We start from the raw sequence: 56,708 nt of genomic DNA on the forward strand, positions 1-56,708 counted from the left end.
TCGGCTTCGAGCGGCGCTTCCTTGGCCAGGTTCATGCCCATGTTCTTGCGCGTCGTATAGACGTTGCGGCCGCCGACAACGGAATCGGGGCGGGCGAAATAGACATATTCGAACAGGCAGAGGCGCTCCGGCTGCGGTTTCGAAGGCTTGCGCGCATCGATGGTGATCGAACCATCCGGTTGGATTTCGCAGATGATGACTTCGCCGTTCTCGACGTCGCGAACGAATTTCGCACCGATGATATCGAGAGCGCAGGTTTCCGAGCAGAAGATCGGCTTGCCGTCCAGCTCGCCCATCACCAGCGGGCGGATGCCGATCGGGTCACGCGCGGCAATCAGCTTGGTGCGCGTCATTGCCAGCATCGAATAACCGCCTTCCATCTGCCTGATGGCGTCGATGAAGCGATCGGCGGTGGAGGAGTGGCGCGAGCGGGCGATGAGATGAAGGACGACTTCGGTATCGGAGGTAGACTGACAGATGGCGCCGGTGGCGATGATCTGGCGGCGAAGCGTCAGGCCGTTGGTGAAATTGCCGTTATGGGCAATGGAAATGCCGCCTTCTTCCAGTTCGGCAAATAGCGGCTGCACGTTGCGCATCGCCACTTCGCCGGTCGTGGAATAACGGGTGTGGCCAATGGCGATGGAGCCGGGCAGGCGGGCGAGCGTTGCCGGATCGGTATAATGATCGCCGACGAGGCCCATATGGCGTTCCTGATGGAAGCGCTTGCCATCGAAAGAGACGATGCCTGCTGCTTCCTGGCCGCGATGCTGAAGCGCATGCAGGCCGAGAGCGGTCAGCGCCGAGGCGTCGGCATGGCCGAGAATGCCGAACACGCCGCATTCTTCATGCAGCGTGTCGCCGTCGATCTCTTCCTTGAAAGTGGCCCCAGGGAACGGGGAATGCGAAAGCGGCTCAATCATCCGGCTTGCCCTTGCTCTCTACCGAGAAAAAAAGAAAGACCTCTCCGGTGAGTATTTCCCCCGGTCGGTCCGTCTGTGTCGTGCTTGATATTTAGCACAAATAGCGCGCCTTGCATGCATTGCAAGGCGCGACACTGTGTCAATTATTCGTTGCCGGCGGATTTGTTGCCGGCACATCTTCCGCAGGCGCTTGCGTGGCTGTCGGTTCCTGTGGTTTTCCGAGAATGCGGGCGCGAATCTGCGGCTCGATATCGTCAGGCAGAACCGCCTCCAGCTTGCCCACCAGCCCATCGAGGAAGGGCTTGGACTTGGCCTGTGTCACCCATTCCGGCTGCGTCTTCACATCCACCAGCCAGTTCCAGAAGGCGACCGCGACGACAAGCAGCAGAATGCCGCGCGCCGCGCCGAACAGGAAACCGAGCGTGCGATCCAGCGCGCCGATGCGGCTGTCGATGATGAAATCGGCAATGCGCGAGGTGATGAAGGAAATCACGATCAGCGAGACGAGGAAGACGACGCCCGCCGAACCGGCAATGGCGATCTTGTCGTCATCCGTATAGTTGCGCGCATAGGGCAGCAGGACCGGATAGAGATAATAGGCAGCGGCGACCGAGCCGCCCCAGCTCGCAATCGACAGAATCTCGCGTGAAAAACCGCGCACCATTGCTAGAAGGGCGGAGAAAAGAACAACGGCGATGACGATGCCGTCGAAAATTGTAATGGGCATATACCAACTCCGGAGGTGCGACGCCTTGTCAGACGCTGCCTTGCCAATTTTGCGATCCTCTTACACCACTGTTTCCCTTGGCGAAAGGATCAATATTCGTCGTCCTCAACCTGTTTGAACCGGTTGCCGGAGCCGGCGATGCGGGCCACGAGGTCCGGAAGGCTTTCGATTTCCGTCCAGCGTCCCTTGCCGCCTTTCGGCAATTCAGCCGAAGCAGAAGGCAGAAGTGCGGCGGAAAAGCCAAGTTTTTCAGCTTCTTTCAATCGCTGGCCCGTATGCGAGACCGGCCGAACCGCGCCCGACAGGCTGATTTCGCCGAAATAAACACAATCGGCGGGCAGGGCAAGACCGGCAAGCGAGGAAACGAGCGCCGAGGCAATCGCCATATCGGCGGCCGGTTCGGAAATACGGTAGCCGCCGGCGACATTCAAATAAACGTCATGCTGGCCGAGCTTCACGCCGCAATGGGCCTCCAGCACGGCCAGAATCATGGCAAGGCGGGAACTGTCCCAGCCGACCACGGCGCGACGTGGCGTACCCAGCGACGTGGCAGCGACCAGCGCCTGCACTTCGACAAGCACGGGCCGCGTGCCCTCGATGCCGGCAAAAACCGCAGCACCCGGCGACTTTTCGTTGCGCTCGCCGAGAAACAGTTCGGAGGGGTTGGAGACTTCCCGAAGGCCGCGATCCGACATTTCGAACACACCGATTTCATCGGTTGGCCCGAAGCGATTCTTGACGGTGCGCAGGATGCGGTGATGATGTCCGCGGTCGCCTTCGAAATAAAGCACGGCATCGACCATGTGCTCGACCACGCGCGGGCCGGCGATCTGGCCTTCCTTGGTGACATGGCCGACGAGCACCATGGTCGCGCCTGTCTGCTTGGCGAAACGGATCATCGCCTGCACGCCGGTGCGCACCTGCGTCACCGTGCCGGGGGCGGAATCGGCCGTATCGCTCCACAGCGTCTGAATGGAATCGATGATGACGAGATCGGGCCGCTTGCCTTCGGAAATCGTTGCCAGAATATCCTCGACATTGGTTTCCGCCGCCAGCAGCACATCGGTTTCCGCAGCCCCGAGACGCTGCGCGCGCAGGCGCACTTGCGCCACCGCCTCTTCGCCCGAGACATAGATGATGCGATGCCCGCGCCGCGAAAGAGCCGCTGCGGCCTGCATGAGGAGCGTTGATTTGCCGATGCCCGGATCGCCGCCGATCAAAACCGCCGAACCGCGCACGAAACCGCCGCCGGTCGCCCGGTCGAGTTCACTGATGCCGGTAGGAATGCGCGGCGCTTCCTCGATCTCGCCGGAAAGCGAGGTGAGGGTCACAGGCCGACCCTTCTTGGGTGTCTTGCCCGGCCCGGAGCCGATGCCACCCATCGGGTCTTCCTCGACGATGGTATTCCACTCGCCGCAGCCTTCGCATTTTCCCGCCCAGCGGGTGTGAACCGTGCCGCAGTTCTGGCACACGAATTGGGTCTTGGCTTTGGCCATCTTGTGTCAGTTTTCTTCTTGTTTGAAATGGTCGGCGGAGATGTCTTGGTGGCCGTGAAGCACGCGCATGACGGTAAGCTCGCTATCGCTGACACGAAAGAAAATCACGCGCTCCCGGTACGCAATACTGCGAATCCCAACGCCGTATCCACCTCTTGAAACGCCGGTCAAACCAAGTACCGCCGCCGATTCGATTTTATTGTAGATATCAAGAACGAGGCGATCCGCAGCAAGGGGATTTTCAGTCTCGATATAGGCATGATCGTCAACGAGATCGCGCCTCGCCCTGGTGGTCCATACAGGGATCCGAATCTTAATGATCGATCCCCGTTTTTTGTTGCGCAGCAACGCGTTTGATATCGCTCAGAAAGTCTTCCTGGGAGGCATAACGGTGAACCCGTCCGGCTTCCGCATCATCAATGCCCTCCTGTATCAGCAATTTAAGGGCGGCTCTCTTGCCTTCGTCACTGCTCAACAATTGCAGGCTCGCATGAATAACCGCGTCCGCATCGCTGTAGATGCCCGCCGCCACCTGCTCCGCGATGAACTTTTCGTCCTGCTCGCTCAAATGGATTTCGGGCATTTCGATCTCCTTTTGTTCTCTTCTAGCACAGGTCGCGGCCGCTTTCCAAGGGTTAAAGACGCGGCTCAGTCGTCGGCCATCAGATATTGTCGCTCGTAACGCAGGCCAAGCCCCGTCAGCATTTCATAGCCGATGGTGCCGGCCGCCCGCGCGGTCTCGTCGACCGGCACATTGGGACCGAAAAGCTCGATATAGTCGCCAGCACGGGTGGCATTGGCCGGAATATCCGTCACGTCGAAAATGGTGAGGTCCATGGTCACACGGCCGGCGACCGGCACCCTGTGGCCGTTGACGACGCCATAGGCGCCGCCATGGCCCATTTCGCGCAGTGGAATGCCGGAACCGGAAAGCGAACGCTGGTATCCATCCGCATAACCCACGGAAGCGATGGCAAGACGGCTTGCACGCTTCAGCAGGAAAGTGCCGCCATAACTCACGGTCTGGCCTTCGCCCGCCTCACGAATCTGGATGATCCTCGCTTCGGCCTTGGCGACAGGCCGCATGGGATTGACCACCTCGTTGACCGCTTCGCCACCATAAAGCGCGATGCCGGGGCGGGTGAGATCGAAATGATAGTCAGGTCCCAGAAAGATGCCGGCAGAAGCCGACAGGCTTGATTCGATTCCTTCGAAAGCGGCGCTAACCTTTCGAAATGATTCGAGTTGAACCCTGTTCATTGGCGAGGAGGGCGTGTCGGCGCAGGCGAGGTGCGACAGCACCAGAACCGGATCGAAACTCGCCGGCCGCGTCACGTCGTCGGCCAGAAACAGCGCGTCCTCGAGCGGTAGTCCCAAGCGGTTGAAACCGGTATCGACATGCAGCGCGCAGGGGTGGTCGCCGCGCTCGGCAACCGTCGCCATCCAGAAGGACAGCTGCTCCTCGGAGGCCAGAACCGGCACCAGATCATTGTCGAAAACCTGACGTTCCTGGCCCTGCCATATGCCTGACAGCACGAAAATGCGCGCTTCCGGGGCGTAGGAGCGCAGCGTCGCCCCCTCGGCCACCGTCGCCACGAAGAAATCGCGCGCGCCGGCATGGTAAAGCGTCGCCCCGCAATCCTCGATACCGAGACCATAGGCATCGGCCTTGACGACAGCCGCCGTCCGCGCCTTGCCGGACCGCTTCTTCATGTCCCGCCAATTATCGGCGAGCGCGCCGAGATCAACGGTCAGCCTTAGCGGCGCGTGTTCAAAAGCGTCGGTTTCGTTTTCAGCAAATGTATCTTCGAAGTCGTCTGTCATGCCATGCGTCCGGTTGATTTGGAACCAGCCAGACCCTAGCACTTTTGTTCAAGACGGTAAGGATCGAATGCTTTAAACTCGTTCCATGCACAATGTTTCGCAGGAACAGGCCATAGACGTCATGCCTATTGCCGCGACGGAAACCACGCGTTTCTGGCGCGACCGGCGTTTTGGCGGCATGGAATGTCTGAGCGCGACGTTCCTGACGCATGAATATTCCCCGCATGCGCATGACACCTTCTCCATCGGCGCGATTGAAAGCGGCTCGCAGATCTCCACCATTCAGGGCACCACCGAACAGACGGGGCCGGGTCATCTCTATCTGATCAACCCGGACGAGATTCACGATGGCGCGCCGGGCGGCGGCGGTTATCGCTACCGCATGATCTATCCCGACAGATTGCTGCTGCGCGACATTATCGAGGATGTGACGGGCAGGGCCTTTCACGGCACGCCGTCTTTCCCCCGGTTTCTGCCGCGCGATCCACAGATGGCCATCGCTTTCCAGATGGCGCATCGCCGGCTGGAGGCGGGGTCCGGCGCTCTGGAAGCGGATGAGGGCATGTTCTCGGTTCTCGCCGCTTTGTTCGGCCGGCACGGCAGCGCCATCATCCTGCCCGTCGAAACCCGCGAGAAAACTGCGGTCCATACCGCGAGGGATTATCTTTCCGACAATTACGAGACCGATATCGGTCTTGAGGAACTGGCCTCGATTGCCGGTCTCAGTCGCGCCCACCTCATCCGCGCCTTTCGCAAGGAGTTTCATATCACCCCGCACGCCTATCTGACGGATGTGCGCATCCGGCAGGCGCGCCGCCTTCTGCGTGCCGGTGAGACGCCGGCCGAGGTGGCGGTGCTGTGCGGTTTTGCCGATCAGGCGCATTTTACCCGGCATTTCAAGGCGCGCACTGGCGTCACGCCGGGGCAATTCCGCGTGGCGTGATCTCCGCCCGCGTTTCTTCGCCGCAATGTCACTTTCGTTCAAGACGAGGTGGCCTGCCGGGCGTAATCGCCTTCTTCTGCAAGGGAGAATGCGATGTTCGTATCGGAAAAGCGCTCGGAATTCGGCGCGGGGTTGAGGGCCGCCGCCCCGCTGCTTGTCGCCATGGTGCCGATTGGCGTGGTGTTTGGCGCGGTCGCCATTGGCAAGGGCCTGTCGCCGCTGGAAGCCTCGCTGATGTCGCTGCTGGTCTTTGCCGGCGGCTCGCAATTTGTGGCCATGGATCTGTGGATGCATCCGGCAAGCTGGAGCGGGCTCGGTTTCGCAGCACTGCTGGTCAATCTGCGCCACGTGCTGATGAGTGCTTCCATCGCCGGCAAGCTGGACGATTTTACCGGCTGGCGAAAATATGCGGCCATGCTGGTTTTGACCGACGAATCCTGGGCGCTGTCGGAATTCAGGGTCATTGCCGGCAGGCTGACGGCAGCCTTCTTCACGGGGGCCGCGCTATCGATCTATCTCGTCTGGAACCTCGCCACTCTGGCAGGCGCGCTGCTCGGCTCTGTCATGGGTGACATGTCGGTGATCGGTCTGGATTTCGCCTTCCCGGCTGTCTTCATCGTGTTGCTCATGGGCTTTTGGAAGGGCAGGGAAACCGGTTTCGTGCTGCTGGCAAGTGCCGCCGCCGCCTATCTCACCCATACGCTGGTTCCGGGCGCCTGGTATATTGCAGCCGGCGCGCTGGCGGGGCTTGCCGTCGCAGCCTTCGGTCATGAAGAGCAGGCGGAGCAGCCGGCATGACGCTCGATATGAATACCCTGCTGGCGATTCTGGCCATGATGGCGGCAACCGTCGCCACGCGTCTTGGCGGCCTGCTGCTGGTCAGTCATTTCACCCTGACGCCGCGTCTGAAAAAGGCGCTCGGTGTGGTTCCGCCTGCCGTTCTGATGGCCGTCGTCACGCCGACGGCGCTGGCAAGCGGACTGGCGGAGACAATTGCCTGCGCGGTAACCGCAATCGCGGCACTCCGCCTCAGCCTGCTGCCGGCCGCCACACTCGGCGTCGTCAGCGTCGCGCTGCTGCGCGGAATCGGATTGTGAAACAATACGGCCAAGGTCCTGAAAAGACTCCGTTCGTTCCATTCCAAACCTGAGGCATAGGTTGAGGGCGAAACCATTCGCCCTCAAATATGCATATGAGATCAATGCTCTTCGTATTGGCTGAAGCTCGGGTCGGCCAGATCCGCAAAGCGGGTGAATTCGGACTGGAAGGCGAGCTTTACCGTGCCGGTCGGTCCGTGGCGCTGCTTGGCGATGATGACATCAGCCGTGCCCTTCACCCGGTCGAAATGTGCTTCCCATTCGGCATATTTCACATCGCCGGGGTCACGCGGCTCCATGTTTTTCACATAATATTCCTCACGGAACACGAACAGCACCACGTCGGCGTCCTGCTCGATGGAGCCCGATTCACGCAGGTCGGAAAGCTGTGGGCGCTTGTCCTCGCGGCTTTCCACCGCACGGGAGAGCTGTGACAGCGCGATGATGGGAACATTGAGTTCCTTGCCAAGCGCCTTCAGGCCCGTGGTGATCTGGGTGATTTCCTGCACGCGGTTTTCGCCGCCCTTGCCGCCGCCGGTCATCAGCTGAATATAGTCGACGACCAGAACATCGAGGCCGCGCTGACGCTTCAGGCGACGGGCGCGGGCGGAAAGCTGGGCGATGGAGATACCACCGGTCTGGTCGATGTAAAGCGGCACCTTCTGCATCATCTGGGAGCAGGCGACGAGCTTTTCGAAATCGGCCTCGGTAATGTCACCGCGACGGATTTTCGAGGACGACACTTCGGTCTGCTCGGAAATGATACGGGTCGCCAGCTGTTCGGACGACATTTCGAGGGAGTAGAAGCCGACGACACCGCCGTTTTTCGCCTTGAACGAACCATCGGGCTGCACTTCCTGATCATAGGACGCGGCGATGTTATAGGCGATGTTGGTGGCAAGCGAGGTCTTGCCCATACCCGGGCGACCGGCAAGCACGATAAGGTCGGAACGCTGCAAACCGCCCATGCGGGCGTCGAGTGAATGAATGCCGGTGGAGATGCCGGAGAGATTGCCGTCGCGCTCGAAGGCGGCCCCCGCCATGTCGATCGCCAGCGCCACTGCATCGTTGAACGACTGGAAGCCGCCATCGTAACGGCCGGTTTCCGCCAGTTCGAACAGGCGGCGCTCGGTGTCCTCGATCTGCGCCTGCGGCGGCATGTCGAGCGGCGCGTCATAGGCGATGTTGACGACATCCTCGCCGATCTGGATCAGCGCGCGACGCAGCGCCAGATCGTAAATCGCGCGGCCGTAATCTTCCGCATTGATGATGGAGACGGCTTCCGCTGCAAGACGCGCGAGATATTGCGCCACGGTCAGGTCGCCGATCTTGTCGTCGGCCGGCAGGAAGGTCTTTATCGTCACCGGATTGGCGGTTTTGCCCATGCGGATGATATCGCCCGCCACCTCGAAAATCTTGCGATGCAAGGGTTCGTAAAGATGCACGGGCTTCAGGAAGTCCGACACGCGGTAATAGGCGTCGTTATTGACGAGGATGGCGCCAAGCAGCGCCTGTTCGGCCTCGATGTTGTTCGGCGCTTCGCGGTAATGCGGTTCCGCCGGCTGCGCGGGGGTGATCTTTCTCACAGCGTCGTTCATGGTTTGCGCGATCTCCCTTTGCCTTGTCCTTAAACATCGGGTTTGGCTTCCTGGGGCATGGCAGTCAATGATATTGTTGCAACACTATACGGCAGGCTGACGTCCGTTCTGAAAAGCTGGATCACATCTTCAGTTGTCCCCAGCAATCCACAGGCGGGTGGGAACGAGGTGCTGGCATTTCCCGGCAACGTGATTCGCTGCCATGAGTTTACCGCATGGCAGACCCGGCATGAAAGAAACTTGAAAATCGTCAGGCTTACGAATAAATAGGCAGAAAATAAGTAGTGTGCTAATTATAAGGCTGGCTGATATGTCCCGCGAGACCGACAAGGAACAGCTTCTGGATGAAGTCTCCGCTTTTACCCGCAAACTGCGCGCGTTTTTCGACGCGAGGGTAGGGGAAAGCGGCCTGACGCTGGCGCGTGCGCGTGCGCTTTTTGCCCTGTCGCGGCGCGGGCCTTTAACCCAGACTGAACTTGCCGAGGAAATGGAAATCGAAACGCCCACGCTGGTGCGCGTGCTGGATGGCATGGAGAAACAGAACCTCATCGAACGCCGCTCCGACGAAAACGACCGCCGCGCCAAACGCATTCACATGACAGCGGAAGGAGAGAAGACCTCGCAGACGGTGCAGGCGGTGGCGAAATCGCTGCGTTCGGAAATCGCTGCCGATATTTCCTCGCAGGAACTCGCAATGGCGCTTGATGTCATGCGCCGGCTTTCCGCCAATCTGCAAAATCTGGCAAGCGGGAGGGTGCAATCGTGAGCACCGTGTTGCCGCAGACAACGGATGAGGCCGCTCCCGCAAATACAGAAGCGACCGTCAAGCCGGACGACATTCCGGAAGAGCAGGCCAGCACGTCGCTGAGCGATGCAGGTACAAGCGAGACCGCGCCGGAAGCTGCCGTTCCCGCCGCGCCGCAACCGGTAGAACGGCCGGTGTGGCTGCGGCTGTGCTTCATCTTCGCGGGCCTGTCGTTCTTCATCACCCAGGGTCTGGGCATGAACCTCGTCATGGCCAATATCTACCAGCTTCAGGGCGAGTTTTCCGCAACAGTGGCGGAAGTGGCATGGCTCTCCGCCGCCTATATGGCGCCCTATGCCACATTTTCCATCGCTCTCTTCAAGATCAGGGCGCAATATGGCCTGCGGCCCTTTGCCGAACTCTCGATCATCGCCTTTGTGGTCGCTTCCTGCCTAAACCTCTTCGTGACAGACCTGCATTCGGCCATCGTTATCCGTTTCGTCAGCGGCATGGCCGCCGCGCCGATTTCGTCGCTCGGCTTTCTCTACATTCTGGAAGCCTTTCCGCCCGCGCGGAAATTCTCGCTCGGTTTCAGCATCGCGCTGACCGGCACCTTGCTGTCGGCACCCATCGCCCGCATCGTTTCGCCCTCTCTTTTGGAAATCGATGGCTGGAACGCGCTTTATTCCATGGAGGTGGGGTTTGCGCTGATCTCCTTCGCGATGATCTATGTGCTGAAAGTCACGCCGCCGCCGCGTGCGAAAGTCATCGAGCGCATGGACATTCTGAGCTATCTGCTGTTTGCGGGCGGTCTCGGCTGTCTTGCGGTCATGCTTACCCTTGGCCGGTTCTACTGGTGGTTCGAAACATGGTGGCTGGGCGTGCTTCTGGCAACGTCGATCGCGCTCCTGACCCTCATGGCCTTCATCGAATTGCCGCGCAAAAACCCGCTGCTCGACCTGCGCTGGATTTTTTCGAAGACCAACCTGCATATTATTGCGGTGCTGCTCGTTTATCGCGCGGTTTCTTCCGAACAATCCTCAACAGCGGTCAGCTTCTACCAGCAGCTTGGCCTGCTGAACGACCAGACGACGACGCTTTATGCGCTGGTGTTGCTGGCGACGGTGCTTGGCGGTGCGGCCTGCGCCTGGCTGATGCTGACAAAATACGTGGATACGGCGCATGTGATTGCGCTGGCGCTGATCGCCGCCGGCTCGTTAATGGACAGCCAGTCCACCAATCTGACGCGGCCGGGCGAAATGTATCTCAGCCAGATGATGATTGCCTTCGGGGCGGCCATGTTCCTGCCGCCCGTCATGTCCAAGGGTTTTGCCGCGGCCCTTGCCAGAGGTGCACCCTACTTGGTGAATTTCATCACCATCTTCCTGTTCACCCAGATCACGGGTTCGATGCTGATGACCGGGCTGCTCGGTAGCTTCGTGACACTGCGCGAAAAATTCCATTCCAATATACTGGTGGAAAATGTCCTGCTCACCAATCCCGTAGTCGCCCAGCGCGTATCCCAGCTTTCCGGCGCCTACAGCCATGTCATCACCGACCCGGCGCTGCTGAAGGCCGAGGGGCTTTCCCTTCTCGGCCAGCAGGTCAGCAAGGAGGCCTATGTGCTTGCCTATAATGATACGTTCCTGCTGATCTCCGTTGTTTCGGCGCTGGCGCTCGTCGCGCTTTTGATCCACCTTGCATGGCTGCGCATCCGCCCGTTCCTCCTGAGGGACAATGTCGATGCCGCACCGGCACAACAGTCTTGAACCTTCCAAGAGTGATACAATGCTGAAGAAGTTTTTTACCCCCGTTTCCATTCTCGTCCTGCTCGGCGGCCTCGCCGGCGTGGCACTGGTGCTTTACGCCTGGCGGCTGCCGCCGTTCCTCTCCACCGTTGAAATGACCGACAACGCCTTCGTGCGCGGTTACGTCACCACCATGAGCCCGCAGGTCAGCGGTTACGTCGTGGACGTGCCTGTGAAGGACTATCAGGAGGTCAAGAAGGGCACCTTGCTGGCGAAGATCGATGACCGCATCTACCGCCAGAAACAGGCACAGGCGGCCGCCACGCTCGATACGCAGAAGGCGGCGCTCGATAATTCCCGTCAGCAGGAAAACGCTGCCAATGCCAATATCCTTTCCAGCCAGGCGGCTGTCGATGCCGCCGAGGCCTCTCTGAAGCAGGCGCAGCTTGCATCCGACCGGCAGGATAATCTCATCAAGAGCGGTGTCGGAACCTCAAGCCTTCAGGAAGAGGCGCATGCCGCGCTTGAAAAGGCGCGCGCATCCCTGTCGCAGGCGAAAGCAGCCCTCGAGGTCTCGCGACAGGATCTGCAGACGATCATCGTCAATCGCAGTTCGTTGCAGGCGGCTGTCGCCAATGCCGAAGCTGCGGTGGAACTTGCGAAGATCGACCTCGACAATACGGAGATTCATGCGCCGGTGGATGGCAGGCTCGGTGAAATCGGCGTGCGCACCGGTCAATATGTCACGGCGGGAACGCAATTGATGGCGGTCGTGCCGCATGATGTCTGGGTCATCGCCAATTTCAAGGAAACCCAGCTTTCCGGCATGCAGGTCGGCCAGCCGGTGACGATCTCGGTGGATGCCCTGCATCGCCGCAAGCTCAACGGCCGCGTCGAGCGGTTCTCGCCCGCCACGGGATCGGAATTCGCTGTCATCAAGCCGGACAATGCGACAGGCAATTTCGTGAAGATCGCCCAGCGTGTCGGCGTGCGCATCGCGATTGATGCGGATCAGCCGCTGGCGGCGGATCTGTCGCCGGGCATGTCGGTGGTCGTGCATGTGGACAAAAGCGTGGCGCCGGAGGGGGCTGAGACGGCGGCGAGGTAGTGGGCGTTGAGGGTGCGGATGGTGGGCACCCCCCTCTGTCCTGCCGGACATCTCCCCCTCAAAAGGGGAGATCGATATGCCGCACTCGCCCGTTCCATAGGCAGGGAGCCGTCCGCTTGCCGATCTCCCCCCTTGAGGGGGAGATGCCCGGCAGGGCAGAGGGGGGTATCCAACGGCAAACTCCAACCCACAAACAAAAAAACCCGGATGTTTCCATCCGGGGTTTTTCTTCGGCCGCTAGGCCAAATCTTATTCGTCGTCGCCGTCGCGGTCTGCTTCCGGATCGAAGAAGTCTTCCGGACGCAGGGCGTCTTCGTCAACGCCGTAGATGGCGTCGGCGGAGGTGAGGCTTTCGCCCTTGGACTGACGCTCGGCTTCTTCGGCGGAACGGGCAACGTTCAGCTCGACCTGAAGCTCGACTTCGGCGTGCAGGTGCAGGGTGACGTTGTGCAGGCCGATGGTCTTGATCGGCGTGTTCAGTTCAACCTGGTTGCGGCCGATGTTGAAGCCTTCGGCAGCCAGGATTTCAACGACGTCGCGAGCAGCAACAGAGCCGTACAGCTGACCGGTTTCGCCAGCCGAACGGACGACGATGAAGGACTTGCCTTCGAGTGCTTCGGCAACCTTCTGGGCTTCCGACTTGCGCTCGAGGTTACGGGCTTCAAGCGTTGCGCGCTCGGTTTCGAAACGGGTCTTGTTGGCGGCGTTGGCGCGCAGCGCCTTGCCCTGCGGCAGCAGGAAGTTACGGGCGTAACCGTCGCGAACCTTGACGGTTTCGCCCATCTGGCCGAGCTTGTTGATGCGTTCGAGAAGAATAACGTCCATCTTCTTGATCCTTTCTAGTTGTTGGTTTCGTTCGTATTGTCGGTTTTCCGTGCAGGCGTCAGCGAGATCGTGCTGCGCACGTCGCTCAAGCCGAGCACGAGAATGATGAACAGCGGAAAGACAAAGACCGCCGAGAGATAAGCGAGGATAAGAACCGGCAGACGCCAGTCCTTTCCGCGCGCTTTTTTATGCAGCGAGGCATAACCTGCCATCAGGAAGCCTGCGCCGAAGGTGCCGCAGATGACGGCGCCAACCATGGCGGCGACGCCGCCGAAGAACATGGCCACGATGCCGGCCAGAAAAATGAAGATCGCGTTGCGGTGCATGCGCAGCGCGGAAGCAATGTCCTCACGCGGGCGAAGGCCCTTGCCGAAGGAACCAACCAGCCGGGTTGCGAAATAATAGGCCGCGAACAGAAGGATGACCCACAGGCCGCCCTGAACGATCGGCAGCATCAGCACCAGCAGCGATTTTGTCTGGGCGAGCGCCTCGGCATTGGGTTCGAACAGCGGCTCGCGGTTCTGCACCGAGGTCATCATGATATCGACCATGCGGGCGACGAGATCAGGGCCGTAACCGATCATCCAGCCAAGAATGACGACGGCAACCGCAACCAGGAGGCAAAGATGCAGGACGATGCCGGAGAGCGGATACCAGGCAAGCAGATCATCCGGACCGCCAAGTTCGGAGGCCGGGCGTGCCAGATTGGCGAGATGCGAAAGCCAGCCCGCCGGGATCAGCGTGAAGATCGCGATGGTCAGCGCAAACAGCGGCGACATGACAAGCGCGCCGATGATGGCCGTGGTGATGATCGCAACGACAGCGGCGCGGTTGCCCCAGCCCATGCCGGCGATGAAGATGGGCATGGCCGAACCGGCATAGAGCAGGAAGGAAAAGGACGACTGTGCCGTTGCGCCAAGCGTTAGAAACGCGGCGCATATGCCGGCGAGAACGCCGGTGATCAGCACTGTCTGGTTCAACTTTTGCACTTCGCTGTCCTGCTGAAACTAAAGCAGTTAGAGGATCGCTCCTGAGAGCCTCATCCCCAACATGGGTTTTTTGGTATCGATCCGCGCCCAACGCGGAAGGATTTGGAAGCCTTCAACCTACTGCTTAGAAGGCAGTAGCTTCAAAGGAGAAAGCGAGGCCGCGCCGAAACGCAGCCTCGCTTCAATTCATTACGCTACGACGTAAGGCAGCAGGCCGAGGAAACGGGCGCGCTTGATCGCCTGGGCGAGTTCGCGCTGCTTCTTCTGGGAAACGGCCGTGATGCGGGAAGGAACGATCTTGCCGCGCTCGGAAATGTAGCGCTGCAGGAGACGAACGTCCTTGTAGTCGATCTTCGGAGCGTTTGCGCCGGAGAAGGGGCACGTCTTGCGACGACGGTGGAACGGGCGGCGTGCCTGGGAAGAGGATGCGTCAGCCATTGGTCAAAACTCCTTCTTATGCACGGTCTTCGCGCGGACGGCGCGGACGGTCTTCGCGGTCGCCGAAGCCACCTTCGCGCGGTGCGCGCGGACCACGATCTTCACGCGGGCCACGGTCCGGACGGTCGCCGTCACGGCGCGGACGGTCGTCGCGATCGCGCTTCTGCATCATCGCGGACGGGCCTTCTTCGTGGGCTTCGACGGCGATGGTCATGTAGCGAAGAACGTCTTCGTTGATGCGCATCTGGCGCTCGACTTCATGAACTGCAGCCGCCGGAGCGTCGATGTCCATGAGAGCGTAGTGAGCCTTGCGGTTCTTCTTGATGCGGTAGGTGAGGGACTTCAGACCCCAGTTCTCGACGCGTCCGACTTTACCGCCGAACGATTCGATAACGCCCTTGTACTGCTCGACAAGTGCGTCGACCTGCTGGGCAGAAATATCCTGCCGGGCAAGGAAGATGTGTTCGTAAAGAGCCATTTAAGCTTTGCCTTTCTTGCGTTTCGTCCTTCACCCGGCAACGGCGCGAAGCCTCAACGACTGCTCTTGGGTAGGCGGTAAAGCCTTAAAGCAAGAAAAGCGTTGTTCGAGACGGTCGAGAGCGGAGACACGGGAGGCCGGAAAAACCTTATGGTTCCTGCTGTTTCGTTACCGAAACCAGCCCTCCGTTCAGCCACCAGCCAATTGGACCGGGTGTTGTGAACAGCGCGCTTATACGCAATTTTGCCCGGAATGCAAGGGCAAGGGGCGAAAAAGCGCGCCATTATCCTGTCAGATTGGCATCGGATATTGCCGGTGGATCGCCGCGATCCCCTTCAGCACCTCGTCCGACAGCGTCACGTCGGCCGCCGCAATATCCACCTTCAGCTGCTCGATCGTGGTGGCGCCGATGATGGCCGAGGCCATGAAGGGGCGCGTGAGGCAGAAGGCGATGGCGAGCTTTGCCGGATCGATGCCATGCTGGGCCGCAAGCTCCAGATAGGCCTTGACCGGTGCTTCCTGAAACGGCTGCAGCCGACCGCCGAGGTCCTTGTTGATGGTGGCGCGCGAACCCGCCGGGCGTGCGCCGTTCTGGTACTTGCCGGTAAGCAGCCCCGCCGCCAGCGGCGAATAGGCGAGCAGGCCGACATCCTCGTGATGGGCGACTTCCGCCATGTCGAGATCGAAGCTGCGATAGAGAAGGTTATATTCGTTCTGGATGGTGGCGACGCGCGGCAGGCCGTGGGCCTCGGCGATGTCGATATATTTCTGGGTGCCCCAGGCGCTCTCGTTGGAAAGGCCGATGGCGCGGATCTTGCCGGCTTTCACCAGTTCGCCGAGCGTCTCGAGCTTCTCGGTGATTTCGGCGAGCGTGCGCTGCTTTTCCTGACCCGAGGCGTCGAAGCTCCAGGCGCCGCGGAAATGATAGGTGCCGCGGTTCGGCCAGTGGATCTGGTAGAGGTCGATATAGTCAGTCTTCAGGCGCTTGAGGCTTGTATCCACCGCCTCGCGAATGGCTGCGGCGTCGATGTCGCGGCCGCCGCGAATATAGTCGCGACCGGAGCCGGCAACCTTGGTGGCGAGCACGACCTGGTCGCGCTTGCCGGTCTTTTCAAACCATGTGCCGATATAGTCTTCTGTGCGCCCCTGGGTTTCGGCGGAAACCGGCGTGGTGGGGTAAAGTTCGGCCGTATCGAAGAAATTGACACCGTTCTCAACGGCATAATCCATCTGCGCATGCGCGTCGGCTTCGGTGTTCTGCGTGCCCCACGTCATCGTGCCAAGGCAAATTTCGGACACGGAAATACCCGTGCGGCCCAATAGTCTCTGTTTCATGGAAATGTCCCGGTACCTGGCGAGATGTTTTGAAAAGTGGCATGAAAGTAATGGGGAATTGCCGCAGTGCAAGAAAAAATATGATGAAAAGAATGCGGAAAATAGGTCGGCAAAACCCCGCGAGTGGGGCTGTCCGAGGGCTTCAAGCCTTGACTTCGCGGGCGGGAATGTGAATGGAAGTCCGAAAGAATAAAGGCAAGGCCAGACAAGAAGGACCACATCCCATGGGTATTGCATTCACATTTCCCGGTCAGGGAAGCCAGGCCGTCGGCATGGGCAAGGAACTCGCCGACACTTATGTAGAGGCGCGCGCCGTCTTCGAGGAAGTCGATGAGGCGCTTGGCCAGAAGCTTTCCGACATCATGTGGAATGGCCCGGAGGAAACGCTGACGCTGACGGCGAATGCCCAGCCGGCGCTCATGGCGGTGTCCATGGCGGTCATGCGGGTTCTGGAAGCACGCGGCCTGAAGCTCTCCGACTCCGTTTCTTATGTTGCGGGCCATTCGCTCGGTGAATATTCGGCGCTCTGTGCCGCCGGCACCTTCTCGATTGCCGACACCGCCCGTCTTCTTCGCATCCGCGGCAATGCCATGCAGGCCGCCGTGCCGGTTGGCGAGGGCGCCATGGCGGCGATCATCGGGCTGGAGCACGATGCGGTTTCGGCGATCTGCGGGGAGGCCGCCATTCTTGGCATCTGCCAGATCGCCAATGACAATGGCGGCGGCCAGCTGGTCATTTCCGGATCCAAGGCTGCGGTTGAAAAGGCTGCGGCCATCGCTTCCGAAAAGGGCGCCAAACGCGCCATCATGCTGCCGGTTTCCGCGCCCTTCCACTCGGCGCTGATGGCGCCTGCCGCAGAAGCGATGCGTGAGGCGCTGGCGACCGTCGAAAAGAAAAACCCGGTCGTGCCGGTTATCGCCAATGTGCGCGCCGCTCCCGTTTCCGACGCCAATGAGATCGCCGCCTTGCTGGTTGAGCAGGTGACGGGCCAGGTGCGCTGGCGCGAAACTGTTGAATGGTTCGCCGCCAACAATGTGACGCAGCTTTATGAGATCGGCTCCGGCAAGGTGCTGACGGGCCTTGCCCGCCGCATCGACAAGACGGTGAACGGCGTGGCCGTCAACGGCGCTGCCGATATCGATCAGCTGCTTGCCACTCTCATCGGCTGAGAACAGGCTTACGCCCGTAACGGCTTTCTGTTTTACGATAATTCCCGATGCAAAACCGCTAAAAGGCTTTTTGCGGAATTGCTCTAAAGAAGGAACGGACCATGTTTGATCTGACAGGCCGCAAGGCTCTCGTAACCGGCGCGACCGGCGGTATCGGCGAAGAAATCGCCCGCCTTCTGCACAGCCAGGGCGCAACCGTCGGCCTGCACGGCACGCGCGTTGAAAAGCTCGAAGCGCTGGCGGCGGAACTTGGCGAGCGCGTCAAGATTTTCCCGGCTAACCTTGCCGACCGCGCCGAGGTCAAGGCGCTCGGCGAAAAGGCCGAAGCCGAGCTGGAAGGCGTCGATATCCTCGTCAACAATGCCGGCATCACCAAGGACGGCCTCTTCGTACGCATGAGCGACGAGGACTGGGACAATGTCATCGAAGTGAACCTGACGGCGATGTTCCGCCTGACGCGTGAGCTGACACATCCGATGATGCGCCGCCGTTTCGGCCGCATCATCAACATCACCTCCATCGTCGGCGTCACCGGCAATCCCGGCCAGGCCAACTATTGCGCCTCCAAGGCCGGCATGATCGGTTTTTCGAAGTCGCTGGCGCAGGAAATCGCCACCCGCAACGTCACCGTCAACTGCGTGGCGCCGGGCTTTATCGAAAGCGCCATGACCGGCAAGCTGAATGACAAGCAGAAAGACGCCATCATGGGCGCCATTCCCATGAAGCGCATGGGAACCGGTGCCGAAGTCGCTTCGGCCGTTCTTTATCTGGCTTCCAATGAAGCCGCCTACATGACCGGCCAGACCCTGCACGTCAACGGCGGCATGGCGATGATCTGACGGCGCTCAAGGCCGTCGTTAAAAGGATTGCGGCGCTGTTTAAGCACCTTCTTGGGTAGCTGGCGCCGCAAGGCCTCGCGGGCCGGTTTCCGGCGAAATTGCCTGTCATACGCTGTGCTTAGCGCGTTTTCAGGCTTTTCGACCGGTTGAAACCGTGTTAAGCGGGCCAAGACTGTGAACAGTCGTCCCGGAGAGACAGGAAGCCGTTGCGATTTTGCGTGACGATGTCTAGCTTGGACCGGGTTGAACGGGTTTGCCCGCAGTGCCGGATTTGAACGGCGCATGAGGGCTCTAACAGGGCAGGGTGCCGCGAGGCATTCCCTTCAAAATAAAGGTCGAGGAAACCGACATGAGCGATATCGCAGAACGCGTAAAGAAAATTGTAATTGATCATCTTGGCGTTGACGCCGACAAGGTTGTTGAAGGCGCCAGCTTCATTGACGATCTGGGCGCTGATTCGCTCGATACCGTTGAACTGGTCATGGCTTTCGAAGAAGAATTCGGCGTCGAAATTCCCGACGACGCAGCTGACTCGATCCTGACTGTCGGCGACGCCGTCAAGTTCATCGAGAAGGCACAGGCCTGATCGACCTTCGTGGGGAGGTGAAATACCCTCCCGTCTTGGCCCGGCTTGTCCGGGCCAATATTTTATCGTGAGACGGCACGCGCCGACAATGGTGCGCGTACTGGCTGATATCCGACCTTTCGACCGCAACCGGTCTGCGGCGGGTGTCATGCGAAAACTGAAAAATATTGCATCGTCGCTTGCGCCGCGTTCCATGGCGCCGGGCGCTGCAAAAGACCGATGATTTGGATAAGGGCGGAGCGTTGGCGATGAGGCGTGTCGTTATCACCGGTACCGGCATGGTATCTCCTCTTGGATGCGGAACGGAAGTGACCTGGGAGCGGCTGCTGGCCGGCCAGAATGGCGCCCGTCTCGTGACTGAATTCGAAGTCGAAGACTTGCCAGCCAAGATCGCCTGCCGCATTCCCGTCGGCGATGGCTCCAACGGCACCTTCAATGCCGACGACTGGATGGAAGTCAAAGAACAGCGCAAGATCGATCCGTTCATCCTTTATGGCGTGGCCGCCGCCGACATGGCGCTTGCCGATGCCGGTTGGCATCCCGAAACGGACGAGGACCAGATCGCGACAGGCGTTCTGATCGGTTCCGGCATTGGTGGTCTGGAAGGCATTGTCGAGGCGGGTTATACGCTGCGCGACAAGGGTCCGCGCCGCATTTCTCCATTCTTCATTCCCGGCCGTCTGATCAACCTCGTTTCCGGCCAGGTCTCCATCCGCCACAAGCTGCGCGGACCGAACCATGCCGTTGTGACGGCCTGCTCGACCGGCGCGCACGCCATTGGCGATGCCGCCCGGCTGATCGCTTTCGGCGATGCCGACGTCATGGTCGCGGGTGGCGCCGAATCGCCGGTCTGCCGCATTGCGCTTGCCGGTTTCGCCGCCTGCAAGGCGCTCTCCACCCAGCACAATGACAATCCGGAAAAGGCCTCGCGCCCCTATGACCGTGACCGCGATGGTTTCGTCATGGGTGAAGGTGCGGGCATCGTCGTTCTGGAAGAGCTGGAACATGCCAAGGCGCGCGGCGCGAAGATTTATGCCGAAGTCGTCGGTTATGGCCTTTCCGGTGACGCCTACCACATCACGGCTCCGTCCGAGGACGGCGAGGGTGCCTATCGCTGCATGGCGATGGCGCTGAAGCGCGCAGGTCTCACGCCTGACGATATCGACTATATCAACGCCCACGGCACCTCCACCATGGCCGACACGATCGAGCTTGGTGCCGTCGAGCGGCTCGTGGGCGATTCGGCCCCGAAGATCTCGATGTCGTCGACCAAGTCGGCCACCGGCCATCTTCTCGGTGCGGCGGGTGCGATCGAAGCCATTTTCGCGACGCTTGCGATCCGCGACAACATCGTACCGCCGACATTGAACCTCGATAATCCCGATGTGGAAACGAAGATCGATCTGGTGCCGCACAAGGCGCGCAAGCGTCAGGTCAATGTGGCGCTCTCGAATTCCTTCGGTTTCGGCGGCACCAACGCCTCCCTCGTACTGCGTCGTTACGAAGCCTAGACCATGTCTCCCAAAAATGCGCAGCGGTTTTGGGATAAGGACATGCGGGGACCAGAAGATTAAATCGCGGCGGCCCTTGCCGTCGCGGTTGCGACCCGGTGCCGCAGACCGTTTCAAGCGGGTGCGGCTCCCTCCCGCCGGGCGCATGAGGCGCGCTCTTTCATTTGAAGAACGCATTGCGGCCTGCGAAAGCCATTTCGATTTTCGCGCCGATATTGTAGTCGTTTATGGAAAGTTGGTTGCCGTTTCAGGGTGATCTGCCGCTGCAAACAGCTTCCCTTGACCGGCTTTGCCCGAAACGACGATTCGTGAAGCAAGACAAAGACGACTTCACGATATCTCTATGTGGTGCAGGAAGACATTCCGAACCTGTTTTTGCCGCATTACCTGCGCAAAAAGCGCTGACAACGCCGAACTGAAAAGGACCGACGGTGAGCGACACGAACCAGAACAGCCAGGGACAAAACGGTGCGGGCGAAGGCAATCGCGGCCCGATCATTCCGAAATCCCCGACGGAAGCGCTGCGGCCGGAAAAGGTGCCGGCGCCGCCGAAGCGCTCCCGCAAGGCCCATGGCCAGCTGGTGATCTTCCTGAATTTCCTGATGACGCTTGCGGTTGCCGTCTGCGTTCTGGCCATTGCAGCTTTCTATTACATGATCAATGCGTTCCAGGAGCCAGGCCCGCTGCAGACGAACACGCATTTCACGGTGCGCAACGGCGCCGGTCTCATCGAGATCGCCAATAATCTCGAGCGTAACGATGTCGTATCAAACGCCCGTGTCTTCCGCCTGATGACCGGCAGCTACCTGCAAAAGGACCAGACCCTTAAGGCGGGTGAATACGAGATCAAGGCCGGCGCATCGATGAAAGACATCATGATGCTGCTGGAATCCGGCAAGTCGATTCTTTACTCCGTCTCCCTTCCCGAAGGCCTCACCGTCAAGCAGATGTTCGCGCGTCTTGGAGCAGATGAAGTGCTGGACGGCGAATTGCCCTCGGCCCTGCCGCCGGAAGGCAGCCTGCGCCCCGATACCTACCGCTTCACCCGCGGCACCAAGCGCGAGGAAATCATCAACCAGATGAGTGCCGCGCAGGACAAGCTGATCGACATGATCTGGGAGCGGCGCGACCCCGATTTGCCGATCAAGACGGTCGAGGAATTCGTGACGCTCGCCTCTATCGTGGAAAAGGAAACCGGCAAGGATGACGAGCGCGCCCATGTGGCTTCCGTCTTCTACAACCGTCTGAAGAAGGGCATGCGCCTGCAATCCGACCCGACGATCATCTATGGTCTGTTCGGCGGTGACGGCAAGCCGTCCGACAGGCCGATCTACCAGTCGGACCTGCAGAAGCAGACGCCGTTCAATACCTATGTTATCAAGGGCTTGCCACCGTCTCCTATCGCCAATCCGGGACGTGCCGCACTTGAGGCTGTCGCCAATCCATGGCGTACCGACGACCTCTATTTCGTGGCTGATGGCACGGGCGGTCACGTCTTTGCCAAGACGCTGGACGAGCACAACGCCAATGTGCGCCGCTGGCGTAAGATCGAAGCGGAAAAGGCGGCCGCCGGCGCCAATCCCGATGTTGCCGTGGATGGTCAGCCCGGCGGCGCAGAGGCGGAAAAACCCGCTAACAACTGATAATCCTGACCGGGCCCTGTGATCGCAAGGCCCGGTTTTTTAAAGGCATGATGGGGGCTTTCCAACGATGACATTGCAATCGATGACCGGTTTCGCGCGCAGCGAGGGAACATCCGGCCGTTACCGCTGGGCGTGGGAGCTGCGTTCGGTCAATGGCAAGGGTCTGGATGTGCGCCTGCGTCTGCCGACCGGTCTGGAAGCGCTGGAAACGAGCCTGCGGGAGATCGCCGGTGCGCATCTGTCCCGCGGCAATATCCAGGCGGGATTGACGCTGTCTATTGCGGAAAACCGGCTGGAAGCGGTGATAAACCGCGATGCCCTTGCGGCGGTTCTCGCCCTGAAGAAAGAGCTTGGTGATGTCGTTGACGACAAGCCATTGAGCTTCGATACGTTGCTGTCGCTGCGCGGTCTGGTCGATTTTCGCGAGGCGGAAGATGACGCCGAGGCGCAGGCGGCGCGCAACAGTGATGTACTTGCCGGTTTTGCCGCCGCCGTCGAAAAGCTGAAGGACATGCGCGAGCGGGAAGGTGCTTCCCTGTTTGCCATCCTCTCCGGCCATATCGACAGGATCGAACAGCTTGCCGCCATCATTGAAAACGATCCTTCCCGCCAGCCCGAACAGATCGCCGCACGGCTTGCCCAGCAGATCGCCCTGATCGGCGAGGGCATGCACGGGCTTGATCGTGACCGTCTTCACGCGGAGGCGGCGCTGATCGCCACCAAGGCCGATCTGCGTGAAGAGATCGACCGGCTGCATTCCCATGTACAGGCATCACGCGAGCTTTTGAAAAATGGCGGGCCTGTCGGCCGCAAGCTCGATTTTCTTGCACAGGAATTTAACCGCGAGTCGAATACAATCTGTTCCAAATCGAACGCCAGTGCGGTAACCGCAGCAGGCATAGAGCTGAAAGTGGTTATCGACCAGTTCCGCGAGCAGGTCCAAAATCTGGAGTAGACCCATGGTCCCGATGAACGATTCCCCCGTCACGATTGCCCGTCGAGGGCTGATGCTGGTGATTTCGTCGCCATCGGGCGCGGGCAAATCCACGATCGCCCGCAACCTGCTCGAAAAGGACAAGAATATCAGCCTGTCCGTCAGCGTCACCACGCGCGCGCGCCGTCATAGCGAGATAGAAGGCATCCACTACCACTTCATCTCCAAGCGCGATTTTGAGCGCATGCGCGATAACGAAGAACTGCTGGAATGGGCGGAGGTTCACGGCAATTTTTACGGTACGCCGCGCGAGCCGGTGGAAGTGGCGATGGCTGCCGGACGCGACATGCTGTTCGACATCGACTGGCAGGGTGCCGAACAGCTGCAGGACAAGATGAAGGCGGATGTCGTGTCCATTTTCATCCTGCCGCCGACCATGACAGAGCTGCAATCGCGCCTGCACCGCCGCGCCGAAGACACTGAAGAAGTGATAAAGACCCGGCTCCTCAATTCTCGCTCCGAAATAGAGCACTGGCGCGATTATGACTATGTCATCCTCAATGATGACCTGCAGGCCGCCTTCGAGGCGATCGAGGCGATCGTCAAGGCTGAACGCGTCCGCCGCGACCGCCGCCACGGCATGTTCGATTTCGTGCGCGCATTGCTGGAGGAAGAGCCGCAGCTCTGATCGCTGCGCTCAGGCCGCAATACCTAGCCTGTTTGATGATCATATAGCCATTGACGGGACAGGCGTTCGTCTGCCGCATCTGGCGCCCAGCCATGACCCGTTGTGATCGTCTCCAGCACAACGGTGGCCCCTGCTTTTTCAAGCTGATCTGCCAGATACGGTGCATCCGAAGGGTGCCGCCGCTCGTCATGGGTGCCCGCCAGCAGAAGCGTGGGATATCCGGTCAGGGCCGGAAAATGCTGGCCATGCCGCGGCGATAGCGGCCGAAGCAGAATGGCGCCTCTCGACAGACGGTGATTTTGATAAAGCGTTTCAGCCGCGATGATCGCCCCGTTCGAATATCCAACGAGGAAGGGACGCTCTCCCGTCTTCTGAAACACGACGTCGACGAACCGACAAAGGCTCTCGGCCTGATGTTTCAGATCGTCGAGATCCAGCCGCCTGTCGGGCGTCCTGCGGAAAAATGCGAACCCGTCTTCCCAGGGGATCGCGCCTCTCGGTGCAAAGAGAATTCCATTGGGAAAGACAGAGCGGCCAAACGAAACAAGATCATCTTCCGTCCGGCCAGACCCATGCAGTAACACGACCGCGCAATCAGGATCGTTGGCAGGAGGGTCGAGCTTGTAGCGAAAGCCGGCATTCTCCATGCGCTCGTCCCTCTATTCGACTTCCCTACCGCGCGTCGCCAACGCTTCGCATGGCATTGGAACTTACAGGCTATTCGCCAATATCACGAATTCCTCGACCGACAGCGTTTCCGCCCGGCGTGTCGGATCAATGCCCGCCTTTTCCAGCAGCGCCTCGCCACCAAGACTTTTTACGCTCTGGCGCAGCATCTTGCGACGCTGGCCGAAGGCGGCCTCGGTTACCTTTTCGAGCTTTGCGACATCGCAGGGAAGCGGCTTTTCCTTCGGCAGCAGGTGCACAACGGTGGAGGTGACCTTTGGCGGCGGGCTGAAGGCCTGCGGCGGAACGTCGAAGGCCATTTCCGATACCGTGCGCCAGCCGGCGAGAACGCCGAGGCGGCCATAATGGTTGTCGCCTTCTTCCGCCACGATGCGCTGGCCGACTTCCTTCTGGAACATCAGCGTCATGGAAAGCCAGAAGGGCGGCCATTCTTTCGGCAGAAGCCAGTTGACGAGCAATTGCGTGCCGACATTGTAAGGCAGATTGGCGATGATCCGCACGGGTTCGCCGGCAGGAACCATCGTCTCGAAATCGGTCTTGAGAGCATCGCCCTCAATGACTTCGAGACGTCCGGGATAATGCGCTTCGATTTCGGCGAGCGCCGGCAGGCAGCGGCTGTCACGTTCGACGGCAATGACCTTCTTGGCGCCGAGCGAAAGAATGGCGCGGGTAAGGCCGCCCGGTCCGGGGCCGACCTCGATGACCGTCACGCCCTCAAGCGGCCCTGCCGTTCGGGCGATCTTCTGGGTGAGGTTGAGATCGAACAGGAAATTCTGCCCAAGCGATTTCTTCGCATCCAGTCCATGCCGCTGAATGACATCGCGCAGCGGCGGCAGTCCGTCTATGGCCGCCATTATGCGCTGACCTGGCTGCGGGCGGAAATCTCCGCCGCCATCTTCAGTGCCGCGACCAGACTCGCCTCATTGGCAATACCCTGACCGGCGATGCCGAAGGCTGTGCCATGGTCGGGCGAGGTGCGGATGAAGGGCAGGCCGAGCGTGACATTGACGGAATCGTCAAAGCCGAGCGCCTTGGCCGGAATGAGCGCCTGATCATGATACATGCACACGGCGACATCATAGCGCCGGCGGGCGGCATCGTGGAACATCGTATCGGCGGGCAGGGGGCCGAAAGCATCGATCCCGTCCTTCCGCAACCGAATGGTCGCGGGATGAACCACGTCGCGATCCTCGGTGCCGAGCGCACCGTCCTCGCCCGCATGCGGGTTGAGCCCGGCAACCGCCAGACGCGGCGCCTCGATGCCGAATTTCTGCCGGAGGTCCGCATCGATGATTCGGCAGGTCGTGACGATAAGCTCTTCGGTCAGCGCCACCGGCACGTCTTTGACCGGAATATGGATCGTCACCGGCACGACACGGACTTTGGGTCCGGCGATCATCATGACCGGTGTCACCTGCTTGCCGGTAAGACGCAAGGCAAGATCGGCAAGAAATTCCGTATGGCCGGGGAAACCGAAACCCGCCTCGTAAAGCACGGACTTGGCAATCGGATTGGTAACCACGGCTGAAGCCTTGCCCTCGACCGTCAGGGAAACGGCGGTCTCGATGGCCTTGATCGTTGCATGGGCCGCACCGACATGCGGCTGGCCTGCCTGAACCTCGAAGCCGACGGGAAGAGGAAGCACGGGAAAAGCGTCATCGAACAGGCTGACGGCATTCGCCGCATCGCAGGTCTCGATGTTGACCGGGATGCCGATCAGCGCCGCGCGGCTCGCCACCACATCCGGATCGCCGATGAAGACGAAGGGCGCTACGCCGTTTTCCCGGCGCCTGGCCCAGGCGGTGATGGCGATATCAGGGCCGATACCGGCTGGGTCTCCCTGTGTCAGGGCAAGCGGCAGGGATGCATGTGTCACGGAAAGACCGGCTCTCGTATCAGGTGTTGACGATCTGCGCCTTCTTGCGCAGCTCATCCATATATTTCTTTTCGTTCGGGTTCTCGCCTTCCTTGGCCTTCATCAGGTCTTCGGACTTGAACACCATTTCCGCAGCATAGTCGTCGGAAACCTGACGCTGCTTGCAGATCGCCAGATATTCGACGCCCTTTTCGGTTACGCGCGTGCCGGTGGTGCCACCTTCCTTGGTTTTTTCCACCAACGCCTTCCAGTCTTCCGGCAGTTCGGGGGCAAGAATACGTCCAAGATCCTTGATCGCCACGTCCCGCATGGTCGCAGCGAAGGTCATGGCCTGGTCGCAGCCGGGATAACGCTTGCGCGAGGCTTCGGCTTCGGACTTGCGCTTGCCGGTGATGGAGTTGCGCTTTGATTCCGGGATGACGAAGATCACCTGCTGCAGGAAATATTCCGTTGTGACCGGCTTGTCGCCACGTTCCTTCAGGCGGGTGACGAGATCCTGCGTCGACATCTTGCCACGTGCACCGTAGCGGGCATTGACGAGGCGCGGCCAGCTCATCTGGACGGCAATGAAGGATTTGAAATGGTCGGCGCCGACGCCAGCCTGCGACAGCACCTTGGTCAATTGCTGCGGGGTCATCTTGTTGTTGCCGGCAAAACGCGCAAAAGCGGCATCGACGTCTTCGGTGCTGACCGACATTTTCACGCGGCCGATTTCCTCGCGTTTCAGCGCCTCGTCGACGAGCTGCTCACGGGCTTTTTCATTGAGATTGCCGGACTGGCGCTGCAGCTTCAGGAAGGCGACGCGCTTGGCAATATCGTCATTGGTAATCGGGGTCTTGTTGACGACGATCTTGACGGTGTTATCGGCGAAGGCCTGGCCGGCATAGGGCACAGCGGCCATGGGAACGGCGAATATCGCAAAGGCAAAAGCAGCGCCACGCAAAGCCGTCTTTCCGAAATTCATCATGTCCTTCTCCCTTTCGTCGGTCAGGGTCCTGTTTCCCGTCCCGCCAATCTGTTCTGTCTGACGATGGGGTAATTCTGCACCCCGGCCTTTCAGACCTGCACCTGTGCATCCGCACCGCGAATTTGCCACGTATATACCATCGTGATCCGCAAAACGGCAATGTGTCGGTTGTTGAAAGAAAACCCGATATGGTCTTATGCCAAGCCGACACTGGCGTGTTGTTGCGGCAAAACCGTGACTTTTACTGGCTGAATGGCAAAAAGGCAGACCGCAATGCTGTGCGATCTGCCTTTAAACTCAGTAATTGTTCGGCTTCCAGCCGATATCCATATCGGCCCAGTCTTCGTTTGCAGAGCCGATGCTGACATCGCCAAGCGTACGGAAAGCCAGGCGGGCATTGATCGACCAGTCATTGGCGGCCTGCCGGCTGGAATTGATATTGCCCTCGTCGGAATAGCTGACCGTCAGGATCGTGCACTCATCCTGATAGGCAATGCCGATGCGGCGTTCGGCGGCAAACTTTCCGTTCAGATCGTAATTGATCGAGCCGAACAGCGACCAGTTGTCGTCCATGCGCAATGTGCCTGACGCCTGGATGATATCGCGGTCTTCGTTATAGCCATATTTCGGCTGCGCCTTGACCTGCGTATAGCTGAGCTTGCCGGTGAGGCGGCGGTCCGAATAGCTGATGCCCGTCTCCGACCGGTTGATGTCGAGATCGTCCTTGTCAAGACGCAGGCTCGACGACAGCGAAAGGCCGATCGGCGCATCGAACGCCGCCATGGCGACGTAGTCCGAACGGTCGGATTCGAGGCCGGAATCGGCGCCTGCATTGACGAGATCGTAGGAGGCGAAGGAATTGTCGCCTGCCAGATGGAAGGACTGGCCGGCAATGGCGCGAACGCCGTAGCCATTGTCGAAGGTGCCGTTATAGCGGAAGCCGATATTGGCGCGCGTGCCGCCTTCGATCCGGTCGAAACCGGAGAACTTGTCGCGCTCGAACAGGTTGGTCGCGTCAAACACGAAGGCCTGCGCATCCTCGTTGGGAAGCCGGCCGGCATATTGCTCATTCGGACGCACGAAGATCTGCGCGATCGGTTCGATCACGTGGCTGCTGTTGAGCGCCGTGAAGAGCCAGGGATAACGCACTTCCAGACCACCGGTGACCATGCCGCGAAACGCTGCGTCGTCATGCATCATGCCCTGATAGGCATAGGATGTGCCACCGGAAGTGAAGCTTGCCGGCGACATGTCTGTCCACATCGCATCACCGCGTGCGGCCAGAATTGGCGTGATCTGCAGGCCGCTATCCATCGTGAAGGTGCGTTTCCACTCGGCTTCGGTGGAAAGACGCGTGTAATCACCTTCAAGCCCGTTGAAGCGTGAATAGCCTCCGAGCGCGTAGGCATCCTGTTTGAGACGGGTGATGCTGGTCAGGTTGGTTGTCAGCGAAAGCTCACCGCCATAGACCGGATCCGGCACGAAATAACGGTAGTCGACGACCGGGTGAACGATCGCCTGCTTGCGCTCCAGGGATTCGGTATTGTCCGTATCCTGAACATTGAAATAGTAGCCGCGTGCGTCGAAGCTGTTCCGCTCACCCGTGCCCGTCAAATAAATCTGATTGGTCTGAACGTCGTTCTTGTAACCCTTCAGCCCGTAAGTGCGCGAAAAGTTATTGTCGGTCTGCACCATCGCATCCCAGCCGAATGCCCAGCGGGGATTGATGGTGAAGTCACCCTTGCTGGCGATCATGCCGCGATTATCATTGAGGGCGTCGCTGGTTCCGGCTGTGAAAGTATCGGACTTCTGCTGGCTGATGCCGGCAATCGTGAGCGTGTGCATGCCGGTTTCGAAACGCTGGCGCAATTCCGCCTGCAGAAGCAGACCCTGCGTCGTGTAATATGTCGGCGTGACAGTGACATCCGATGTGTCGGAAAGGACCTGGAAATAGGGCACGCCGATGCCGAAACCGAGATTGTCGGTGATGCTCATCTGCGGGAACAGGAAGCCGGACTTCCGCTTCACCGTATTATCGGGAACCGTCAGGAACGGCACATAGGCGATCGAATGGCCGAAAAGCTGCAGGCGCGCCTTTTCGAGCCGGATCGTATGGGTCTTGCCATCCTGGACGACGCGCTCGGCCTTGACCTGCCACAGCGGCGCTTTTTCAGGCTTGGCGGCGCAAGGCAGACAGGCCGTATAAACGCCGTTGTTGAGGACCATCAGATCGCCTTCGAGGCGCTCGGCGCTTTCGCCCGCGATACGGGTATTGTCCGGGGTCTCGACACGCAACGCATTGACGAAGCCCTGACCGAAATCGTCAGTGACGTCCATCTCGTCGGCATAAATCTTGTTGCCGCCCGGCTCGATCAATTCGATGTTGCCATGGGCGATCACGCGGCCGGTCTGCTGATTATATTCCACTTGCTGGGCCACCATGCGGTAGCCCGAATACTTCATGCGAACCACGCCCTTCGCGATCACGCGCTGGGAATCGCGATTATAGGTCAGTTCATTTGCTGTAAGCAGGAGTTTCGAATCGTCTTGGCTTGCCGACGCGAGCAATCCATCCTGGCCGAAAGCGACCGGGCTGGATGCCAAATACGCGCACACAGCGGCACCTGTCAGAAGGGCCGTCCAAAGCCGCCTGATATTCCCGCGGTCATATACCGCCACTAGCCGTCCTCCTGATGAAGCAGAATGGTTGCCCCCAAAGCCAACGCCACGATAACTGGAACCCAGACCGCGACGGTGGGAGGGACAACACCACCACTCCCGAATGCCCTTACGAGCACGGTTACTACATAAAGCACGAAGCCGGAAACGATTCCACCCAGAATCACGGAGCGCGACTGGGCGAAGCGGCTGAACTTTAATGAAACGGTCGCGGCGATCAAGGTCATCGCAACCAGAAGCAGGGGCGTCGATAGCAGGAAATGATACTGCGTCTCAAGCGCCTTTGAAGATAGTCCAAAAGACTTTGCAACTTCGATCTTGTGAGAAAGGTCAAAGAAAGCAACGGTTTCCGTCTGGGTCATCCGTTCCTGGACGAATTCCCGTCTCAGATTGGTACTGATCCGCACACTCTCTTGCCGAACTGGCACATGGCCGGCGCGCGTTTCCGTAACGCCGTTAAGAAGCCAGTAACCATCTTCCAACTTTGCCGACTTAGCATCCTGCCGCGAGACGATGTTTCCGTCCTTGTCGAGGTGGATGAGAACCACGTCGAGAAGCAGGGTTCCGTTGTCCTCGAAGCTCTTGGCGCCGATGATCGTGTCCTGGCCGCCGCTTGCCTGGCGCATCCACGGAACGATCTCCTGCTGGCGTCCGCCATTGGCTTCGTTGCGCAGGCCCGCCTCCATCGCCAGCGACCGGTTCTGGCCCCAGGCGGCAATGGGATTGAGGACGACGACGGACAGAATGCCGATCAGGACAGATCCGAGAACGAAGGGAAGGATGAATTGCCAGGCGGAAATGCCGGCTGCGCGCGTGACAACCAACTCGTAACGCCGGTTGAGCGAAATCAGCGTCGTCATGCCGACGAAGAGCGCAATGAAGGGAACGGTCTGCTGCAGGATCAGCGGCAGGCGAAGCGCGGTCAGGCCAAGTGCTGCCGGAACGGTATAGCCGGGCAGGCCGGACATGCGCCTAGCCGTTTCGCTGAAATCGGCAAGATAGATGATCGACGATACACCGAGCACGAACCAGACGGCCGTCATCAGATATCGTTTCAGGAAATAGCGGGCCAGCGTGTTGAAAATCATGCGTTACCGCTCCCCGAGCTTCGTGCCAGCCGGCTGGAGAAAAGACGGCGCAGACGACCGGCCGCATCGGCGATGACCTTCGGCATTTTCGGCTTGCGGCCCGTAATGAGAATGAAGGCGGCAGCGGCGCCGCTGAGACCCGGCACGGCATAGACCAGCGGAATGAAGGCCGCGCTCTGCTTGACCTGATTGGTAACATAAAAGCCCAGCCAGCGAAGCATGAATGCCGTCACCAGCGCAGCGACCATCGGATGCATACGCGCCTCGCGATGCGAACGGGCATCTGCGGCGATGACCAGCGAGATCAGTGCGAAAGCGAATGCGAACATCCAGTCCGACAGCCGCTTGTGCAATTCACTGCGGAAGTTCTCCGGTGAGCGCTTGTAACTCGCATTGTTTTCGTCGGGCGAGAGAAGGAAGCCGAGGCTGGCATCGCCGGGAGAAAGCGAGGGTTCCGAATCCTGCTTTTCCGACATCGTCGAAAGATCGAAAGCATAGGACAGGAACTTGACGATCGAGACCTTGCCGTCCGGCGTCTTCTGCTGCACTTCGCCGTCGCGCATGGTTAGCGACGTGCCGCTTTCATCGATCATGCCTTCTTTCGCATAATAGATGAGGTCGAAATTCGGATCGCGACGGTCGGCGACGAACAGGCCTTTGAGGATACGGCCCTGGCGCTGGGCGATCTGCACGTAAAGGCCGTCCTGAATGGTGCGGAAGGTCTTTTCCTCGATCACCGAGGACAGGAGGTCGGCATAGGCCGCGGCCACCATCTGCCGTGCGGAGCTTCGTGCAGGCGGCTCGATGAAATTGGTGATGGTAAAGGAAAGCGCGCTGAGAACGGCGGCCAGAATGAGAACCGGGCGAAACATGATCGAACGCGGCGCGCCTGCCGCATCGATGATGGCGAGCTCGGAATCATTGTTCATCGCCGTGAATATCTGGGTGATGCCGATGACGAGGGCGAAAGGCAGGACAACGGGGATCAGCGTCGGGAGAATCATCGTCGCGAGCGCCATGAAGGAGCCCATCGACTGGCCGGTATCGGTGACGAGATTGATTCTCTGGAGAACCTGAATGGTCCATATAATCGCGAGCACTGGCAGCAGCGCGACCAGAAACATCTGCGTTGTCCGCCGCAGGATATAGTTCTCGAGAAGCTTCATACGGCCCTGTTCGACATTGTTTTCCCGTGCGATCGCCCGCCGGATTTCCGCTTATCTAATCGCATCATTTGCAATTGGCTATTCCGGCATGCTCACAAATATGTTTTGCGCGACGATTTTTCCGCAGCCTGTGTCTTTTTGTGGAACAAGCTGTCGGTTTCATGACGTGACCGTGCATTCCACAAAAATACCTTTCCTTTAAAGAATATGGACCTTTAAAGAAGCCAGGCCTTTAAAAATGCGGGGTTGCGCCACGGGCCGAAAAGGCCATGATCAGGCACACCACGCAAGTCGTCCACGAAGAGCAGGAAAACATGTCCGCTAAATTCGATATTTCTTTCGCCAATTCCGCCTCGCTTGAAAACGCCCTTGCCGTTACGCTGCAGGCGTCGGGTGACGCACAGGCTGCTGCCGGCGCATCCGAAGCCGATCCAGGCGGCGTGATTGCCCGGGCGGCAAAGATTTCGGGCTTTTCCGCAAAATCGATGGCAACACTCGATGTGATCGCGCCGCACGGCTCGAGCGCCGACCGGCTTCTCGTCATCGGTCTCGGCAAGCCCGCGAAACTGGTCGCGCATGACTGGCTGCGCGCAGGCGGCACCGCCGCCGCCAACTTCAAAAAGGCCGACAAGGTTGCGATCTACCTCGATGCTCCGGGCGTCGAGGTTGGCGCGCAGGCGGCTGCGGATTTCGCGCTTGGCATTCTTTTGCGCGCCTACAGCTTCGATGCCTACAAGACCAAGAAGAAATCCGACGACGAAAAGACCCCGAAGAAAGTCGAGGTCGTCATCGTCACGGCCGCCCATCAGGAAGCGGAAAAGGCCTTTGCCGTGTCCGAAGCCGTTGCTGGCGGCGTGATTCTGGCGCGCGACCTCGTCAACCTGCCGCCGAACGTTCTTGGCCCGGTTGAGTTTGCCGAAAAGGCGGAAGAACTGCGCAAGCTTGGTGTCGAAGTCGAAATTCTCGGCGAGAAGGAATTGAAGAAGCTCGGCATGAACGCGCTTCTCGGCGTGGCGCAGGGCTCTGCGCGTCCGCCCCGGCTTGCGGTCATGCAGTGGAACGGCGGCTCCAAGAAGGACGAGCCCATCGCCTTTGTCGGCAAGGGCGTCGTTTTCGATACCGGCGGCATTTCGCTGAAACCCGGTCTCAACATGGAAGATATGAAGGGCGATATGGGTGGCGCTGCCGCTGTCACCGGCCTCATGCATGCGCTGGCGGCCCGCAAGGCGAAGGCGAATGTGATCGGTGTGATCGGTCTCGTCGAAAACATGCCTGATGGTAACGCCCAACGGCCCGGCGACATTGTCACCTCCATGTCCGGCCAGACCATTGAGATCATCAACACCGATGCCGAAGGCCGTTTGGTGCTGGCCGATGCGCTCTGGTACACCAAGGAGCAGTTCAAGCCGAAATTCATGATCAACCTCGCCACCTTGACAGGCGCGATCACGGTTGCGCTCGGCAATCTTCAGGCCGGCCTTTTCTCCAATGACGACGAGCTTGCAACGCGTCTTGCGCAGGCGGGCGAGGTCACGGCGGAAAAACTGTGGCGCATGCCGCTCGGCAAGGATTACGACAAGATCATTGATTCCAAGTTCGCCGACATGAAGAACAGCTCGGGTCGTCTGGCAGGTTCCGTTACCGCCGCGCAGTTCCTCAAGCGCTTCGTGGGCGAAACGCCATGGGCGCATCTCGACATCGCCGGCACCGCCATGGGATCGCCGCTGACGGAGATCAACCAGTCCTGGGGATCGGGTTATGGCGTGCGTCTGCTGAACGAGCTCGTTCGCGCCCATTACGAAGATTGAAGCGAGCGGAGCGGCACGTCTGCGGATGACTGAAATTCTGTTCTACCATCTGACGGAATCGAAGCTGGAGGATGCGCTGCCGCCTTTGCTCGAGAAATCGCTGGAACGCGGCTGGAAGGTCGCGATCCAGACGGTGGACGAGGAGCGGCGCGATTTCCTCGACACCCATCTCTGGACCTTCCGTGACGACAGTTTTCTGCCGCACGCGACGGACAGCTCATCCGCACCACAAAGCCAGCCGATTCTTTTGACGGCGTCTGTCGGCAACGCCAACGGGGCGAGCGTGCGTTTTCTGGTCGATGGCGCCGAACCGCCGGCGGTGGAGACCTATGAGCGCATCGTTTTCATGTTCGACGGATATGATGCCTATCAACTCGAAATGGCGAGAAATCACTGGAAAAGGCTGAAGACCGAAGGTCATGCTTTGACCTATTGGCAGCAATCGCCGGAAGGGCGCTGGCAGAAGAAGGCCTGATCGCGTGGCATCGGGCTTCCGCGCAATTGGTTCCATATGCAAACAGACCGGCGAAAATTCGCATGTGGCGTCAACTGCCGGTTTTTGCATTATGCGCCAAAAGGGAGCGCACCTTAAACGGGCGCCCGATTTGATCGAGGCGTTGCGGTTGATCCGTCTGCCCGGATCAGAGGCGGCCGCCACGGGCGAAACAGCAGAAGGACATGAGCATGGGACAGGCGATATCGCGACCGGAGAGAGAAACCGAGCGTTTGGTCGCGGTTCGATCAATCATGTCCTTCAAGAATGCGGAAATGCCGGAGCTGGAAGTGCTGTCGCAACTGGGGCAGGGGGTTTTTGACGTACCGCGCGCAGCCGTGCATATCGTCGACGAAGATTGGCTCCATATTGCCGAACAGGCGGGGATGCAGCTTTCGGAATGCCCGCGCGATCTGTCTATCTGCAATCGCGTCATCGCCAGGCAGGATGTCGTGGTCATTTCCGATCTGACCCAGCACCCGGATTTCCGCTTCATGTCCTATGTAAAAGGCGGTCCGGAATTGCGTTCCTATGCCGGCGCTCCGATCGAGCTGGAACCCGGGCTGGTCGTCGGTGCCTTTTGCCTTGTCGATACGGTGCCGAGAAAATTCTCCCACGGCGAAATCGACAATCTGAAGCATTTCGCATTGCTGGCGGCTGCACTCCTGCGTCTTCAGAAAGCCAATTTCACGATGAGCCTGGCGGAGCGCGAATTGCGGGACGCGGCGATGACCGATCCGCTGACCGGCTTTTACAATCGCAAGGCGCTGGAGGCGATTGTCGACAGCCAGCTCGGCGCGGCCCTGCGGGAGAACGAGGCCTTCGGTGTACTTTATCTCGATCTCGATGGCTTCAAGACGATCAACGACACATTCGGCCACCCGGCGGGTGACCGGGTGCTGACCGCCGCTGCCGCACGCATTCGCAATGCAATCCGCGCCGAGGATACGGTGGTGCGCATGGGCGGCGACGAATTCGCCATTTTCATCCCCCGTCCCAGCACATCTGAGGTGATGAACGGGCTGGCCGACAGGCTTCTGGCCGCTTTCCGCGAACCCTTCGATGTCGACGGGCAGGCGGTCGGCGCCCGTCTCAGCATCGGCGGCGCAATCGCTCCGCAGGCGGGTTCGGACCGTGCCACGCTTTTGCGCAGTGTCGACGAGGCGCTGTATCAGGCCAAAAAATCAGGGCGCGACCGCTTCGTCAGCCGCGCCCTTTGATATATCTGCCTTCCGGCAACCCCTCGGCCTTCTCAGTCGTAGAAGGAATCCACGAATTTGTGGCGGCCGAGCAGGAAGGCGTCAGCCACATGGGTTAGCGGTGCAAGGTCGACGTCCGAGCGCCCGGCCTTGATGATCTCCGCGAAGCGCTCGTAAAGCGCCGGATATTCCCGTTCCGGCTGCGACAGTTTCTCTTCGCCGTTGATCGAAAGCTTCGCGCCGCCTTCCGACAGAACCATCCGTCCGGCTGCGGTTTCGGCAACGATATCCCAGCTCTGCTTGCCGGTCTGGCGCCAGTCGAATTCGGCGTGCACCGGCATTTTCGTCACGTCCGAAAAATGCAGGTCGGCGGCGATGGGCGCGTCACGGTTCTCCGGGAACTCAAGGGTGGCCTTGGTCAGGAACAGCGCGCGCGGCAGGATGTGGGTGATGATCGACAGCGCATTGATGCCGGGGTCGAACACGCCAAGACCGCCCGCCTGCCAGATCCATGCCTGGTTCGGGTGCCAGTGGCGCACATCCTCTTTCCAGATCACATGCACATTGTCGATTGTCGTCGAGGCGAGAAACGCCTTTGCGGCTTCCACCGCTGGCGCATAACGCGAGTGCCAGCTTGCAAACAGCGAGAGGCCTTTGGAATCCGCAAGGCGGACAAGGTCCTGAACCTCCGAAAGGGTCGCACCCGGCGGCTTTTCAAGAAAGACATGCTTGCCCGCATTCAGTGCGGCATAGGCGGCCTCGTAACGATATTGCGGTGGCATGCACAGCGATACTGCCTCGATCTGCGGAACAGCTTCCAGCATCGCCTCGATGGTGCCGTAGGAAGCCACGCCATCCACCGTGCCGTGGCGGCTCGCCGTGGCGATCAATTCGAAATCCGGATTGCCTGCAATGGCTGGAAGATGCTGGTCGCGAACGATTTTGCCGACGCCGACAATGGCAAGCTTGGTGGCTGACATGGACTGGAACCTGTTTGAGTACGTCATGGGATAAAGTGTGACTTTACAAGTTTTTAGCAGAAACAATCAAAGGAGCAAGGTGATCGGCCTCGCAGGATCAGTGTTTTTTCAATTCGTTACACTTGCAGCACAAATCGCAGTTATTGCGCATTTATATTGTATGATATCCAAATTTTTTAAATATTATATCGAAATATGAAGTTTTGATTTTTTGTTTTTAACAGATATGGTTTAATGTATATTCAGTAAATATTCGATGATGTCTTTATTAATTTTAGATTTCTCTTTAATAGATTCAAAAGAGCAAATGTATGTTATTTTTACTTGAGGATGACCGTTCGTCCGGCTTCGTTCAGAAAGTCAACGAAAGCAATCGTCAATTCAATACATATGGATTGGTTTTCGGCATCATCCTCTATAATCTGTACATATTCGTCGACATGACGCTGGTGCCCGAGATCATCTGGCTGGATCTCGTCGTCCGGTTGTTCATTATCACGCCGCTCCTGTTCCTTTATTTTCCCGCGCGCTATTATGCGGTACGGTTACGACCCGATGCGATCACCCATGAAGCGCTTCACGCGCTGGGTTGTGTTATCGTCGTCGGATCGCTGATGTTCATATATGCTAATGCGCAGACCGCGGCGGCGAGCGAATATTACATGGGCATCGTCACGGTCGTTCTTTACATGAATACGATCCATCGTGGACCGTTTCAGTTTGCCGCTATGGGAACGGTCGGATGCATGGCCGTTTTCATCATCGGCATGCAATATGTGACGGTGACGAGCGAGGTGGCCAAAATGCCGGCGATCATGTGTTCGGTCGGCATCAGCATTGTTTCATTATTCGCGGCCTATCGCATCGAAGAAGTTGATCGGCGGGATTATCTGGCGTCACTACGTGAAAAGACGCTGTTGCAACGTATTCAAAGTGCCAATCATGAGCTTAAGCAGCTTTCGCATACCGATCAGCTGACCGGAATTCGCAACCGTCGCAGTTTTGATGAGGCGGCGGACAACGCTTCCGGCAATGGCGGGAGGCCACGGGCGCTCATCCTTCTCGATGTCGACTATTTCAAGAATTACAATGATTCAGAGGGGCATGTGGCGGGTGATGATTGTTTGCGAATGATTGCCGGCAGACTGCGCGGAGCGCTCCGCAAGGATGATGACGACAGAAGTTTCGTCGCGCGTTATGGCGGCGAGGAATTCGTGGTTTTGCTCGACAATTGCGCCGCGCCCGCAGCGCTTGCCGTCGGGGAAAGGCTGAGACTGGCCGTGTCCGACGGGGCCATAAGGCATCCGAGCCGTCCCGACGGGCTCGCCATCGTCACCGTCAGTCTGGGAATAGCAGTTTCGATCGATGGCAGGGAAATAACATCGGAAATGTTGAACCGGGCAGATGTTGCGCTTTACGAGGCGAAGCGTCAGGGCCGTGACCGGCTGGTTCTGGCCACCGGGCATAGCGGGGCGATTGCGGGCCCGACAGAGTTCGCCGGTGCCGAATCCGCCCCGGTAACATAGGCCGGACGGATCGGTCTGCGGTGTATTTGAATATGGTCCCGCCGAACGCGGGATTTGTGAAGGCCAAGTGCCGGAACGCCGGCGCCATAACGATAAAGACCGGGGGATATGCAGATGATGGAATTGATCGCCACCCAGGCGGCGGCATCCGCCGCCGAGCTTCCATTTCTGCTGCTCCAGGCCGCCGCCGTCGTCGGCATGGTGTCGGTGCTGATCCTTTTGCGGCGAGACATAGCCCTCGATGACCCACGTTACAAAGTCTATTACGGCATCATATTCGGCGTTGCCGGTTTTTTGCTGACGCTGCTGGTCTCCGAATTCATCAAGCTGCCCTCCAAACCCTATATCCGCTCGGACCTCCTGTTCATGGCGGGGGTGCTGGGATCCTGGCAGGGCGGATTGATCAGTCTTGTACTTGTCGCCGCCGGGCGCTTCGTTTTCGGCGGCCCCGTTCTGTTTTTCGCCGCCTTCCAGGATATGGTGGTCATATCGGCTTGCGGGATCCTGATGTATGGCTGGATGAGCAAACGCCGCCTCAACGATCTCGGGCTTCTGGATATTCTCGGTGTTTTCGCGGTCCGGTTCGTTGCCGTACTACTTGCCATTTCCCTGTCATTCGGTCTGGGCCTGATCGACCAGTCGCTGTTTCTGACCGCGATCGGCCGCCGCACTATCGGTGCGGTCGCCGTAGGCCTGCCGATGATCGCCTGCCTCTTCATTTTGCTCCGCAGCGAAGCGCGGGCGCGTGAAGAGGTGAAAAACCGCGAAACCGCAGCCCGTACGGATTCATTGACAGGCCTGCCCAACAGGCGCGCCCTCAAGGATCATATCGAGACGGCGACGCGGCTCGACCCAGCCGTTCCGCACGCTCTCGTGCTGATCGAAATCGTCAATATCGCCGATGTCGCCGCCTGTGAGGGCGAAGATTGGGGCGATCTTTTCTGGCCTAGGCTGGCGCAGGAAATCTGCGACGATGACAACGGCCTGCTGTCGAAATCAAATGCGCCACGCAGCTTCATGTTCGGCGATACGACGCTTGCTGTCGTCCTGCGGGGAATTGCGCTCGAAAAGTCGGAAGGGACGAGATTGATGATGCGTCTCCACGATGGGCTGAGCGCATTTTCCAGATCGACGGGGGCAGGACCGGCTCCGTATCTGAAAATCGGTGCCGCCAACCTCGATATGCTTTCCCGGCAGAATGTCGCCTCCTTCCTCCGGCATCTCAGTCTGGCGCTGAAGGGAGGCGAAAACCCGGTGCAGATTTTCCCCTTTTCTTTCGCCGAGAAAGCGACAAGGGACGAGGGGGTGCGGCAGATGCTGGTCAGCTGGATCAAATCCGGCGAGCCGCCGATCTATTATCAGCCGAAATTTGAAATGCATAATCGCCGCATGATTGGCGCGGAGGCCCTTTTACGGGCGGTGGACGTGCGCGGACAGCCGCTCTCGCCCTATTATGTGCTGGAGATTGCCGAGCGCCACCGGCTGCTGGTGGAGTTCGAGTGGTCGACGATCGAAGCCGTTGTCCGCGATCTCGCCGACCTGCATAGCCTCGATCCGGATTTTCACCTGGCGGTGAATATTTCCGCCTCGTCCTTTGCCTCGCCACGTTTCGCAGACCGGGTCGTGGCGCTTCTGGACAGAATGGCGGTGCCGGCGCATCGCCTGTCGATCGAGGTGACGGAGATGAGCAGGATACCCACCACGGACATCGTGCAGCAGAATTTCGACAGGCTGAGCGCTGCCGGCGTACGGCTGTCGCTGGATGATTTCGGCACGGGTTACGCCGCACTCACCCTGCTGGCGAGGTTCCCCTTCGAGGAGGTCAAGATCGATCACTGGATGACCTCCCGGCTCGACCAGTCAAGGTTCAGGGAGGCCATCGCGCTCGCTTTCGAAAGCGCCGAACGTTACGGCGCCAAGCTGGTGACGGAAGGCATCGAAACGGAGGAGCAGAGCAGGCTTCTCATGCAGATGGGCATCCGTTTCGGCCAGGGTTACCTCTATTCACCTGCCGTGCCGCTTGAGCGATTGCAGCCGCGCAGGGAATGCGCCTAGTCCTGTCAAGTGAAATTCGGCGTCCTGCGGATTGAATGTTGCCCTGGTCTGTGCTGAGGAAGTTCTTCAACGAACCCATGGTCCGACCGTGTTTTCCGGTCACGCGAGCGAACGCATGTTTGAAAACAACGACGCTGGGAACGACAGACCCGGCAAACCTTTGCCAGAGACAGCGGCCGCGCGGGCAACGGGTGCCAGCCCATCCCTGCGCATTGTCGCTGATGCTGCGTCCGGTCGCCAGGGCATGCCGGGCGACCCGCGCCTGCCTGCCGCACGGTCCTTGCTCAGGACGCTGCTGGTCTGGGCGCTTTTTATGGTGGCGGTTATTTCCGCCCTGGCGGCTTATCAATATGTGAGCCTGCTTGGCGAACTGGAGCGGCAGAGCGATGCCCTGCAGGCTGAGGCCTCGCGCCGCGCGGACCAGCACGACGCCCATGTGACCGCGCTTTCGGCGGTGGTGCAGGCGGAGCAGGGTGCCAACCACAGCCTGCTGCTCGAAGTGGCGGCGCCGATCCTGCAGTTTTACCCGCGTATCGACGAAGTCCAGCTGGTTTCCCTCAACGGCGAAAGTCCTGCCATCGGTACCCGGCCGCTGGAAGATGAACTGGCGACGGCGATCCGCAAGGCGGCATCGGTCTTTACCGGCCGGCCCGCATTGCTGGCGAGCGCGTTCAGGCCCGGGCACTATATGATCGTCAAACGCAGCCCCAACAGCGAGACGGCGTCGAAAGTGCTGGTGCTTGCCGTGGACAGTGCGGGACTTTTGGCCTCCGATGCGCCATTCTGGTCGTCGAAACAGGCCGTGATCCGGCTGAAAATGCCGGATGGTACAGTGCTGTTCGGTCAGCAGGAACCGACTGAAAAACCGCAATATGTCCGGCAGCTGAGCAGCGCCAGCCAGCCGCTGCTTCTGGAAGTTGCCCTGTCCATCACCTGGCGGGACCTTTTACCCGGCCGGGCTCTGCTGGCGGGGGTGACGGGCGCCAGTGTCATTTTTCTCTTCGGCATCGTGATGGCAAGACAGAGGACGCGCATGCGGGTCGCCGAAAGGCGGGCCGAACTGAGCGGCATGGAAGCAAGGCTCACCCATGCGTCGCGCGTCAATGCGCTGGGCGAGATGGCCAGTGGCCTGGCACATGAACTGACCCAGCCCCTGACGGCGATATTGGCGCAGGCGCAGGCAGGCCGCCGGCTTCTTGCCCGTCATGACCTGGCAACACTTTCCGGGGCTCTGGATGACATGGTCGAACAGGCGCGATGCGCTTCCAACATGCTCGACCGCTTCCGCAACTGGTCTCTGCCGCACCGCCAGCCGGCGGTGGCGCATGACCTGCGCGTGGCGCTACGCAATGTCGATGCGCTGCTGGCCGGTGAGGCGGCGCGCCAGCATGTGGTTATCGATATCGCCGTGACGGACGTGCCGCTTGCCGTTAGAGTCGACCCGGTGGAAATCGAGCAGGTGATGTTCAATCTCCTGCGCAACGCCCTCGATTCTCTCGGTAGCTCGGAGGTGAGAGGCGTAGTCACTGCCACTCTAAGCCGGCAGGGCGATTTTGCGGTGCTGGAAGTCACTGACAATGGCCCCGGTGTCGCGCCGGAACTGCGCGACCGGCTGTTTACGCCTTTTGCAACCACAAAAAACAACGGCATGGGACTGGGACTTGCGCTCAGCCAAAGGCTGGTGGAGCGCGCCAACGGTGAAATCCTTTATGTCGGCGGTGAAAAGGGTGCCGTTTTCCGGGTTGTCCTGCCCATGGCGGAGGCGCAAAGGCCATGACGTTGCCCGTCTATCTTGTTGATGACGATGCGGCGGTGCGCAAGGCGCTGATCCTCCTGTTGTCCACCGTTGGCATCAAGGCGAGGGGCTTTGCCGATCCCATGGTTTTTCTCGGGCAATTACCGAGCCTCGAGCCGGGCTGCCTCATCCTCGACATCCGCATGCCGGCGATCACCGGCTTGAAGCTGCAGGAAAAGCTGTTGCAGGAAGGTGTCGACTGGCCCGTCATCATCATTTCCGGCCATGGCAATATCGATGCCTGCCGCCGTGCCTTTCGCAACGGCGCGGTGGATTTCCTCTCCAAGCCCGTGGATGAGCAGGATCTGATCGACGCGATCCAGAAGGCGCATCAGACGCTTGCCCGGACGCTGGATGCAAAGGCGCAGCAGGCCGAGACCGTGGCGCTGTTGTCGCTGCTGACAGCCCGTGAGCGGGAGATACTCGAACGGATCGCGCTCGGATTTACCAGCCGCCAGATTGCCGATGGGCTTGGCCTGTCGCCGCGCACGGTCGACAGCCATCGCGCCGCCATCGGCCTCAAGCTCGGAACCACATCACAGGCGGAAATGACAAGGCTGTGGCTGGAGGGCGGCGGGGATCGCTAGACGCGGATCGGTAGAACTACCGACTGGCCGGCCAGTCTTACGGATTCGCGGCCGAGCGCCTTGTGACTAGGGTGCAGTCCTCACCACGCAAGAGGACCTTTCCATGCTCCGTAACCTTTTTATCGCTTCGCTTCTGATTGCCCCTTCGGCAGCCTTCGCACAGTCCTTGCCGACCGCGCCCTATCTGCCGCTCGAAATGGCGGAGAAGGCAGCCAAGGCAGCGCTTCAGGCTTGCACCGCAAAGGGCAGCGCCGTCACCGTCACCATTGTCGCCCGTGACGGTGCCACCAAGGTGATGCTGAAGGCCGACGGTTCCGGCCCGCATACGGTCTCCAGCGCAACCGGCAAGGCCTTTGCGGCCGCATCGCTCGGCCGCGACATTGGCGAGATTGCCGACTTCATCGCTTCCAAGCCCGCCAATGAAGGTCTGCGGACCATGGACGAGCGTCTGGTCATTCAGGCTGGCGGCCTGCCGATCAAGATCGGTGAAGCCCTGGTCGGCGGTATCGGCGTCGGCGGCGCACCGTCGGGCGCCATCGATGCCGAATGCGCCCGCGAAGGCCTCACCGCCATCGGCGCGAAATAAGCATTGTCAATATGGATCCGGCGGCTTCGCAGGAAGCCGCCGTTCTGCACGCCAGCGCCGCGCCGTCGCGCATCAGCCCGCCATTGCTTCCTCATATTCGCCGGAAAGCAGCAGCCATTGCTCTTCCGCATCGGAAAGTTTGGCGGCGGCTTCGCCGCGCTCTTTCACCTTCTGCGCGGCCTTGGCGGGCGCTTTTTCATACAGGGCAGGGTCCGCCAGTTCCGTGTCGAGCGCCTGAATCATTTTCTCAAGCTTCGCCGTCAGGGATTCGATTTCATTGATCTTTTTCTTGAGCGGGGCGAGCTGGGCGCGCTTTTCCGCATTGGCCTTGCGCTGGTCGGCTTTCGATGCCTGATCGGCAGCTGCCTCGACCTTGTCTTCCTTCTTCTTGCCGGAGGAAACGACGAGATCGCGATATTCCTCCATATCACCTTCGAAGGTTTTGACCGTGCCGTCGGCCACAAGCCACAGGCGATCCACCGTCGCCTCGATAAGATGCCGGTCGTGCGAGATCAGGATGACGGCGCCGTTATAATCGTTCAGCGCCTCGATCAGCGCCCGGCGGCTGTCAATGTCGAGATGGTTGGTCGGTTCGTCGAGGATGAGCAGGTTGGGCGCGTGAAAGGCCGCAAGCCCCATCAGCAACCGGGCCTTTTCGCCGCCTGACAGGTCCTTTGCCGCAGTCGCCATCTTCTCTGTCGCAAGGCCCATCTGCGCTACCCGCGACCGCACCTGGGCCTCCGGCGCCAGCGGCATCAGCTTGCGAACATGTTCGACCGGCGTTTCATCCGGCACGAGATCATCCAGCTGGTGCTGCGCGAAGAAGCCGATCTTCAGACCGGGCGCGACTCGGAGATCACCCGCCTGCGGGGCAAGCCGGCCAGAGATGAATTTTGCAAAGGTCGATTTGCCGTTGCCGTTTGAGCCCAGCAGCGCGATGCGGTCGTCATTGTCGATCCGCAGATTGAGCTGTTTCAGGATCGATTTGCCCGGCTCGTAACCCACGGCGCCGCCATTGATGGCGACGATGGGCGATGCCGGCTGCTTTTCCGGTTCGGGAAATGTGATCGGCTGGACATGATCTTCGATCACGGCAGCGACGGTGCCCATGCGCTCCAGCGCCTTGATGCGGCTTTGCGCCTGGCGCGCCTTGGTGGCCTTGGCGCGAAAACGGTCGATGAAGCTTTGCAGATGTTTGCGCGCGGCGTCGTTCTTGACCTTGGCCTTCATCTGCAATTCGTCGGCCTCGGCCTTCTGCCGCTCGAACTGGTCGTAACCGCCGCGATAGAAGGTCAGCTTCTTCTGGTCCAGATGCACGATGGAGTTGACGGCGTTGTTCAGGAGATCGCGGTCGTGGCTGATGATGATGACGGTATGCGGATAACGGCGGATATAGTCTTCCAGCCAGAGCGTGCCTTCGAGGTCGAGATAGTTGGTCGGCTCGTCAAGCAGCAGAAGGTCCGGTTCGGCAAACAGCACCGAGGCAAGCGCCACGCGCATGCGCCAGCCGCCGGAAAAGGAGGAGGCGGGACGAAGCTGTGCTTCGTGATCGAAGCCGAGGCCGGCAAGAATGCTCGACGCACGGGCCTCCGCCGAATGGGCGTCGATATCGACGAGCCGCATCTGGATTTCGGCGATCCGGTGCGGATCGGTTGCGGTTTCCGCCTCGGCCAGCAGCGCGCTGCGTTCCTTGTCGGCGGAAAGCACGATGGAAATCAGCGATTCTTCCGTTCCCGGCGCTTCCTGTGCCACCTGGCCGATGCGCGCCTGTTTCGGGATCGTTACCGAACCGCTTTCCGCAGAAAAATCGCCGGTGATGACCCGGAACAGGGTGGATTTGCCGGCGCCGTTGCGGCCAACGAGGCCCGCCTTCACGCCCGCGGGAAGCGTCACGCTGGCATGGTCAAGAAGCAGACGCCCGGCGATGCGGGCGGAAAGATCGGTAATCGTAATCATGGCGCCGTTTTGGCTGAACTGCGTGGCCAAGGCAAGAGCGCCCGCGCCACACCACATCAGAATGCAGCGTCAACAGCCCAGCTGCGCCAGATAGCTGCTGCGGCTGTGCTGCGCCACGTCCCGGGAGTAGCCGGTGACGCAATTGCGCGTGCCGCAGCGGGCGGAGAGCAGGGCGAGTTCGGCATGGCTGAAAAACTCGGCGGGCGTTGTCGTGCCGTCCACTGCCGCAACCCCGATCGATACCGTCAGATGTTCGCCTTCGCCCTCGCTGGTTACGAAGCGCAGGGCCTCCACGTTTTGCCGCAACCGCTCGGCAATCGCTTCGGCCGTATTTTGCGAGACGCCGGCAAACAGGAACGCGAATTCATTGCCGCCGATGCGGGCCACGAAATCGTCCTTCTTGATCGTCCTGCGGAAGAGCGCGGCGAGCCGTCGAAGCGCCTTGTTACCAGCGGTGGGGCCGTATTTGCTGTTAATTTCGCGGAAGCGATCGATGTTGAGTAACACCAGCGAGGTGGCGGACGCCGCCTGATCGCCCGCATAGAGGTCCGCGAGTTTTTCAAAGAATGCCGCCCTGTTGGGAAGCGCCGTCAGGGCGTCACGCAGGGAATTCGCCTGAAGCTCGGCCCGGCGTTTTTCGACCTCGCGGATTTTCATCACACCCATCGAGACGAAATGTTTGAGGCTGGTCTGTTCCTCGTGAATGTCGCCCATCAATTGCGCAAGCCGCTCCAGTGACGGTGGCTCATGCCGGTCTTCATCGGAAAGGCTGGTGACGAATGTTTCAGTCCGCTGCAGGCCGGCCTCCAGCCGCGCGGAAATCTGTTTCAGGGTTTCGAATGCCTCTGTCGCCATCTGTTCCGCCTCGATCCGGGAGAAACCGGGCAGATTGTGTCTCTGGCCGACAATGTCGATTTCATGCTGTTGCGGCGCGTTGCCAAGTGCCAGAATATCGCGCCCCATCGCCGGATTATGCCCGGACAATATTTCATAGATCAGTTCATAATTGCGGGGCAGCGGCGCAATGTTCATCTTGGCGATGAATTGCGTGATTCTGGTAACGACAAGACCGTTTCTGGACTGTTCGCGTTTTTTATCGCCAGCAGATGTCGTCACGGTCAGCCCCAAAGAGATCGTATTTATGAATTCGCCGAAATAGTCGGTTTCCGAGTGGGGTTACTTATACACGCGACGGTTTAAAATAGCCTAAACTCGCGGGAGATTTTCGCCTTCTTCAAGCATAAACTGCAGCGTGGCGAAGGTCGTCCGTCGCAAACGGCTTTTGATCGATAACATGACAAATCCTGATTTGATTTCAGGCGACGGCCGTTCTTATATCGCCTCTCCGATAGTACAGAAGAGGGTGCAGCCTATGACGACCTCCAGAACCTTGTATTCGCTTTGCGGAAGCGACAGCTCCCGGCCGTTTTCTCCCCATTGCTGGAAAACAGTGCTTTCGCTGGCGCATAAGGGACTGGATTTCGAGGAACGCCCTTTGCCATTCACGGTGATCCCCACCGTGGAGGATGGTTTTTCGAAGACGGTGCCGATCCTTCGTGACGGCGACCAGCTGGTGAGCGACAGCTTTGAAATCGCCCTTTATCTCGATGATGCCTATCCGGAGCGCCCGTCGCTTTTCAACGGGGAGGGCGGCAAGGCAATGGCGCGTTTTGTTGAAAGCTGGTCGCAGACCCAGCTTCACCCGGCCATCGTCCGCATTGCCGTGCTCGATATCCACGATATGCTGGACGAGCCGGATCGCCGTTATTTCCGCGACAGCCGGACGAAGGCGCTGGGACGGCCGCTGGAGGATGTGGTGGCGAACCGCGAGGCGGAAATCGCTGCCTTTCCGCTCCTGCTGGCGCCGATCCGCCGCATGCTGAGCTTCCAGCCCTTCATTGGCGGCACATCGCCGCTATTTGCGGATTACATCGTTTTCGGCGCGCTGCAATGGGCAAGGATCACCACCGGGGCGGATTTGTTTTCCGAAAACGATCCGGTCCGCGACTGGTTCGAAGGTTGCCTCGATCTCTACGATGCGAGAGGCCGCAGTGTGACAGCGGCGTGAAATGTCTGTTCTCATCGCTGCAATATGGGTGAACCCCCTTGTTTTCGGGAGTTTGGGCGGGTAAAGACCGCCCACTTTCTCTGAAGGAAAAGGAAACGGACACATGGCGATTGAACGCACATTTTCGATGATCAAGCCGGACGCAACCAAGCGTAACCTGACGGGCGCGATCACCAAGGTATTTGAAGACAACGGCCTGCGCGTCGTCGCCTCCAAGCGCGTCTGGATGAGCAAGCGCGAAGCCGAAGGCTTCTACGCCGTTCACAAGGAGCGTCCCTTCTTCGGCGAACTCGTTGAAGGCATGACCTCCGGCCCGACCATCGTACAGGTTCTGGAAGGCGAAAACGCTATCCTCAAGAACCGCGAAATCATGGGCGCCACCAACCCGGCCCAGGCTGCGGAAGGCACCATCCGCAAGACGTTTGCGCTCTCCATCGGCGAAAACTCCGTTCACGGTTCCGACGCTCCGGAAACCGCCGCACAGGAAATCGCCTACTGGTTCGCTGAAACCGAAATCGTCGGCTGATTCAAAATATCAACGGCTTGAATCGCCCTCTCAGGTGATTATGTGAAGCCGCTGAAAAGACTCGATGAAACGGAGCCGAAAGGCTCCGTTTTTTTATTTGTTCAGGAGGCGGGACACCCCTCGACCGGCCGCATATCCATCGTGCCATCAGGTTTGAACACTTCCGGATTGGGCGTATAGAGCGGCCCGACCACCAGCGGCTTGGCCGGAAGAAGCGACTGGTCCGTGTCGGAGCGGATCGTGGTCTCTATCGTCTGCAGAATATCGCCTTCCGGCCCCTTGATGCGGATGGTGACCTTGTAGGGCCGGTCCTGTTTCACGCATTCGACCGGCGGGCTTTGAATGGCAATCTTTTCGTCCATCGGGAAAATTTTCTCCCGGGTCGTCAGTTCAGCACCGCCTCGGGGGTTTTCGAAGGTCGCCTCCACCGTACTGCCGTCGCGGATGGGCGCAACGCGTTGCAGGGTTACCAGATAGGTCGCAATCGCCACCCGATAGTTGAAGACGAACATACGGCCCGAAACCTTCGCGACATCGCGCGGCTCATCCCGCTGGCAGCCGGAGACGGCAAGCGTCGCCGCAATCGCCAGCAATGAAACGGCAATTCCTTTCATTCCTCTGCCTCCTTCTTCCGATGATAGTGCCGGCTGGCCTTCTGGCGGTTGCCGCACACCGCCATGTCGCACCAGATCCGGCTTCTGTTCTTGCTGCGGTCGATGAAGAGCCAGCCGCAATTGCCGCAAATCTTCAGCCGCTCCTGCGTCTCTACTGCCAGCAGCGACAGGGCGGAATGGGCGGTCGCATTGCCGAGGCTCGTGGCGGACGGAAACGACCGCAACGCCGCGCCGCAGGCGAAAAGAAGCTCCGCCAGCCTGCCGTCATCATTATCGCCAGTGGCGATCGAAGAACGGAAATAGCCGTCAATAGCTTCCCGCAGACCGAGAAAAACCGGCCGCTTTTCCGCTTCGGGGGCGATGAGCGCGGGAAATCTGCCTCGCTCTGCGCTGAGACGAGTCGCGGCTTCGGCAAAGGCAACGATCTGCTCCGGCGCGGCAAAACGGTCGATCGATTTTGCCGTGTCAGAACGCAAGATGATGCTGTTGGCGACATCGAGTGCCAATGCGCCGCCTGCGAAACGATGAGCTGTCCAGCGAAAGGTCATGGCGCATATTATAACTATCAAAACGTATTTTAAAAGTTATAATAATGATGGGAGGACGCGCTTGGCCTATTTCCTGCAACAATTGCTGAATGCCGTGCCGGTCGCCTCGCTTTATGCGGTTCTGGCCTTCGGTTATGCGATCGCCTTTTCGATCACCCGACGGGCGGATGTCACCTATGGCGCGATTTTCGCCTTCGCCGGCCAGACCTGCCTGCTCTTTGCCGATTTCGGCTGGAACCGTTTGTGGCTGATCCTGCCCGCAACGCTTACCCTTGGGGCGGGGATGGGCCTGTTCGGTGGGCTTTGGGCGGCGGCCTTCATCGGTAGGGCGGTGATGCGGCCGCTGGCGAAAGCCTCTCCCAATGCGGTGACGGTCGCCTCCATCGGCGTCCTGATCGCGCTCACCGAAAGCGCCAGACTCGCCGCCGGCACCCGGCAATTATGGCTGCCGCCGCTTTTGTCCGAACCAGTGCATTTCTGGGCTGAGGGCGATTTTGCCGTTACCCTGACGCCGATGCAGATGCTGAACACGGCCGTTTTCTGCCTGCTCATTCTTGCAGGCGCCGTTTATCTGCGGCGTTCCGGTTTCGGCCGCTGCTGGAAGGCGGTCTCGGACGATGCTTTCGCCGCCTCGCTCTGCGGGGTGAATGCGGGAAGGATATTCCTGCTCTCCTACTGCGCGGCGGGCCTTATCGCCGCAATCGCCGGCGTATTGGCGACGTTTTATTACGGCACCATGGATTTCGGCGCCGGGCTGGTTTTCGGGCTGAAGGTCGTGCTCATTTCGGCAGCGGGCGGTTATGCTAGCCCACTCGTCTGCGCGCTGGGGGCAGCCGCCGTCGGTTTTGCGGAAACCCTGTGGGTCGGTTACGGCCCGGTCGTCTGGCGGGACGCGGCGGTCCTTGCGCTTCTGGTCGGCTGGCTCATCGTCATGCGCAGCAGGGTGGAAGCGCCTTAGCGCATTTCGAGGAGAAGTGGGGTTTTCCGTCCGTAAAGACGAAGCGTCACCGCCACTTGTCCTTGGCCGTGTCATCCGTCGCCTTCGCCGCGATCCAATCGCCCGTCGTTCCATCCTTGCCATGTTCCTTTTTCCAGAACGGGGCGGATGTTTTGAGGTAATCCATCACGAAATTGGCGCCGTCGAAGGCGGCCTGCCGATGCCGGGCTGCGGCAATGACAAGGACGATATTTTCGCCGGCAGCAATCTTACCGTGGCGATGGATGGCAGTGAGACCGAGAAGGGCGAAACGCTCGATGGCGAGATCGGCGATGCGGGTCATTTCCGCTTCCGCCATGCCGGGATAATGTTCAAGCTCCAGCGCTGCCAGCGTGCCGCCATCGTCACGGCAAAGCCCGGTAAAGGCCACCACCGCGCCGATGCTCCCGTCGCCTTCCGTCAGCCTGCGGGTTTCTTCCCCAGCATCGAAGTCTTCGCGTTGCACGCGGATCGTCGGCTTGACGGCTGGCTGCATCCACTCATCCCCCGGTCATGGGCGGGAAAATGCCGATTTCGCGCGCGCCGGCAATGCTCTCGTCATGTTCGACATGTTCCTGATTGACCGCAACGCGGATCACATCTGGAAACTCGAAGGCGGCTTCGTAATTTTCGCCACGGCTTGTAAGCCAGGTGATCAGTTCACCGGCCGTGGTGACGGAGGAGGGGATGTCCAGTTCCTCTTCGTCCGTGCCGATCTTTTCGCGCACCCAGGCGAAATAAACGATCCGTGTCATCAGTCTTCGTCCACGATGTGCTTGAGGCCCGCCTTGAAGTAATCATAGCCGGTATACATGGTGAGTGCCGCGGCCAGCCAGAGAAGCGTAATTCCCATTTCGGTCGTGTAGGGCAGAACCTTGTCGCCTGCAGGACCGGCGAGAAGAAAGGCGATGGCCACCATCTGGATGGTGGTCTTCCATTTGGCGATGCGGGTGACGGGAACGCTGACCTTCAGCGCCGCCAGATATTCCCGCAGGCCCGAGACCAGAATCTCGCGGCAGAGGATGGTGATGGCCGCCCAGAGCGACCAGCCGGCAATGGTGCCGTCCGCAGCCATCAGCAGCAGGACGGAGGCCACCAGCAGCTTGTCGGCGATCGGGTCCAGCATGCGGCCGATATTGGATGTCTGGTTCCAGATGCGCGCAAGATAACCATCGAGGAAATCGGTCAGCGAGGCGACGATGAACAGCCAGAGCGCCGTCCAGCGCGCGAAATCCGAGCTTTCCAGCTTTCCTTCGATGAAAAAGCACAGAACGATGACAGGAACCGCGAGGATGCGGCCGTAGGTGAGGAGATTGGGGATGCTGTATGCGCGCGAAGCCATGGGAAACCTGTCAGTCTGGATAAGCTGCCTTGATGCCGCCCCTGACGGATAGCGTCAACATGTGATTATGTTTTTTTAGCAGTTCGTTGCGCCAGCGCGGGCTCAATCGCCACTACTCTCGTGGAAGTGATTGTAGATTTGCCGCGCCACCGCTTCGGAAATGCCGGTAACCGCCATCAGATCGTTGAGACCGGCACGGGAAACAGCCTTCGCCGTGCCGAAATGCTGCAGCAGCGAGCGCTTGCGTCCGGGGCCGATCCCCGAGATTTCATCCAGCGGATTGCGCACCATTTCCTTCTTGCGCCGCGCCCGGTGCGAGCCGATGGCGAAACGGTGCGCTTCATCGCGCATGCGTTGAATGAAATAGAGCACGGGATCCCGTGGCGGCAGGGAAAAATCGCTGCGCCCATCCGCGAAGAAACGTTCGCGGCCCGCATCGCGGTCCACACCCTTGGCGACACCGATGGCGATCACGCTGTCGCGTATGTCGAGTTCATCAAGGATGGCGCGCACCGCCGTCATCTGGCCCTGGCCGCCGTCGATCAGGATCACATCCGGCCAGGTGGGGAAGGGCATGTCGGCGGCTTCCTCCGGCGTTGGCGTCTGCGTCTGCCTGCGGTCGGGCTTGCCCTCTTCCTTCAACAGGCGCGAGAAGCGACGGGTCATCACCTCGCGCATCATGCCGAAGTCGTCGCCCGGCGTGATGTCGGTCGATTTGATGTTGAACTTGCGATACTGGTTCTTCACGAAACCTTCCGGCCCCGCCACCACCATGCCGCCCACGGCATTGGTGCCCATGATATGCGAGTTATCGTAAATCTCGATGCGGCGCGGCACATAGGGCAGGCTAAAGGTTTCTGCAAAACCGTTCAGCAACCGTGCCTGCGAAGAGGTCTCCGCCAGCTTGCGGCCATGCGCCTCGCGGGCATTGGCAAGAACATGGTCGGTAATGTCCTTCTTCTCGCCGCGCTGCGGCACGCTGATCGTGACCTTGTGGCCGGCTTTTTCGCCGAGTGCTGCGGCCAGCAATTCCTGTTCCTCGACGGTTTCGGACAGCAGGATCTGCTTCGGCACCGGCTTGTCATCGTAAAACTGCGCAAGGAATGCGTTGAGAATTTCCGAGCCGGGCAGGGACGGGTCCGCCTTCGGGAAATAGGCACGATTGCCCCAGTTCTGGCCGGTGCGGAAAAAGAACACCTGAATGCAGGAAATGCCGCCTTCGTGATGAATGGCGAAAACATCCGCTTCCTCGATACCGGCCGGATTGATGCCCTGATGGCTCTGGACATGGGAAAGTGCGGCCAGCCGGTCGCGATAGACGGCGGCGCGCTCGAAATCGAGATCCTCGGCCGCCTCGTTCATCTGCCGCGCAATGGCGGTCTTGACGCTCTGGCTTTTGCCGGACAGGAAATCCTTGGCTTCCTTGACGAGTTCCGCATACCCCTGATCGCTGATCTCATGCGTACAGGGGCCGGAACAGCGCTTGATCTGGTAAAGAAGACAGGGACGCGTGCGGGTCTCGAAAACACTGTCGGTACAGGTGCGGATCAGGAAGGCCCGCTGCAGCGAATTGATCGTTCGGCCGACGGCGCCGGCCGATGCGAAGGGTCCGAAATAATCGCCCTTGCGCGCCCGCGCACCGCGATGCTTGAAGATCGCCGGCGCACGGTTGTCGGCGGTGATGAGAATATAGGGAAACGATTTGTCGTCACGCAGAAGCACGTTAAAGCGCGGCCGCAAGCGCTTGATGAGGTTGGCTTCAAGCAGAAGCGCCTCGGTCTCCGTGCGGGTTGTGACGAACTCCATATGGGTGGTGAAACGCACCATCTGGGCGATGCGGTTGGAATGGACACGGCCCTGCGCATAGTTACCGACGCGCTTCTTCAGCGAGCGCGCCTTGCCGACATAAAGCACGTCGCCCGCCTCGTTGAACATGCGGTAGACACCCGGCGAATTCGGCAGGTGTTTGACGAATTCGCCGATGAGGTCCATGCCCTTCAGGCCGGATTCATTCTTCCAGCCCGCATTCCAGTCCATGCCGGCAACGTCGCGCGGAGCCTCGGCCGCTTCTGTCGCGGCAAGGCTTGCATCGTCGTCTTCGTCGTCGGTTTCATCGAAGAGAATACCGCCATCAGGCAGCTTCTTTCCGTTCATTCATTAATCTCCGCCACATCAGGGGTTTCCCAGCCAAGGTGCTGGCCGCCGTCGAGCGCGATCATTTGTCCGGTGACCGACGGCGTGTCGAAAAGAAAGCGAATCGTCCGCCCGAATTCATCTGCGGCAGGACCACGCTTTAATATAAGGCCGTCGATCTGCGCCTGAAAGTCCTCCGGCGCCTGTCTTTCGCTTTTGAAGGTGGGACCAGGTCCGATGGCATTGACCCGGACGCGTGGTGCAAAGCTCTGTGCCATCGTCCGCGTCGCGGTCCAAAGGGCGGATTTCGAAAGCGTGTAGGAATAAAAACGCGGCGTGAGCGCAAGCACGCGCTGGTCGATGATATTGACGATCAGCCCGGATTTATCCTGTGGCAATTGTTCGATGAAGGCGGCCGCGATGAGGGAAGGAGCCCTGACATGCACGGCAAAATGCGCATCGAAGACCGCCGGATCGGGAGCCTCAGCCGAATCGTTGAGGAAAACGGACGCATTGTTGACGACGACGCCGATGGGGCCGAGCGCGGAAGATGCCTGTTCGACAAGCGCCATTGTCGGCGCAGATTGTGTCAGATCCGCCTGGACGGCGACGGCTTTGCCACCGTTTTGCCTTATTTCGTTAGCGAATTCCTCGGCTTCAGCCATCGAGGCATTGGCATGGACGGCGATTGCAAAGCCGTGGGCGGCCAAATCCGTGGCGATCGCCCGCCCAAGCCTTCGGGCGGCTCCGGTTATCAAGACTGTCTTCGGTATATTTTCTTTCACGGCGGACCTGCATTTGCTCATCTCAGCCCTATTTGCTGGATATAAATGCAAATCGCAAGCTGTCCGTCGGCCCCAAAAGAATTGGGCGATTTTTTATTCACAATGCAATTTCGGTTTAATTTGAATATAACTAAGTTTAAAGCCGATCTATTGCTGATTAGGCTTCTGTTAGGGTTAATAAAACCCTTGTGGCAATTAGGCAACGTCTAATTCTAGTCACGTCTCTGCCCCAAACAATTCACATTTTGGCTCTTTGATCTCCGCATTCTCCCATCAAGTTCAGTTTCCAGAGGGGCGATTAACCCGACGATTTTTACACCGCGTCTGAAAACAATGTTTTGAGTGCAGAGCGGTCCTGAAAGGAGAATAGCATGCGTATTTTCGTAGCAACCCTTATGGCTTCGACCATGGCAGCTGCCGGCTTCTCGGCTGCTCACGCCGCTGACGCCGTAAACGAAGTGCCCCAGGCACCGGTGTCCTACGACCAGCCCGCACCGGTCAAGGATTGGTCCGGCGCTTACCTCGGTGGTACGGTCAACTATGACTGGGGCCGTTTCAGCTCCAGCAATGACGGCCGTGACGCCAAGGGCTTCGGTGGCGGCCTCTACGGTGGTTACAACATGCAGAGCGGCCAGATCGTTTACGGTGCTGAAGCAGACGTGAACCTGGGCGACGAGAAGGGCTCCGCCGGTACGGTTGCCGGTAACGCCGTCGAAGGCAAGCAGGGCGTCAACGGCTCGCTGCGTGGCCGCGTTGGTTACGACATGAACCCGTTCCTGCTCTATGGTACGGCCGGTCTTGCTGTCTCCGACAACAAGGTTCGTGACGCGACCTCCAAGGACAGCGCCACCGCCCTCGGTTACACCGTTGGTGCCGGTGTTGAAGCCATGGTTACGGACAACATCACCGCCCGTCTGGAATATCGCTACAGCGACTACCAGAAGAAGGACTACGGTCTCGACTCCGGCGCGTTCTCGCGTGGTTTCGACGATCACTCCGTCAAGGCCGGTATCGGCGTCAAGTTCTGATCCTTCTCGGATCGGTAAAGGAAAAGCCGGGGTTTACGCCCCGGCTTTTTTTGTTTCTGCGACATGTGCCCCGAATAAATGCCCGGCGATCAGGCCGGGCATCTGTCTTGCTTCTGCGTCAGGCGGCGGCTTTCATTTCGGCGTAGGCTTCGAAACGCTTGCCGAATGTCTCGGGCCACTGCGCCAGCGCATCTCGCCCTTCTGCCCATTCACCGGCGAAACGCAGATCGAGATAACCGATCATCGCCGCAAGCGCGAAATGGCCGCCATGCAGTTTCTTGCCGGTTTTCGGCAGGTTTGCATTCAGATGGTCGAGGCCCTTCACCACCTTTTTCCACTGCTTGTCGATCCATGGCTGATGAATCTTGTCTTCGGGGCGAAAACGGCGCTCGTAAACGATGGCTAGCAGGCAATCCATGATGCCGTCGCAAAGCGCCTCCAGAATTTCGACTTCCGTGCGCTTGCCATTCTTCTTCGGGTAGAGCTTGCCTCCCGAAAGGCGGTCCAGATAGTGCATGATCGCCACGCTGTCATAGACCGAGCCGCCATCATCCAGCAGCAGGACCGGAATCTTGCCGAGCGGGTTATTGTCCATCAGCGTTGCCGGCTCGGCATTGGTGTCGACGCGCACGGAGGTGATGTCGATGCCGAGGTGGCGGGCGGCCATGCGCACCTTGGCGGAGTAGGGGGATGCGGGCGAATAGAGCAGTTCCATGGTCGGTCCTATGGGTTGACGTCGGGTAACGAGAGTATGTCCAACAAACTACGTAGCGGTTTTATGTCTGGAAAATATGTAAAATAAAGAAATAGGGCGCATCCGGTCCGCCTTAGCGAATGGGAATGATTTCTGTCGCACTGGCGCGGCAGCCCTTGCGGTCCAGCTCCGGGCACTCGCGGAATGTCATATCCCTGTTGAGACAGATGCGGACTTCCTCGAGGCGCTTTCCATCGCAGCTGATCGAGACGCCGCGTTTCGACATGCCGGGATTGGCATCGGTAAAGGCTGTTTCTATTGCGTCCGCAGAGAGGCTGGCCGCTCCGGCACCCGAGGCAATCCTCTCCGGCAGCCTGACCGTCTCGAAGGCGGCCCGGGTTGCCGAGAAATAATCCTTTTGCGAAAGGCCGGAGCACGAGCCGTGTTTGCGCCACTGGTGGCCGATCAGGCCCATGGAAGGCATGATGTCGAACATGGTACGGCCGATCGCGTCAGGCACACGGTCCGGCTCGCTGCTTTTGCAGAATTCGGGATAGCCAGTCTCGTTTTGCGGCCAAAGCCCGTGCACGACGAAACCGTAACGCCGGTCGCTGCCGCATTGCTGGCGGTTACCGGAGCCTTCGGAACTGGCGCAGAATGCCGGCGACCAGGATAGGGAGAGAACGTAAAAATCGAAGCCGGTTCCTCGGGCTGCAGATTTGCCGCCAGCGTCGTTCCGGGTATTATCCGGCTGGGAGCGCCCGGCCGGTTGCGACGGCGGATAGATGGTCCAGCCATTTGATGAATTGCTCGGGGCGGGTTTTTCCTGCGCAAACCAAAACGCTGCAAGCGACAGAAGACCCAAGGCGATGAAACCCGCATAACGCTTCATTCCGCGCACGTTC

56 protein-coding genes (1 of these 56 cut by a window edge) are annotated in these 56,708 nt (G+C 59.6%); 25 read left to right on the top strand and 31 right to left on the bottom strand.

The features are described from left to right. The 6 genes from FY152_03640 to alr all read right to left on the bottom strand — a co-directional run. Positions 1–920: the 5' portion of an amidophosphoribosyltransferase gene (locus FY152_03640; protein ID UXS31229.1), read on the bottom strand. It extends 589 nt beyond the left edge of the window; the window shows 920 of its 1,509 coding nt (coding positions 1–920); the start codon lies at positions 918–920; the stop codon falls past the left edge of the window. Between the two features lie 139 nt (positions 921–1,059). Continuing rightward, a complete protein-coding gene (locus tag FY152_03645) occupies positions 1,060–1,647 on the bottom strand; it encodes a CvpA family protein (GenBank protein ID UXS31230.1) in 588 nt (195 codons plus the stop codon). Positions 1,648–1,736: 89 nt separating this feature from the next. Next, positions 1,737–3,143 carry a DNA repair protein RadA gene (gene radA, locus FY152_03650; GenBank protein ID UXS31231.1) on the bottom strand — a complete coding sequence of 469 codons (1,407 nt, stop codon included), beginning with the start codon at positions 3,141–3,143 and terminating at the stop codon, positions 1,737–1,739. A 6-nt stretch (positions 3,144–3,149) separates the two neighbouring features. Next, positions 3,150–3,449: a type II toxin-antitoxin system RelE/ParE family toxin gene (locus tag FY152_03655; GenBank protein ID UXS33198.1), complete on the bottom strand. Its 300-nt coding sequence runs from the start codon at positions 3,447–3,449 to the stop codon at positions 3,150–3,152. Positions 3,450–3,456: 7 nt separating this feature from the next. Next, positions 3,457–3,726, bottom strand: coding sequence for a type II toxin-antitoxin system ParD family antitoxin (locus tag FY152_03660; GenBank protein ID UXS31232.1), 270 nt, complete (start codon positions 3,724–3,726; stop codon positions 3,457–3,459). A 65-nt stretch (positions 3,727–3,791) separates the two neighbouring features. After that, positions 3,792–4,967 (bottom strand): alanine racemase, encoded by a 1,176-nt coding sequence (alr, locus tag FY152_03665; protein UXS31233.1) that lies wholly within the window; start codon positions 4,965–4,967, stop codon positions 3,792–3,794. Between the two features lie 85 nt (positions 4,968–5,052). On the opposite strand from alr, the gene FY152_03670 reads away from it, so the two are divergent. The 3 genes from FY152_03670 (at position 5,053) to FY152_03680 (ending at position 7,007) form a co-directional block, all read left to right on the top strand. Continuing rightward, positions 5,053–5,910: an AraC family transcriptional regulator gene (locus FY152_03670; protein ID UXS31234.1), complete on the top strand. Its 858-nt coding sequence runs from the start codon at positions 5,053–5,055 to the stop codon at positions 5,908–5,910. Positions 5,911–6,003: 93 nt separating this feature from the next. Beyond that, on the top strand, positions 6,004–6,708 hold the full coding sequence (locus tag FY152_03675) for an AzlC family ABC transporter permease (protein UXS31235.1): 705 nt from the start codon (positions 6,004–6,006) through the stop codon (positions 6,706–6,708). Next, positions 6,705–7,007 carry an AzlD family protein gene (locus FY152_03680; protein ID UXS31236.1) on the top strand — a complete coding sequence of 101 codons (303 nt, stop codon included), beginning with the start codon at positions 6,705–6,707 and terminating at the stop codon, positions 7,005–7,007. Before FY152_03675 ends, FY152_03680 begins: the two co-directional genes overlap by 4 nt. Before the next feature lie 101 nt (positions 7,008–7,108). Here the strand turns inward: FY152_03680 and FY152_03685 are convergent, their stop codons facing one another. After that, a complete protein-coding gene (locus tag FY152_03685; protein ID UXS31237.1) occupies positions 7,109–8,605 on the bottom strand; it encodes a replicative DNA helicase in 1,497 nt (498 codons plus the stop codon). A gap of 310 nt (positions 8,606–8,915) precedes the next feature. Here FY152_03685 and FY152_03690 point away from each other — a divergent pair, with 310 nt between their 5' ends. The 3 genes from FY152_03690 to FY152_03700 are packed head-to-tail and all read left to right on the top strand — an operon-like array spanning position 8,916 to position 12,206. Next, positions 8,916–9,371, top strand: coding sequence for a MarR family transcriptional regulator (locus tag FY152_03690; GenBank protein UXS31238.1), 456 nt, complete (start codon positions 8,916–8,918; stop codon positions 9,369–9,371). Further along, entirely contained in the window at positions 9,368–11,119 is a 1,752-nt protein-coding gene (locus FY152_03695; GenBank protein UXS31239.1) for an MFS transporter, read from the top strand. The genes FY152_03690 and FY152_03695 overlap by 4 nt, the downstream gene beginning before the upstream one ends. Before the next feature lie 19 nt (positions 11,120–11,138). Beyond that, positions 11,139–12,206, top strand: a complete 1,068-nt coding sequence (locus tag FY152_03700) for an HlyD family secretion protein (protein UXS31240.1) — start codon at positions 11,139–11,141, stop codon at positions 12,204–12,206. A gap of 249 nt (positions 12,207–12,455) precedes the next feature. Here the strand turns inward: FY152_03700 and rplI are convergent, their stop codons facing one another. The 5 genes from rplI to FY152_03725 all read right to left on the bottom strand — a co-directional run bounded on the left by rplI (position 12,456) and on the right by FY152_03725 (position 16,271). After that, positions 12,456–13,031 carry a 50S ribosomal protein L9 gene (gene rplI / locus FY152_03705; GenBank protein UXS31241.1) on the bottom strand — a complete coding sequence of 192 codons (576 nt, stop codon included), beginning with the start codon at positions 13,029–13,031 and terminating at the stop codon, positions 12,456–12,458. A gap of 14 nt (positions 13,032–13,045) precedes the next feature. After that, positions 13,046–14,020 (bottom strand): DUF2232 domain-containing protein, encoded by a 975-nt coding sequence (locus FY152_03710; GenBank protein UXS31242.1) that lies wholly within the window; start codon positions 14,018–14,020, stop codon positions 13,046–13,048. A gap of 189 nt (positions 14,021–14,209) precedes the next feature. Then, positions 14,210–14,458 (bottom strand): 30S ribosomal protein S18, encoded by a 249-nt coding sequence (gene rpsR / locus FY152_03715; GenBank protein UXS31243.1) that lies wholly within the window; start codon positions 14,456–14,458, stop codon positions 14,210–14,212. A 16-nt stretch (positions 14,459–14,474) separates the two neighbouring features. Then, positions 14,475–14,936: a 30S ribosomal protein S6 gene (gene rpsF, locus FY152_03720; protein ID UXS31244.1), complete on the bottom strand. Its 462-nt coding sequence runs from the start codon at positions 14,934–14,936 to the stop codon at positions 14,475–14,477. Positions 14,937–15,227: 291 nt separating this feature from the next. Beyond that, positions 15,228–16,271, bottom strand: a complete 1,044-nt coding sequence (locus tag FY152_03725; GenBank protein ID UXS31245.1) for an aldo/keto reductase — start codon at positions 16,269–16,271, stop codon at positions 15,228–15,230. Between the two features lie 224 nt (positions 16,272–16,495). Here FY152_03725 and fabD point away from each other — a divergent pair, with 224 nt between their 5' ends. The 7 genes from fabD to gmk all read left to right on the top strand — a co-directional run bounded on the left by fabD (position 16,496) and on the right by gmk (position 23,641). Further along, a complete protein-coding gene (fabD, locus tag FY152_03730) occupies positions 16,496–17,440 on the top strand; it encodes an ACP S-malonyltransferase (protein ID UXS31246.1) in 945 nt (314 codons plus the stop codon). Between the two features lie 101 nt (positions 17,441–17,541). After that, the gene (gene fabG, locus FY152_03735; protein ID UXS31247.1) at positions 17,542–18,279 is read left to right on the top strand and encodes a 3-oxoacyl-[acyl-carrier-protein] reductase; all 738 of its coding nucleotides are present in this window, start codon (positions 17,542–17,544) and stop codon (positions 18,277–18,279) included. 349 nt (positions 18,280–18,628) lie between these two features. Continuing rightward, positions 18,629–18,865 (top strand): acyl carrier protein, encoded by a 237-nt coding sequence (locus tag FY152_03740; GenBank protein UXS31248.1) that lies wholly within the window; start codon positions 18,629–18,631, stop codon positions 18,863–18,865. Between the two features lie 248 nt (positions 18,866–19,113). After that, complete coding sequence (gene fabF / locus FY152_03745; protein UXS31249.1) at positions 19,114–20,376, top strand: beta-ketoacyl-ACP synthase II; 1,263 nt, start codon at positions 19,114–19,116, stop codon at positions 20,374–20,376. A 431-nt stretch (positions 20,377–20,807) separates the two neighbouring features. After that, positions 20,808–22,019, top strand: coding sequence for an endolytic transglycosylase MltG (gene mltG, locus FY152_03750; GenBank protein ID UXS31250.1), 1,212 nt, complete (start codon positions 20,808–20,810; stop codon positions 22,017–22,019). Between the two features lie 67 nt (positions 22,020–22,086). Continuing rightward, a complete protein-coding gene (locus FY152_03755) occupies positions 22,087–22,974 on the top strand; it encodes a YicC family protein (protein UXS31251.1) in 888 nt (295 codons plus the stop codon). 4 nt (positions 22,975–22,978) lie between these two features. Then, the gene (gene gmk, locus FY152_03760; protein UXS31252.1) at positions 22,979–23,641 is read left to right on the top strand and encodes a guanylate kinase; all 663 of its coding nucleotides are present in this window, start codon (positions 22,979–22,981) and stop codon (positions 23,639–23,641) included. A 23-nt stretch (positions 23,642–23,664) separates the two neighbouring features. On the opposite strand, the gene FY152_03765 is transcribed toward gmk, so the two are convergent. The 7 genes from FY152_03765 to FY152_03795 all read right to left on the bottom strand — a co-directional run bounded on the left by FY152_03765 (position 23,665) and on the right by FY152_03795 (position 32,104). Further along, positions 23,665–24,288 (bottom strand): alpha/beta hydrolase, encoded by a 624-nt coding sequence (locus tag FY152_03765; GenBank protein UXS31253.1) that lies wholly within the window; start codon positions 24,286–24,288, stop codon positions 23,665–23,667. 63 nt (positions 24,289–24,351) lie between these two features. Continuing rightward, complete coding sequence (gene rsmA, locus FY152_03770; protein UXS31254.1) at positions 24,352–25,182, bottom strand: 16S rRNA (adenine(1518)-N(6)/adenine(1519)-N(6))-dimethyltransferase RsmA; 831 nt, start codon at positions 25,180–25,182, stop codon at positions 24,352–24,354. Next, positions 25,182–26,204 (bottom strand): 4-hydroxythreonine-4-phosphate dehydrogenase PdxA, encoded by a 1,023-nt coding sequence (gene pdxA / locus FY152_03775; GenBank protein UXS31255.1) that lies wholly within the window; start codon positions 26,202–26,204, stop codon positions 25,182–25,184. The genes rsmA and pdxA overlap by 1 nt, the downstream gene beginning before the upstream one ends. 19 nt (positions 26,205–26,223) lie before the next feature. After that, entirely contained in the window at positions 26,224–27,171 is a 948-nt protein-coding gene (locus FY152_03780; GenBank protein ID UXS31256.1) for a peptidylprolyl isomerase, read from the bottom strand. Positions 27,172–27,468: 297 nt separating this feature from the next. After that, positions 27,469–29,850, bottom strand: coding sequence for an LPS-assembly protein LptD (locus FY152_03785; GenBank protein ID UXS31257.1), 2,382 nt, complete (start codon positions 29,848–29,850; stop codon positions 27,469–27,471). Further along, positions 29,850–30,938: an LPS export ABC transporter permease LptG gene (gene lptG / locus FY152_03790; GenBank protein UXS31258.1), complete on the bottom strand. Its 1,089-nt coding sequence runs from the start codon at positions 30,936–30,938 to the stop codon at positions 29,850–29,852. Before lptG ends, FY152_03785 begins: the two co-directional genes overlap by 1 nt. Beyond that, entirely contained in the window at positions 30,935–32,104 is a 1,170-nt protein-coding gene (locus FY152_03795) for an LptF/LptG family permease (GenBank protein UXS31259.1), read from the bottom strand. The genes lptG and FY152_03795 overlap by 4 nt, the downstream gene beginning before the upstream one ends. Before the next feature lie 314 nt (positions 32,105–32,418). Between FY152_03795 and FY152_03800 the strand changes: the two genes are divergently transcribed. From FY152_03800 to FY152_03810, 3 genes are all read left to right on the top strand, one after another. Beyond that, a complete protein-coding gene (locus FY152_03800; protein ID UXS33199.1) occupies positions 32,419–33,912 on the top strand; it encodes a leucyl aminopeptidase in 1,494 nt (497 codons plus the stop codon). A gap of 25 nt (positions 33,913–33,937) precedes the next feature. Continuing rightward, positions 33,938–34,387, top strand: coding sequence for a DNA polymerase III subunit chi (locus FY152_03805; protein ID UXS31260.1), 450 nt, complete (start codon positions 33,938–33,940; stop codon positions 34,385–34,387). Between the two features lie 209 nt (positions 34,388–34,596). Next, positions 34,597–35,625 (top strand): sensor domain-containing diguanylate cyclase, encoded by a 1,029-nt coding sequence (locus tag FY152_03810; protein ID UXS31261.1) that lies wholly within the window; start codon positions 34,597–34,599, stop codon positions 35,623–35,625. Positions 35,626–35,657: 32 nt separating this feature from the next. Here FY152_03810 and FY152_03815 read toward each other — a convergent pair whose 3' ends face one another. Further along, positions 35,658–36,584, bottom strand: coding sequence for a Gfo/Idh/MocA family oxidoreductase (locus FY152_03815; GenBank protein ID UXS31262.1), 927 nt, complete (start codon positions 36,582–36,584; stop codon positions 35,658–35,660). Between the two features lie 311 nt (positions 36,585–36,895). On the opposite strand from FY152_03815, the gene FY152_03820 reads away from it, so the two are divergent. From FY152_03820 to FY152_03840, 5 genes are all read left to right on the top strand, one after another. Continuing rightward, positions 36,896–38,110 carry a GGDEF domain-containing protein gene (locus FY152_03820; protein UXS31263.1) on the top strand — a complete coding sequence of 405 codons (1,215 nt, stop codon included), beginning with the start codon at positions 36,896–36,898 and terminating at the stop codon, positions 38,108–38,110. Between the two features lie 114 nt (positions 38,111–38,224). Further along, complete coding sequence (locus tag FY152_03825; protein ID UXS31264.1) at positions 38,225–40,165, top strand: EAL domain-containing protein; 1,941 nt, start codon at positions 38,225–38,227, stop codon at positions 40,163–40,165. Positions 40,166–40,280: 115 nt separating this feature from the next. Continuing rightward, positions 40,281–41,942 carry a two-component sensor histidine kinase gene (locus FY152_03830; protein UXS31265.1) on the top strand — a complete coding sequence of 554 codons (1,662 nt, stop codon included), beginning with the start codon at positions 40,281–40,283 and terminating at the stop codon, positions 41,940–41,942. Next, positions 41,939–42,547, top strand: coding sequence for a response regulator transcription factor (locus tag FY152_03835; protein UXS31266.1), 609 nt, complete (start codon positions 41,939–41,941; stop codon positions 42,545–42,547). The genes FY152_03830 and FY152_03835 overlap by 4 nt, the downstream gene beginning before the upstream one ends. 103 nt (positions 42,548–42,650) lie before the next feature. Continuing rightward, positions 42,651–43,133: a heme-binding protein gene (locus FY152_03840; protein UXS31267.1), complete on the top strand. Its 483-nt coding sequence runs from the start codon at positions 42,651–42,653 to the stop codon at positions 43,131–43,133. 72 nt (positions 43,134–43,205) lie between these two features. Here the strand turns inward: FY152_03840 and FY152_03845 are convergent, their stop codons facing one another. Together FY152_03845 and FY152_03850 are read right to left on the bottom strand one after the other, a co-directional pair. Further along, positions 43,206–45,089 carry an ABC-F family ATP-binding cassette domain-containing protein gene (locus tag FY152_03845; protein ID UXS31268.1) on the bottom strand — a complete coding sequence of 628 codons (1,884 nt, stop codon included), beginning with the start codon at positions 45,087–45,089 and terminating at the stop codon, positions 43,206–43,208. Between the two features lie 69 nt (positions 45,090–45,158). Continuing rightward, entirely contained in the window at positions 45,159–46,205 is a 1,047-nt protein-coding gene (locus FY152_03850; protein UXS31269.1) for a GGDEF domain-containing protein, read from the bottom strand. A gap of 256 nt (positions 46,206–46,461) precedes the next feature. Here FY152_03850 and FY152_03855 point away from each other — a divergent pair, with 256 nt between their 5' ends. Both FY152_03855 and ndk read left to right on the top strand, forming a co-directional pair. Then, entirely contained in the window at positions 46,462–47,157 is a 696-nt protein-coding gene (locus tag FY152_03855) for a glutathione S-transferase family protein (GenBank protein ID UXS31270.1), read from the top strand. A gap of 103 nt (positions 47,158–47,260) precedes the next feature. After that, complete coding sequence (gene ndk, locus FY152_03860) at positions 47,261–47,683, top strand: nucleoside-diphosphate kinase (GenBank protein UXS31271.1); 423 nt, start codon at positions 47,261–47,263, stop codon at positions 47,681–47,683. Positions 47,684–47,784: 101 nt separating this feature from the next. On the opposite strand, the gene FY152_03865 is transcribed toward ndk, so the two are convergent. Further along, complete coding sequence (locus tag FY152_03865; protein UXS31272.1) at positions 47,785–48,297, bottom strand: hypothetical protein; 513 nt, start codon at positions 48,295–48,297, stop codon at positions 47,785–47,787. Further along, positions 48,294–48,845: a hypothetical protein gene (locus FY152_03870; protein ID UXS31273.1), complete on the bottom strand. Its 552-nt coding sequence runs from the start codon at positions 48,843–48,845 to the stop codon at positions 48,294–48,296. The genes FY152_03865 and FY152_03870 overlap by 4 nt, the downstream gene beginning before the upstream one ends. A 61-nt stretch (positions 48,846–48,906) precedes the next feature. On the opposite strand from FY152_03870, the gene FY152_03875 reads away from it, so the two are divergent. Continuing rightward, positions 48,907–49,803, top strand: a complete 897-nt coding sequence (locus FY152_03875; GenBank protein UXS31274.1) for a branched-chain amino acid ABC transporter permease — start codon at positions 48,907–48,909, stop codon at positions 49,801–49,803. A gap of 46 nt (positions 49,804–49,849) precedes the next feature. On the opposite strand, the gene FY152_03880 is transcribed toward FY152_03875, so the two are convergent. The 5 genes from FY152_03880 to FY152_03900 form a co-directional block, all read right to left on the bottom strand. Continuing rightward, positions 49,850–50,317, bottom strand: a complete 468-nt coding sequence (locus FY152_03880) for a molybdenum cofactor biosynthesis protein MoaE (protein ID UXS31275.1) — start codon at positions 50,315–50,317, stop codon at positions 49,850–49,852. Positions 50,318–50,321: 4 nt separating this feature from the next. After that, the gene (gene moaD, locus FY152_03885; GenBank protein ID UXS31276.1) at positions 50,322–50,576 is read right to left on the bottom strand and encodes a molybdopterin converting factor subunit 1; all 255 of its coding nucleotides are present in this window, start codon (positions 50,574–50,576) and stop codon (positions 50,322–50,324) included. After that, positions 50,576–51,163, bottom strand: coding sequence for a CDP-diacylglycerol--glycerol-3-phosphate 3-phosphatidyltransferase (gene pgsA / locus FY152_03890; GenBank protein ID UXS31277.1), 588 nt, complete (start codon positions 51,161–51,163; stop codon positions 50,576–50,578). Before pgsA ends, moaD begins: the two co-directional genes overlap by 1 nt. A 102-nt stretch (positions 51,164–51,265) precedes the next feature. Continuing rightward, a complete protein-coding gene (gene uvrC, locus FY152_03895; GenBank protein ID UXS31278.1) occupies positions 51,266–53,317 on the bottom strand; it encodes an excinuclease ABC subunit UvrC in 2,052 nt (683 codons plus the stop codon). Further along, a complete protein-coding gene (locus tag FY152_03900; protein UXS31279.1) occupies positions 53,314–54,102 on the bottom strand; it encodes an SDR family oxidoreductase in 789 nt (262 codons plus the stop codon). The genes uvrC and FY152_03900 overlap by 4 nt, the downstream gene beginning before the upstream one ends. A gap of 350 nt (positions 54,103–54,452) precedes the next feature. Between FY152_03900 and FY152_03905 the strand changes: the two genes are divergently transcribed. Next, positions 54,453–55,109 (top strand): porin family protein, encoded by a 657-nt coding sequence (locus tag FY152_03905; GenBank protein ID UXS31280.1) that lies wholly within the window; start codon positions 54,453–54,455, stop codon positions 55,107–55,109. A 118-nt stretch (positions 55,110–55,227) separates the two neighbouring features. Here the strand turns inward: FY152_03905 and FY152_03910 are convergent, their stop codons facing one another. After that, the gene (locus FY152_03910) at positions 55,228–55,824 is read right to left on the bottom strand and encodes a glutathione S-transferase (GenBank protein ID UXS31281.1); all 597 of its coding nucleotides are present in this window, start codon (positions 55,822–55,824) and stop codon (positions 55,228–55,230) included. A 112-nt stretch (positions 55,825–55,936) separates the two neighbouring features. Continuing rightward, the gene (locus FY152_03915; GenBank protein UXS31282.1) at positions 55,937–56,695 is read right to left on the bottom strand and encodes a ribonuclease; all 759 of its coding nucleotides are present in this window, start codon (positions 56,693–56,695) and stop codon (positions 55,937–55,939) included. Between the last annotated feature and the right edge of the window lie 13 nt (positions 56,696–56,708).

Source organism: Agrobacterium tumefaciens (genome assembly GCA_025560025.1).
GTDB lineage: Bacteria > Pseudomonadota > Alphaproteobacteria > Rhizobiales > Rhizobiaceae > Agrobacterium.

Coding starts and splice junctions, on each gene's coding strand:
- FY152_03870 (UXS31273.1), bottom strand. CDS start 48,845: ATGACCTTTCGCTGGACAGCTCATCGTTTCGCAGGCGGCGCATTGGCA.
- FY152_03800 (UXS33199.1), top strand. CDS start 32,419: ATGTCCGCTAAATTCGATATTTCTTTCGCCAATTCCGCCTCGCTTGAA.
- rsmA (UXS31254.1), bottom strand. CDS start 25,182: ATGGCGGCCATAGACGGACTGCCGCCGCTGCGCGATGTCATTCAGCGG.
- pgsA (UXS31277.1), bottom strand. CDS start 51,163: ATGGCTTCGCGCGCATACAGCATCCCCAATCTCCTCACCTACGGCCGC.
- gmk (UXS31252.1), top strand. CDS start 22,979: ATGGTCCCGATGAACGATTCCCCCGTCACGATTGCCCGTCGAGGGCTG.
- rplI (UXS31241.1), bottom strand. CDS start 13,031: ATGGACGTTATTCTTCTCGAACGCATCAACAAGCTCGGCCAGATGGGC.
- FY152_03865 (UXS31272.1), bottom strand. CDS start 48,297: ATGAAAGGAATTGCCGTTTCATTGCTGGCGATTGCGGCGACGCTTGCC.
- FY152_03795 (UXS31259.1), bottom strand. CDS start 32,104: ATGAAGCTTCTCGAGAACTATATCCTGCGGCGGACAACGCAGATGTTT.
- FY152_03825 (UXS31264.1), top strand. CDS start 38,225: ATGATGGAATTGATCGCCACCCAGGCGGCGGCATCCGCCGCCGAGCTT.
- moaD (UXS31276.1), bottom strand. CDS start 50,576: ATGACACGGATCGTTTATTTCGCCTGGGTGCGCGAAAAGATCGGCACG.
- FY152_03725 (UXS31245.1), bottom strand. CDS start 16,271: ATGAAACAGAGACTATTGGGCCGCACGGGTATTTCCGTGTCCGAAATT.
- fabF (UXS31249.1), top strand. CDS start 19,114: ATGAGGCGTGTCGTTATCACCGGTACCGGCATGGTATCTCCTCTTGGA.
- FY152_03840 (UXS31267.1), top strand. CDS start 42,651: ATGCTCCGTAACCTTTTTATCGCTTCGCTTCTGATTGCCCCTTCGGCA.
- FY152_03670 (UXS31234.1), top strand. CDS start 5,053: ATGCACAATGTTTCGCAGGAACAGGCCATAGACGTCATGCCTATTGCC.
- rpsF (UXS31244.1), bottom strand. CDS start 14,936: ATGGCTCTTTACGAACACATCTTCCTTGCCCGGCAGGATATTTCTGCC.
- FY152_03900 (UXS31279.1), bottom strand. CDS start 54,102: ATGAGCAAATGCAGGTCCGCCGTGAAAGAAAATATACCGAAGACAGTC.
- rpsR (UXS31243.1), bottom strand. CDS start 14,458: ATGGCTGACGCATCCTCTTCCCAGGCACGCCGCCCGTTCCACCGTCGT.
- FY152_03700 (UXS31240.1), top strand. CDS start 11,139: ATGCTGAAGAAGTTTTTTACCCCCGTTTCCATTCTCGTCCTGCTCGGC.
- FY152_03675 (UXS31235.1), top strand. CDS start 6,004: ATGTTCGTATCGGAAAAGCGCTCGGAATTCGGCGCGGGGTTGAGGGCC.
- fabD (UXS31246.1), top strand. CDS start 16,496: ATGGGTATTGCATTCACATTTCCCGGTCAGGGAAGCCAGGCCGTCGGC.
- FY152_03905 (UXS31280.1), top strand. CDS start 54,453: ATGCGTATTTTCGTAGCAACCCTTATGGCTTCGACCATGGCAGCTGCC.
- fabG (UXS31247.1), top strand. CDS start 17,542: ATGTTTGATCTGACAGGCCGCAAGGCTCTCGTAACCGGCGCGACCGGC.
- FY152_03845 (UXS31268.1), bottom strand. CDS start 45,089: ATGATTACGATTACCGATCTTTCCGCCCGCATCGCCGGGCGTCTGCTT.
- FY152_03880 (UXS31275.1), bottom strand. CDS start 50,317: ATGCAGCCAGCCGTCAAGCCGACGATCCGCGTGCAACGCGAAGACTTC.
- radA (UXS31231.1), bottom strand. CDS start 3,143: ATGGCCAAAGCCAAGACCCAATTCGTGTGCCAGAACTGCGGCACGGTT.
- ndk (UXS31271.1), top strand. CDS start 47,261: ATGGCGATTGAACGCACATTTTCGATGATCAAGCCGGACGCAACCAAG.
- FY152_03645 (UXS31230.1), bottom strand. CDS start 1,647: ATGCCCATTACAATTTTCGACGGCATCGTCATCGCCGTTGTTCTTTTC.
- lptG (UXS31258.1), bottom strand. CDS start 30,938: ATGATTTTCAACACGCTGGCCCGCTATTTCCTGAAACGATATCTGATG.
- FY152_03690 (UXS31238.1), top strand. CDS start 8,916: ATGTCCCGCGAGACCGACAAGGAACAGCTTCTGGATGAAGTCTCCGCT.
- alr (UXS31233.1), bottom strand. CDS start 4,967: ATGACAGACGACTTCGAAGATACATTTGCTGAAAACGAAACCGACGCT.
- FY152_03685 (UXS31237.1), bottom strand. CDS start 8,605: ATGAACGACGCTGTGAGAAAGATCACCCCCGCGCAGCCGGCGGAACCG.
- FY152_03755 (UXS31251.1), top strand. CDS start 22,087: ATGACATTGCAATCGATGACCGGTTTCGCGCGCAGCGAGGGAACATCC.
- FY152_03910 (UXS31281.1), bottom strand. CDS start 55,824: ATGGAACTGCTCTATTCGCCCGCATCCCCCTACTCCGCCAAGGTGCGC.
- uvrC (UXS31278.1), bottom strand. CDS start 53,317: ATGAACGGAAAGAAGCTGCCTGATGGCGGTATTCTCTTCGATGAAACC.
- FY152_03780 (UXS31256.1), bottom strand. CDS start 27,171: ATGATGAATTTCGGAAAGACGGCTTTGCGTGGCGCTGCTTTTGCCTTT.
- FY152_03855 (UXS31270.1), top strand. CDS start 46,462: ATGACGACCTCCAGAACCTTGTATTCGCTTTGCGGAAGCGACAGCTCC.
- FY152_03810 (UXS31261.1), top strand. CDS start 34,597: ATGGGACAGGCGATATCGCGACCGGAGAGAGAAACCGAGCGTTTGGTC.
- FY152_03765 (UXS31253.1), bottom strand. CDS start 24,288: ATGGAGAATGCCGGCTTTCGCTACAAGCTCGACCCTCCTGCCAACGAT.
- FY152_03660 (UXS31232.1), bottom strand. CDS start 3,726: ATGCCCGAAATCCATTTGAGCGAGCAGGACGAAAAGTTCATCGCGGAG.
- FY152_03820 (UXS31263.1), top strand. CDS start 36,896: ATGTTATTTTTACTTGAGGATGACCGTTCGTCCGGCTTCGTTCAGAAA.
- FY152_03835 (UXS31266.1), top strand. CDS start 41,939: ATGACGTTGCCCGTCTATCTTGTTGATGACGATGCGGCGGTGCGCAAG.
- FY152_03915 (UXS31282.1), bottom strand. CDS start 56,695: ATGAAGCGTTATGCGGGTTTCATCGCCTTGGGTCTTCTGTCGCTTGCA.
- FY152_03815 (UXS31262.1), bottom strand. CDS start 36,584: ATGTCAGCCACCAAGCTTGCCATTGTCGGCGTCGGCAAAATCGTTCGC.
- FY152_03830 (UXS31265.1), top strand. CDS start 40,281: ATGTTTGAAAACAACGACGCTGGGAACGACAGACCCGGCAAACCTTTG.
- FY152_03680 (UXS31236.1), top strand. CDS start 6,705: ATGACGCTCGATATGAATACCCTGCTGGCGATTCTGGCCATGATGGCG.
- FY152_03805 (UXS31260.1), top strand. CDS start 33,938: ATGACTGAAATTCTGTTCTACCATCTGACGGAATCGAAGCTGGAGGAT.
- FY152_03740 (UXS31248.1), top strand. CDS start 18,629: ATGAGCGATATCGCAGAACGCGTAAAGAAAATTGTAATTGATCATCTT.